This is a genomic window from Idiomarina sp. PL1-037, from assembly GCF_034422975.1.
Lineage (GTDB): Bacteria > Pseudomonadota > Gammaproteobacteria > Enterobacterales > Alteromonadaceae > Idiomarina.
In genome coordinates this window covers 860,364-918,034 of the sequence record NZ_CP139873.1, presented here as the reverse complement: position 1 = coordinate 918,034, position 57,671 = coordinate 860,364, and the positions used below count along the sequence as shown (strand labels likewise).

The window sequence follows — 57,671 nt, the reverse complement described above, 5'->3', positions numbered from 1 at the left end:
TCGTCAGACTATTACCACGATAGTCACCTTTAGCGTCGGCTAAAGCCGTTGCGAAAACCGGGTTTCTGGCCCGGTAGGTTTCATCAACACTGCTGCTGATTGAGTTAGCGTTTGCCAGGTTACTGGCCGTTGTATTCAGTCGTACTGACTGAGCACTCATAGCCGAACCCGACACATTAAAAATGTTAAACAGACTCATGACTTATTATCTCCCTTGTCCGCCCAGGGCTTTCTTCACACCGCTGATGCGGCCATCAAGAAAGTTCATGGTCATTTCATACTCCAACGCATTTTGTGCATACAAGTTTTGTTCCAACTGCACATCAACGGTGTTGCCGTCGCCGGTATCCGGTTGCGTAGGTACGCGGAACTTTTCAGTTCCCTGAGGTTGTATTTCAACGCTGAAATGCTTTTCGTGAGTACGCGCCATTTTGTGGTTTTCCATACCGCGCTGCGCTTGCTGTAAAGCTTGCTGGAAGTCCAGGCCTTTCGCTTTGTAGCCGGGGGTGTCGGCATTGGCGATGTTATTGGCAATAAGCTCCGCGCGCTGAGTACGTACACCCAACGTGTGTTGCTGTATTCCCATAAGTTTGTCCATGGAAAGTGCCATATTTTTGTCTCCACAGTGTTCGATAGTGAAGACAATGCAGGAAGTGTGCCAATTTAAGGAGGGATTATTGCTTTTTTAGGCGAACATTTCCTGCAGGAAACTATTTTCTTCGGTAAATTATGCCTGGCTGGCAGCGGATCATTTCAAAATCGTCAGTAAGTCCTGAAATTGATTCGGATGCACCGAGGAAAAGATAGCCACCGGGGTTAAGCGATTGCCGGAATTGGGCAATAATTTTCCGCTTTACTTCCGGGGCAAAGTAGATAAGGACATTTCGGCAAAAAATCACATCGAACTTGCCCAGCAAAGAATAGCTGTCCAGCAAGTTTAAGTGACGAAAATGAATGAACTGTTTAAGCTCGTCTTTTACTCTCATGGAGCCGGCTTTACTTTCGGCGTCCGTAAAAAACTTCTTTCTACGCTCAGCCGACAAACCACGCGCAAGAGCAAGACTATCGTATTCACCAATTGCACATTGCTCGAGCACCTTATTAGAAATGTCGGTTGCCGTTACTTTTATGCCAGCTCTTAGCCCGCCCGGATTCTTCGCCTTATACTCTAAGTACGTCATGGCAATAGAATAAGGTTCTTGCCCGGAGGAACAGGCTGCGGACCAAATTTTTAAAGGCCCGGTGTGGTTTTTATATTCAGGAAGAATACGGTCGTTCAAAATTTCGAACGGGTAAGTGTCACGAAACCACAAGGTTTCGTTGGTTGTCATGGCATCAATAACCGCTGCCCGTAAAGCCCGCTCACTTAGCTTCATTGAGCGTTTTACAAGCTCCGCCAGCGAGTCGACATTGAACCGGCCCATTAAAGGGCTCAAACGACTCTTCACCAGATACAGTTTGCTTTCACCCAATACGATACCGCATTGATGTTCAAGGAACTGACGAAATTCCTGATATTCCGATAAACTTAATTCGCGATCTATCACGTTATATAAACAACTTCCGTTTCAGTTTCATTCGTTTCGTAACCTGACGTTTACGTCAGGTCTAACATCGCACCTGATGCAGTGGCACCAGGCTACGCAATAACTTCTGTATTCAGCCATTTTTGTACGGCGGTCGCCAGCTCATCCGGATGAAATTTTGCAATAAAATCATCCGCGCCGACTTTCTTAACCATAGCCTGATTAAACACACCACTCAATGATGTATGTAAAATAACATGAATATCGCGTAAATTCGGGTCTGCTTTTAGCTCAGCGGTCAGAGTGTAACCGTCCATAATCGGCATTTCCACGTCCGACACCAAAACAGGCACATGAGGGTGAACCGAGCCCCCCACTTCCTTAGCTTTTTCTTTTAAGTAGTCTAATGCTTCTTTACCGTTCTTTTTGACTTCGAGCGTAATACCCAAAGACTGCAATGCACGTTTTATTTGGTTACGGGCAACCGAGGAGTCATCCGTTATTAAAATGGTCAAATCTTCTTTTTTCACATTAATGGCTGCATTAGCAACTTCTTCGCTGACGTCCGTATTCGCAGGCATAATATCTGCCAGAATGCGTTCTACATCGATAATTTCAACCAACTCGTCATCAATCTTTGTCACTGCCGTCAGGTAGGCGTCTCTGCCAGTACCTTTAGGCGGTGGCATGACACTTTCCCAGTTAATGTTGATAATGCGATCAACGCCTTCAACCAAAAAGCCCTGAATGGTTCGGTTATATTCAGATATAATGACAAAACGGTTCTGAATATCGGTTAGCGCCCGCCCCCCTGTCGCCATACTCAAATCTATAATAGATATTGCCTGTCCGCGAATGTGCGCAATACCTCGAACAAGCGGGTTTCGGTTAGGCATTGCAGTCAGCCTGGGGCATGGCAATACTTCACGTACTTTAAATACGTTAATGCCAAAGCGCTGTTTACCGTTTAAATGGAATAGCAAAAGCTCCAACCGGTTTTGCCCTACCATTTGCGTACGTTGATTCACTGAATCGAGAATGCTAGCCATTATTCACTCCTGTTATGTGGCAGGCTACTTCTACTTCGGCACGGTATTTGCTTACATCTATATTAACCATACTGAAACCATCGAACTGCCGAACTTTTGACGTTATACCGTTTTTTTCGGCACTCGACCAGATAACCTTAACGGATAACATCAGGTATTTTTATGATAGTACGTAAATCGCTGCTGATCAGTTCGATTTTTTTTATAGTTTGTAGCTTTAATTCCGTTAATGCAGAAACCAAAGTCTCGGAAGACAGCCTGCGCTTTAATTACAAAGCGCTACAGGAGCTGGCTCATAATTATGTAGAACAGCGGGTTTCTGCGCCGGATAACGGTCGTGTGGAGGTGGTTGCCAATAACCTCGACCCGCGAATGGCTCCCAAAATTTGTGCGCAGCAACCAAAAGTCGGTCTGGCAACTAATGCTAACCTCGACAGCTATACCACCATTGAAATTGAATGCGTCGGTAAAGCCAACTGGCGCACCTATGTGCCCGTACGAATTTATCGCTATAAAAATGTAGTTACCGCGGCCTCACCTATGGCGCCAGGTCAAATGATAAGCGAAAGTGATTTAGTTTTTTCTGAAGTTGACCTAAATCGGGTTCGCTCAAACGTATTTACTGACATGACAGCTTTAGTGGGAGCCCGCATTAAAAAGCGCATTACTGCAGGTCAGGCAATAAGTGCCAGCGATACATGTCTTGTATGTGAAGGGCAAAGCGTTACAATAGTTGCCCAAGATAAAACGTTGCGAATTACTGCAGCAGGAAAAGCTCTGGCTGATGGTCTCAAAGGTGAGTCGGTTGTTGTTGAAAACGCACGGTCGAACAAATCAATACAAGCGGTTGTCACAGGACTAAACGAAGTGACTGTCAATTTATAATGTTTTATAAAATTGCCGAAATTTTTATTTAAGTTTTTGCAGGCTTGGTCGATAAGTAACCGAGACATATTATCTAGCGAGGCTAAAAACCATGTCAATTAACATTAACAATGCCGGGCTGAAAAATGCCAACATTGATAGCAAGTCAAGTAACCGTCAAGTACAGAGCGATGCTCCGGCGAAGCCTGCTTCGGTTTCGCAAAAAGGTGGTGACGCTGTTTCATTAACCAGCGAAGCGCAACAACTGAGTGGCTTACAGGAAAAAGCAATGAACAGCAGCGGCATTGACCAAGCCAAAGTTGACAAAATTAAAGCCGACATTGAAAGCGGCTCGTACAAAATTAACGTTGAACAACTGGCCAATAAACTGGCTCAGTTTGAGTCTGACATGTTCAGTAACGGCAGCAACGAATAATGACCGTGTTGGCGCCTGTTAACGATATATTACAGGATATGGCAGACTCGCTGGAAAACCTTGCGTTGCTTCAGCAGCGTGAGCTTAATGCCATTGTCGAGCGCCAACACGCCGATGTTAATGCTCTTACCGACGCCAAAGAAAAAGCGCTAGTCCATATTAGTGAACTCGACCAGCAGTTGGCTCAACACCCGGACAACGACCAGTTAAAAGATGACCCGGACTTAGCTGAAGCGGTTGCCACCATTGAGGCTGCTCTTTCTGACATTCAGCATCAAAGTCAGGTTAATGAACGCGTGGTTCAGTCAACACTGAACAGTATCGATCAGTTAAAACAAACCATTTTACAGTCCGCACGAAAAGACACTCTTACCTATAACAGCAAAGGTAAAATACGCTAAAGATTTTTCCAGCCCAGCCGTTATAACCATAAGTACTTTGTTCAATCAGAGGTCGTTATGGCTAAGCATTTACTCTCTTTCGCTCTACTTGCATCCGCATTGTTATTAAGTGGCTGTAGTGCGTACAACAAAATTGTGTACGATCAAAAGCACGTTGAATGGGACACTCAGACACCAAGTGAATTTCCGGTGCTGAATGCGGTTGGTTACGCCCCTATTGAAACCCAGCAAGGCGAAAATGCACAGCTAAAAGACTTAAACGCCATGCGCGCCTCCAAGTTAGCCGCTTACCGCGAGCTTGCCGAACAAGTGTATGGTCAACGTATTGCCGGTGGTAGCTCCGTTGAAGACTGGATCTTAAACCAAGACAGTTTCCAGGCTTCAGTTGACGGTGTTATTCGTGGCGCAGAAGTGGTTAAGACCTATACCGTGGGCGACTACTATGCAACGGAGTTACGCCTTGACTTTGAAAAGGTTCACCGCTTGTATCAAAGCACCAACCGTCAGCAGAAAGTGAAACGCGTCGTCTATTATTAAGCCCCACTTTATATTGAGCTAAACATGGCAGGGTTTTTGCAGGTAATTCCGATGGTAAAGTAACGACTAAAAACTGACACTAGGGATGCATTAACACCATGAACTGGAAAACCCTGCTACTCATCACCTCTGTTTTCTTTATTGCTATGCCAAGCGAAGCACGTTGGGTGGAAGCTCAGGGCACTGCCCGCATTATTAATGGTGACACCAATGCCGCCCGCGAGAAAGCCATAGAAAACGCCCTTCAGCAGGCATTATTAACCTCTGGTGGTAACATCTCCAGTATTCAGCAAGTGGTAGACGGCGTTTTACAAAACACCGAAACCCAGTGGAATAGTCAGGGCAATGTTGACCAGGTAACCATAGTTCGCGAGGAAGTACGTGACGACCGCGTTATCGTTTTGCTTCGCGCGGATATCTGGAACCGCGAAGGCGACTGTACCCGCAGCAGCTACAAAAATTCCGTGACCGTTGTACCATTTGAGCTTCGCGACCGCGCTCATGGTACCTGGGGACAAATTTGGGAAATAGGCAAAGTTGCGGCCGAGCGTTTAGCCCGTGAATTAGGCGGTGTTGGCAGCCAGTTGCAGATTGCCCACACCCTGCATCGTCACACTGGATTAGACCGGGCTCTCAGCGGCCTGAATCTGGAAGAGTTAGGCCGCATGTCCCGCAGCATTGGTTTAGCCAATGACAGTCAGTTTGTTATCTTTGGCATGTTTGACGACCTGGCCATGATGGACACAAAATCTAGCTGGTTTTGGTCCAGCGACCCCGACCGCCATTACGCATTAACACTGTACCTTCTCGACGCCACCACCGGACAGCTAGTAACCCGTGCACGAGTCGAGAACACCCAGCCCTGGACCTTTGACCGCAGCACCGACGTCGATGTTGCCACCGCACAATTCTGGAATGAACCTTTTGGTGCAGCACTGGACAGCGGCTTGCGCGACTTAGCTTCCGGCGTCAAAGAACAGGTAGTCTGCAAACCGGTACGAGCCAGAATTATTGCCGTTGATGCAAATACTCTTCAGTTCAACTTAGGTGAAAAGCACGGAGTACAACGGGGTGACAAGCTAAAAATTGTGCAACCCAGCCACTTTACCGACGACCAGGGCCGTTATCGTCAGAAGTGGCAGGTCAGTGAATTTGAAGTTGAGGTGTCCCAGGTGCAGCAATCTACCGCTGTCGCTAAGTTGACGAAAGGAAACATGCTGCACAACATTCAGGTAAACGATTGGGTGGTACCGGTTAACTGAGGGTGAAACCCGCGACAGCTTCTGGCATAATTCGCGGCACGTCCCCGTAGCTCAGTTGGATAGAGCAATTGCCTCCTAAGCAATAGGTCGCAGGTTCGACTCCTGCCGGGGACGCCATGTCTATTACTTCCGGGTAAACGGAATCTTCAGTAACCCCCAAAGTTTGGTTGTTATTTTTGCGTCGCGGTATTCGTGCAGACCAATATCCACATTGTCGGAGCCGGCTTTTGGCTTTGCGGTAAAGCTACGAAAGAGGTGATCCCACCAACTGACACTAAAGCCGTAGTTACTGTTGGTTTCTTCTTTTTCTACACTATGGTGAATGCGGTGCAGCTCCTGGGTAATGAGCACTTTGCGCACGAGCTTTTCCAAAGGCTTGGGCAGAGCTACGTTGCCGTGGTTAAACAAGGAGCAGGCGTTAAGAATAATTTCGAACACAATAACGGCTAACGCCGGAGCGCCCAAAGCAAGAATGGCGGCCGCTTTTATAAAAAAACTCAGCACAATTTCAGCCGGATGAAAGCGCAAACCGGTGGTGACGTCAAAATCCGGATCGGCATGGTGCACCCGGTGCATTCGCCATAATAGAGGAATGCGGTGGAACAATCGGTGCTGCCAGTAAATAACAATATCCAGTACGACAATGCTGACTACCATAACCAACCAAAAGGGTATTTCCGTACCCGCCCTGCTTAAGTCATTAAAAAGTCCCCAGCCATTTTCTGATGCAACAAGTGCCACTCCAGTCAGGCCAACGGGCGCAATAATTCTCAGCAATACCGTATCGACGGCAACTATGGCGAGGTTTGCCGGCCAGCGCTGTTTACGGCTGTAGCGGGGCTTACGCTTAGGTGAGACAACTTCCCACAACACCATAATAAGCAATACGCCAAGGAAAATACTTAAGCGCCAGGCCGTTTCAGACATTGGTATCCTCCGGATTTGCCGTTGGCTGTTTCAGTGTGCGGTAACCGGCAATAATGCGGGTTATTGCGGTAAGCCAGCAGGCGGCAGCGAATATATAGGCCAGTACGGAAAAGTGCTGTGGCCACAGGCAGAACGCCACAAAAGCTAAAATGGTTTCAAAACCTTCGGTTAAACCGCCCATATAATGCAGCGACTTATTCGGGTATTCCGGATTTTCAATACCGCGCTTTCCGGCAACGCTGGCAAAGGCCAGAAAAGTAGAGCCAGTACCCATAAATGTGACTAACAACAGGCCCGCAGCAATGGCGTTCTGTTCGGGCGACGCCAACAAAAAACCAAAGACCACAGCACTGTAGAAAATGAAGTCCAGCACAATATCAAGAAAGCCGCCGGCGTCGGTTAGCTGAGTGCGCCTTGCTACTGCGCCGTCCAGACCGTCGCACAAGCGGTTTAGTAAAATAGCCGCCAGCGCGAATTCATAAAGCTCAAAGTCTAAAAATGGCACCGCCAGCAAACCGATGATAAACCCCGTTATGGTGACCTGATCAGCAGTGACGCCGACACGAACGAGTAAGCGCGCCGGGAGGTCGAGAATTTTTCGGGTTAGCGGCAGTATTTTCGGATCAAACATTGGCTGCGACTCCTTTTACCTCAGCGCCCTGTATTTCAAGCACGCGGCCACAGGCATCTGCGCTGTCATGAGTGACTAATAAGGTCGGCATTTGTTTGTCTTTGAGTTGTGCAAAGGTCCACTGCCTGACATCTTCCCGCAAACTGGCATCTAATGACGAAAACGGTTCGTCCAGTAACATGGCCTGCGGCTCTGCTAGTAATGAACAGATTAAAGCGATGCGAGCGTATTGCCCGCCGCTTAAGCTGTCGGGGTAAACAGCCCATTTATCCGTTAACCCCAGATTGTTTAGCATGGCGAGAGCTTTGTCTTTTTGTTGCTGACGGTTTAATAGTGAACGGGTTTTTTGCGCAAAATAGCAGTTCTCTTCAACCGTTAAGTGCGGAAACAAACCGCCTTTTTGAAACATCATGCCGAGTTGGCGCGCGGCAATTGAGCGCTCGCTGATATCTTCGCTGTTTAACCTTAACTCGCCCTGAATATGAAAGTTAGGCAAGTGCTCACCAAGCACCCAGCGCAGCAAGGTCGACTTACCCACACCACTCGGGCCCATCAGCGTGACAATTTCACCTTTTTCGACCGTCAGTTCATTCAGACTGAATAAAGGCTCAGTGCCATTTTTTGTGCGCCTTTTTATTTCGAGGTTACGAATGTTCAGCATAACTTTTTGTCCCAATGAGTCCGACAGCAATAAACACCACCAGTGGCAGTAGCATTTGTAGCAGCGCATAAAGGCTGCCAATACGCCAGTCGCCACCGCTGGCAACACTAACGGCTTCGGTGGTTAAAGTGGGTGTTAAACCCTGCCCCAGCCATTGCGTTGGCAGGTACTGAGCAATACTAACCGAAAAGGCGACCGCAAAAGCCACTGCTATGGGCTGCTTTAGCATGGGTAGCATAATTCGCCACCAGGCGGCTCGGGCGCTATAGCCCAGGCTTTGCGCCCGGGTTAACCATTGTTCGTTAAAGCGGGTGTAAGCCCCGTGCAAAACCAGGTAGGCGTAAGGCAGAGTATATACAGCATGTGACCAGAACACCCACCACGGCTGCCAGCCACTATTGAGTTGCCCGCCAACTAGCCGTTGCCAACCAAGCACCAAAGGCACCTGCGGAATAAACAACGCTACAAGTACAGGCCAGTAAAACGAAGCGGCGGCTTTCTGTCGTTGCCGTTGTAGCAGAACAATTGCAGCTAGCGTACCTACTAACGCACTGAGCAGCGCCAGCCATAAACTGTTTAGCGTGGGTTCGGTTAAATAAGCCCACTCGCTTTGCCAGCGCTCAAGGGTTAACTCTGCCGGCCACAAGTTTGGATAAAACCAATGCGACGCCAGACTTTGCAGGACTAAAACAACAATAACACCCAACGACAGTACACCCAGAAGAATCCATGTATAGCGGCTGGCTTTATCTGTGTTGAGTTTTACGGGTTGGGTTACTTTTTTACCGAGCACGAAGCGGCGATAGAAAGCATAATGCCGGGCATTTATTAATAGCAGTATTAAAGCCATAGCCAATAAAACCCAGGCACCTGTTATTGCCTTAACCTGACTACCGGCAGAGAACTGAAAGCTCCATTCATACACACGCTGCGCCAGCACGCCCGGTGTGTTACTGCCCACTAACAGCGGAATATCAACAACGGACAATGAGTAAATAATAACTGCCGCCATAGGCAGCGTTAAACGCCGTAAAAGTTCCGGCGTAACAATGCGCCACCAGGCTTGCCGTTCACTGTAACCATAGCTCTGTGCCTGGGTCATCCACGAATTAACAGGCAACTGTTTTAATTGGGCCGATATCATTAGTAGTAAAAATGGCAGCTCTTTTAAAACCAGAACCATCATAACCGTCACTAACGACTTTTCCGGTAATGGCCAACCTGCCGGCGGTGCCGGAAAAATTCCGCTGACGCTTTCGGTTAAACGTATCAGCCAGCCGGACGGGCTCATTAACAACATAAGGCCGACCGCAAAAGCCACATGCGGAATGGACAAAAGTGGGGATAGCAGTTGCTGCAGGCGGGTGTGTTTTAACAATGCCGGCGCCATCCATAACGCCAAATAACAGGCAATTAATGGTGCCGCGACGGCGAGTATAAGGCTTGAAGCTATTGAGTCGTAGTCTGCGAATAGCTCAGTTAAGGCTACTAAGTTGACACCGGTTTCAGGGTCAAATGACGTAACCAGCAGAAAGAGCACACCACTGCCAACCGGCAGAATAATGAGCAATAACCAGACAATTATTGATAACGTGCGGACCATTCCCGCTCCAGATACTCCTGCCAGCTTGCATGAAGGTCGTCGGTGGGTTCCAGCAGCGAAGAGCCTTGCGCACTTTTAAGAACGGAAGGATCGCCCCAGCGATTGGAATCGGCTTTTCGTTGCTGTGCTTTTTCAGACAATAAAAATTCGATAACCGCTTTCGCGGTTTCGGGGTTATTGGAACTGCTCGGCACCGCCAAATAATGGTTATTGGTTATGGCTTTGTCTGACAACGTATGACGCTTAACGCCCGCAGGCAACCGCCCCTGATTTACCAGAGTTTTATAATCATTGGGATTAAAACTCACCGCCATCAGCAACTGACCATTTGCCAGGTAAGAAATTTGCTCACCGGCTGAAGATGGAAAATTCTCGCCCTGCTGCCATAACAGCGGGTGCAGTTGGTCTAAATAGCTCCATAAAGGCTCTGTCAGCTCATTTGCATTAACGCTATCCACCGGTCGCTGAAATACGCTGCGCTGCTGCGGGTGTAAAGACAACAGCAACGATTTTAATAAGGTAGTGCCATGAAATTCCGGCGGTTTAGGGTAACTAATGCGGCCTTTATTTTCCCGGGCGGCGTTAAGTAGGCTTTCTGCAGTCACTGCTTTCTGGGCGAAAAGCCCGGGGCGGCTAATCAAATTAAATTGCCCAACGCCCCAGGGCACTTCCAGCCCATCCACCGGTTCGCCGAAATCGGTTTGCCAGTTAAGCTCCGGGTTAATGTTGTTCATTGCCTTAATTTCACCGGCAATGGAACGCAAAGCGTCAGCCTCTTTCAGTGCATGGAAATTTTCACCGTTTATCCAGATAATATCCGCATTGGAATGACCGTCGATAATCTGCTTAACCACCTCAGAAGCGTCCGCCACTTTATTATGGCGCAGCTGAATGCCCTGCTCTTGCAGTTCTCTTTGCGCCCAACGTAAGTAACTGTTTACTTCCGGCGAGCCACCCCAGGCATAAAAGTTCACCACTTCTGCCTTTAATGGTAAGGCGGCAAAAAGTGTCACTAACAATAAACTGATGGCAGCAGTAAAACGCATTTTAACTCCGGCGCCAGCGATGAAATTTCTCAACCCATGTTAGCAGCTTCCGCGGCGCATTGGCTCGTTTCCATTCACCCGCCACGTATTTATTCGCCTCCGCCAGAGTCGGATAACTGTGTATGGTGCCCAATATCTTATTCAGCCCAATACCGTGCTTCATGGCCAGCACATATTCTGCCAGCAACTCACCGGCCTGCGGGCCAACAATATTCACACCTAATAGTTCGTCTTTACCGGGTTTGGTCAGCACTTTTACCCGGCCATAGGCGCTGTCATCGGCAATGGCTCGATCCAGTTCACCAATATCGTACTCGGTTACTTCGTAAGGTTTATCGGCTTTTTTCGCCTGCTGCTCGGTTAAACCCACATTTGCTAACTGCGGCGAGGTATAGGTTACCCAGGGAATGACAGAGTAGTCCGCCCGGAAGGTTTTGAATGGATCAAACAAGGCATTTACCGAGGCATACCAGGCCTGGTGCGAGGCAACATGGGTGAGCTGATAAGGCCCTGCAACATCGCCACAGGCGTAAATATTAGGGAAGTTGGTTTGCAAAAGCTCATTGGTACTGACTGTCTTATTGGTTTGCACCCCAAGCTCTTCTAAACCAAAGCCCGATACATTGGGTTGCCGCCCCAGCGCAATTAACACCTTGTCGAAGGGTATCTCAACTTCTTTGCTTTGGTCGACATTCTGGTTATCAACACTTTCGTTATCAACCGTCTGCTCAGCAATAAGCACAGATTCGCCATTGTGTTGTTCAAAACGCAACGCTTTGTGGTTCAGCTTAATATCAATGCCTTCTGCCGTTAAACGCTGCGTTAGCAGTTCTACTGTGTCGGCATCTTCCGGGCCCATAAGCCGCTCGGCCATTTCCACCTGAGTAACCTGTGAACCTAAACGCTGAAACGCCTGAGATAACTCACAACCAATAGGCCCGCCCCCCAGAACTAACAAGCGCTTGGGCAATTCTTCCAATTCCCAGAGCGTGTCTGAGGTTACAAAGTCGACCTTATCCAAGCCTTCAAAGTTTGGTACCAGAGGCTTAGCGCCAGTCGCGATAATAATACTGCGAGTGGTTATGCGTTTGGTTTCACTCTTACCTTCGACATTGCTGGTCACTTCAACTTCCCAGGGTGAAACAATGCGCGCATCGCCTTGCTCAACATTCACACCCAAGTTGGTGTAACGTTCAACCGAGTCATGCGGCTCAATGTCTTTTATAACTGACTTCACCTGCTGCATAACCTGCTTGAAATCAACCGACACTTCGCCAACATGAACACCCGCACTTGAGGCGTTACGTGCATTGTGCGCAAGCTCCGCTACATGTAACAAGGCTTTTGAAGGCACACAACCAGTATTCAGGCAATCGCCGCCCATTTTATGCTTTTCAATTAAGGTAACCTTTGCTTTTACTGTCGCAGCTATGTAAGCACTGACTAACCCCGCTGAACCGGCGCCAATAACCAACAGATTATTGTCAAAAGACTTAGGCTTTTCATAGCCTTTAAAGGCTTTACGACGTTTCAAAAAGGCCAGTACCGCTTTAGCAATTAACGGGAATATTCCTAGTAAAACAAAAGCACCTATTAGATCCGCGGAAACTACATCACCCAGGCTGGATATCTGTGCTAGCTGGGTTCCTGCGTTAACATATACAGCGGTCCCCAGCAGCATGCCCACCTGACTGACCCAGTAAAAAGTCCAGGCTTTTATTTTGGTCAACCCCATAACCAGGTTAATAACAAAGAACGGGAACAGCGGAACCAGACGCAGGCTGAGCAAGTAAAACGCGCCATCGCGTTCCATTCCGCGATTAATGGCCGTTAGCCGCTCACCGAATTTTTCCTGTACCCAGTCGTGCAGAATAAAGCGGGCACTTAAAAATGCCAGAAAGGCCCCAAATGACGCCGCAAAGCTGGCCAACAGCAAGCCCCATCCAAGTCCGAATATCGCGCCAGCACCCAGCGTCAGAATAGTCGCGCCGGGCAGTGACAACGCCGTGCTCGCCACATAAATAACAAAATAAACTGCAAATACTTGAAAGGGGTAATCAACAAAAAGCTGATTAAGCTGCTGTTGCTTTTCTTTTAGTACATCCAGAGACAGATACTGCGTTAAATCAAACACAAAAGCGCTGATAAATAGCGCAACAATAATCAATAGCAGCAACAGCTTTTTTAATGACATAAAGATTAATCCAATCTCTTGTGAGCGCTAATATACACTCTGTTTTTATCACGTTTGCCTACAGCTACAACCGTAACCACAAGCTCGGAATCTCTTACTTGATAAACCAATCTATAACCCAGTTTTCGCAATTTCACTTTGTAACAGTTACCCATTCCCTTTAAGCGAGACGCTGGGACATGAGGTGATTCAAGCCTTTGCTTGAGTCTGGCTTTAAATTGCGCCTGAACATCCTTGTTCAACTTTTTCCATTCTTTATAAGCTGAACGTTTAAACGTCAGCTTATAAATCATCGATGTTCACCTCGACTTCATCTTCATGCTGGCGTTTTTTAACTAACTCCAGTAAATCCCTGTCTTCCAGCTCTTCCATCAACGCTTCATAGGTTGCTGCCGGAATGCAATAAAATGCGGGCTGATTCCGATTCAGTACAGCTACCGGCTCGCCATGAGACTCTTCAACAACTGCCATTGGATTCTTTTTCAACTCACTAATGCTAGTTGAGTTGCGTGCGTAAATAGGTCTAACTGACTTCATATGACCTCCAAAAAGATTTTTAACAGGTCTAATTATAGGTCATGAAATCTAATTTTCCAGTTTTAAAACTTGTAATCAACACTCAACCGCGCGTGTCTTGGCTGCGATGGAAAAGCCAGGGTTGCACCAAAATAACCGCCTTCAAATACCGGCGACCAGTTATCCTGATCGGTAACATTGAACACATCAATACGGGCACTTAACTGCTCGTCAAAGCGATAACGTGCGTTCAGGTTTAGCGTATGCTGGTCACGTATAAATACTGTTTGCAAATAATCTAGCGGATAATGCTTGGTATAGCTTAAATCGCCACCGACGGACCATTCGCGGGTTATCCGCCAACCGGCAACTGCTGAAGCCTGTACTTCGGGAATGCCCTGTAATTGTTGGTTTGACGCAGGAAACGCGGTGAAATTCGGCGAGCCAACACCAGTACCTTCTATAATATCCGGGCGTGAATCATCAAACGCATCGGCCACCTGACCTGTACCCTGCGACGCTGTGGAGTTGTCATAGTGCGCATCAATATAACTGGCCGCCAGAGTTAGCCAGTAACCGGTTTCGTGCGTTCCTGTAGCTGAAGAGAAATGCCACTGAGTTTCGAAACCCTCGGTGCGAATACCGCTGTTAGAGCCATCACGGTTGCGTAAGCTTCGCTTTTGGTCAAAGACCACGGCGTCCGCGTACCAGCGGGCATCACTTGGCGCGTATTTCACACCCAGTTCATAAAGCGAATTCTCTGTGGCAAAGTTTTGCGAATCAATTTCACCGGCGGCATTTAATACCGTACCACCGGCCATCGCGTTCGACGTAGAGTCACTCTCATAGGCGGTTGCGTAGAAGGTCAGATCGGGCGTCCAGTTATACTGAGTTGAGAAACTTACCGCCGTTAGCCAATCACCGTAGGTATCACTCGCTGCTTGCACGCCTTCTGGTGGAATGGGGTCTTTAGCATCTACGTCGTAATAGTCCGCTCTGACGCCACCGATAACGCGCCATTTGTCCGTAATATCCAGTTCGTGTTGAGCGAAAACACCCCACTGGTAGCTTTTTGAGTCGGTGGTGTCTGACGTAATAAAGTCGCCCGCGCCATCGCCGTCAATATCGTACTGACTACCTGGCGATACCCAGAGACCCGGGCGCAGCTCAATTAAACTGGCTTTCTGCTCATTAGTTAATGGAATGCGACGGTTACTGAGCGGGCCTGTCAAATCAATAGGGTTATCCGCCTCGGTTGAGAACTGGCTGTAACCCAGGACATCGTTAATTCGTAAGTTAACGCCCACTACCGTTTTCTTGTTTATGTGCAGCTCGGTGCGGTTTTCAAAAGTGTGAGCGCCATCAATAATTTCAACAAAACTGTTCTGGTTAACGCCTTCGCGGGTTAAATACTGATAATACGTGCGATTAACCAGAACCATGTCATCGTTCAGCCAGTGCTGAAGTTTTGCGTGCAACAGAGTGGTTTCAGCGGTATTGGTGTCGAGCGGGTCAGTTAACGTGGTACTGCGGTCAATTCGAACTTCTCCGGTTGGGCTCACAACAGCCCCGGCTCCCGGAACCCGCGATCCGTTAGGCTGAACACCCTGCCCGGTAATATACAAATTATGGTCTATCAGATTTTGTGTTGGTCGGTTAATGCCTGCGTTGTCTGTCCAGTCAACGTCATAATACTCTAGGGATACATCCAGCAGCGTGTCGTCGTTAGGTGCAAACTTATACGCCAGCAAAAGGTCATTACTGCGGTGCTGATGAAAGTCGTAAAAACTGTCTTCGTCAACGTACTCGGCGCTTACTCGCAGGCCTTGCTCGCCCTTTTTTAACACCCAGTTATGGTCAAGCTGTAACCGATACTGTTCCCACTCACCAAATTGGGCTTTTAAGGTAGAATTCGATTCGCTCAACCGAGCCGTTTTGGGCTGCAAATTGACGAAACCGCCCACGCGCTGTGTGGTGCCCAGCATGACCGGTGGCGCGCCTTTAACAACGGCGATGCCCTCAATGGCGTTAAACGACATGGGAATACCAAGCCCATTGTTACCCGCCTGACGGCGCATGCCCGCTTCAAATAACTCGCCCAGTTGACCGCGAATGGTTGGCAGCGAGGGGTTACCAAAACCCGCCGCAGCAAAACTGTTAGGCGCAAAACGCGCAATATCATGTAAGTCATTAATGGCAGCTTCTTCCATTAACGACGCACTGATAGCCGTGGCAGCACGGGGGATTTCCTGCAGGCTCTCCGCTAAACCAAACAAACCTTCGGTTGCTTCTTCCGATGGCAGCACGACACTTCCGTCGTCGCGACCAATAACCTCAATAACTTCCATTGGTTTTTCTTGTGCCACCGCCGTTAACGGTAAGAACCCTAGCCACCACCACTTTTTCATTCTTGTTTCCCTTATTTTTTATTGACTGTGGTTATACGCAGTTTTTGTATTTTTCGATTACGCAGAATCGTTTCAAGATTGATGATCTGTTTTTAAATTAATGCCCTACAATCAAAGAGTAGAAAACATAGTAACCCGAAGACAGGAACATGTAATGCGAGCGATACTCTTTATTTTAGGCTTAGTTTTTCAAATGGCGGCAGCTGCACAGTCATTTGATCAGTCTCATGCCGCTTTCAGCGATGTTTTAAGTGAGCACGTTACAGTCTATAACAACGGTTTAAAGTCTGCGGTTAATTACCCTGAGTTAGCTCAAAACAGAAAGCCGCTGGACAATTATCTCGCCTCGCTGTCAGCAGTTGAGACGGAGCAGTATGAAAGCTGGACGCAGGAGCAGCAACTGGCCTTTTTAATCAATGCATACAACGGTTTCACCCTGCAGCTTATTATCGACAATATCGATAAATTTGAGTCCGGCGAGGCTGATTCTATTCGCGATTTAGGCGGGCTGTTTTCTAGCCCGTGGGAGAAGTCGTTTGTTACGCTACTAGGTGAAAAACGTACTTTGGATTGGGTTGAGCACGAAAAAATTCGGGGCGACTTTGACAAGCCCCGCATACATGCCGCATTAGTCTGCGCAGCAGTAAGCTGCCCTAAACTGCGCGCGGAAGCCTTTACCGGTGAAAGTCTGGAGACTCAACTAGAAGATCAGATGGTCACTTTTTTAAGCGACCGCGATAAAAACGGTATTGATGATAAAGGCATTTATCTGTCGAAGATTTTTGACTGGTACCGGGAGGATTTTGACGGGCTTCGAGACTATCTAACGCGTTACGGCGATGCAATCGCCGACACCGTTACTGAGCAACAAAAGCTCAAGCAGAATAGTAATATCCGCTATACTGATTATAATTGGCAACTAAATAGTGTTAGAAATCGCTAATCTTATGAATTGCCAACAATATACCCCCCCTTTATACTTTAAATTTCAAATCCATGATGCTGGCCATCTGGTAGCTCAATATCCAAACGCACTTTACCGCCGCCAGCTTCAATATAACGCTTTAGACTTGAGAGCTTTACGTCACGGCCCGACTTTTCCATCTTAGCTATAGTGGGCTGTTTAACGCCCAGCGCTTTAGCCATATCATTTTGCGTTTTTTTCATAAGCATACGAACTTCAGCTAAATGGATATCAAGCAGCATAGCCTCTGCTTTAGCTTCTGCATTGGCTACAATATCCTTATTTTCTGTTTCAAGTATTTGCTCTAATGTTCTGGCCATTTCAATTACCTCTCATTAAATCGTCCAGGTGCTTTGAAAACTCTTTGTCAGCTACCGGTATCATTTCTTTATAAAATCGTTTTTCGTTACCTGTCTTTTCACCTGCACATAGCAAAACGGCATCCCGGACAGGATCAAACGCAAAAAACACTCTTATCGGATTACCTTTGCTCTGAACTCGAAGCTCTTTCATATTATGGTGGCAAGAGCCTTTCACCTTATCAGCATAAGGGCGATTAAGCATTGGTCCCTTCGTTCTCAGCAATATCATGTATGCCAGTACATTTTTCCGATCAGTACTATCTAAAGCGTTATACCAATTGTCGAACACATCCGTTGTTCTGACCTGCCACATATATTTTCTCATTTAAGCTTCCATGTTTATAGCTTTAAAGGTATATAGCATCTAGGCTATTGTCAAGTTTCTACGTTATTCTTCTCTAATGTAAGAGTTGATAATAAAATTATCGTTGACCCAAACCCAATGTAGTGACGTAATAGCAGGCAACATGACTTTAAGGGTGTCTTTATGAAAGCGTTACACGGTTTATTTATTCTTCTGGGTTTATTATCTGTCGTGCTGCTTGCTATATCAGGGCCTTTATACAAAAGCGGAACAGCAGAGCTAGGCACAGCATTCTTATTGCTGCGCTGGGCTGCTTATATTGGTGCAGCAACCTTCGTGCTTAACATTATCTGGTACTTTATTCGCCGCCCGCAAGGGCTGGTTGCTGGCCTTAGTGGTTTAGCCATTATTGCGGGAGGGGTTGCCTTTTACATGCCCTTCAGTCAGTACCTGAAAGCGCAGAATGTCCCTGCCATTCACGACATAACAACCGACACACAAAACCCGCCTGAGTTTGAGGCCATTGCGCCGCTGCGTGCAGATGCACCCAATCCGGTTGAATATGCCGGAGAAGAAACAGCGAAACAACAGCGTCAGGCTTACCCTGAGTTAAGAACTTACGAGTCACTGGAGTCACCGAATGAACTCTTCTCGGCTGCATTGTTGGCCGTGGATAAAATGGCCTGGGAGTTAGTGGAAAGCTCAGAAACAGAAGGCAGAATTGAGGCTACGGCAACCACTACCTGGTTTGGTTTTAAAGACGACGTAGTGATAAGAGTTCGCAGTACAGCAGATGGTAGCCAGTTAGATATTCGCAGTAAGTCACGTGTGGGGCGCAGCGACGTTGGTAAAAATGCTGAACGCATTCGTGAGTTTATAAGTGAATTGGAAGTTCAGTTAAAATAACACTTTTATGCGCATAAAAACGCGTTATTAATCACTTTTATGCGCATAAAAACGTTAAAACTTGCACTTTTACGCACAATAAAGTGTAATAGCGGCTGTTAATGGCTACATTAAGGGTCGCTATATGCAAAGAGTACTCCTTGAAAAACTGCTTGCATGGAAGAACAAGGCGCAACGAAAACCTTTACTTATAGACGGGGCTCGCCAAACCGGTAAAACCTATTTGCTGAAAGAGCTTTTGGGTCAACACTTTAAAAATGTCATCCGTATCGACTTTTTAGAAAGCCCTGAACTGGCTGATGCATTTGAGGACTCTTTAACCCCAGAAGATGTGCTGTCAAACATAGAACTCATTACTGGCAAAGAGTTTAACGCTCATTCCGATTTGCTTATTTTAGACGAAATTGGTGAGTGCCCCCGAGCGGTCACGTCGCTGAAGTACTTTGCCGAAAAAGCCCCCAACATGTTCGTCACGGCCAGCGGATCAAATATCGGGTTATTAACTTCCTTTCCTGTAGGTAAAGTCGAACAGCACAACCTGCAACCTTTGACCTTCCAGGAGTTTCTTTGGGCATCTGGGGAAACCCCATTAATTAAAGCCTTTGAAAAGCAATTAGACTCAACAGCAGCGCACAAACAGCTGTTTCACAAACTAACTGACTATTACTTCACTGGCGGCATGCCCGAAGCAGTGTCTCGCTGGTTTGCAAACTCAGAAGAAAGCATCGTTAGTAAAACAGAAGCGGTTTCTGAGCTACATGAAAACCTCGTTAATGGTTACTTACGCGACTTTGGTAAATATTCAGGAAAAACCAATGCTCAACTCATTGAGTCTGTGTTTAGTAGCATTCCGGCGCAACTTTCAGCCGTTCGGGATGAGTCGGTAAAGCGATTTAGATTTAAAGACGTTTTCGACAAAAAGTCTCGTTACTCTGACTTTGAAGGCGCTATAAGCTGGTTGCACAAATGCCGGTTGGTATTAAAAAACTTTCCGATAGAAGGACAAGCCAAGTCACCACTAGCAGCTTACCAAAAAGAGAACCGAGTAAAACTTTTCTTGTTTGATGTCGGTTTACTCAACCACATGCTAAATACAGGTTACAAAGAAATAAAACAGCAAAGTTACCAGTACAAAGGATATATTGCTGAAAACTTCGTCGCACAGGAGCTTTCAGCTCTAGGCATTGAGCCGAGTTTTTCCTGGAATGACGCACGTTCAGAAATAGAGTTTTTGCTCAGCGACAACGTTGGCAACGTCATTCCCGTAGAGGTTAAAAGCGGCCGCCGAACAAAAGCACGCTCTCTTCAGTCATACATTAACAAGTGCCAACCAGAAAAAACGATAAAGCTGACAGGAACTCAAAGCTCACCCGTTACTGAGAAAAAGCACTTTGTTCTGCCTTTATATTTTACTCAGTATGTGACAAAGCTTTTATAATTTAATTAGCCTAACTCGGGAATCTAATTACTTACGGAGCTTTTCTAATAACCGGCTTGCCATGATCTTCGCTTAATTGCTGAACTACGTGAGCCGGAAGAAATACCTGAGCCACACTGGCCACTTCTTTAGTATTGATATTCACTAGCCGGGCGCTAGCCATAACGCCGTCCCGGTGATGAGACAAAGTACCGACCAATACATGAGTAATTGGCATGATCTCATCCAGTTCCAGATAGTCACGAGTTAAGGCAAAGTCACCTTTTGGAGTCACCCGAATAAAGTCAGTCGCTTTAAAGTCGAGAACGCTTAACTCACGACTGTGTAGCTCCTGCACCAATTGCTCTGACAGCACCATACTTAACGGTGAGCTTTTGTCATATTGACCAGTTACCCCAACTAAATTGGTTATACCCACCTTCGCGCTATTTAACCGAATACTGGCATTCTCAACCAGTTGTTCAGCAAGTTCGGCGCTATACCTGGCACTGTATGGCTGAGTATAAATTTCTTCTGCTGCCGCTTTCTCTTCGTCGCTTACTTCAGTCTGCGCCACTTCCTGCTTAGCCGGCAACACAGTGCAAGCACCCAGAAACAACGCAGTAAAACTAACAAAAATGGATAACTTCATGGCTGTGCCTCTTTTTAATGACGCTGTAAACGACCGTTAACTAGCTCAGTTTGTTTATTTGGCCAATACAAATGCTTAGGAACATAGCGGTTAGCCGCGGCTAACACTTCTTGATTACGACGGTCGACAATACGCAAATTAACCATGGTTCCGGCATCCTTACGAGACAGAGTTCCCACCAGAACCCAGTCAATTTCAGGATGTTGTTCAAGCTCATCTACGTTTCGGGAAAGCAGCGTAGCTCCCTCTTCTGCGACAGAGATGTAAGATTGAGCACGAAATTCAACCAGGCTTAAATTACGCTCTTTAAGATGCGCATAGATGCTCTCACTCAACTGATGACTTAGTTCGTTTAACGAGTCACCCGCTTGCGGCTGCTCAAGCGTTTCTGCCAGCACCCAGCGAGTTACCCCAATATTAGACCCATAGTGAGACCGATTGTCGTGCGAAAGCTGACTCGCGAGCTGCTCCGCTAAGTCGTCGCCGATAGCTTCGTGGGGGTTATTAGCATGCGCCGCTGCTGAGCCTGACAACAAGAAAAATGGTAGTGAGAAACAAAGAATGAGCACCCGATAAAACATAGCCTGACCTTTAATGATAGAGCTTATGTGTTGTTATCGGCTGGTTTGGGGGAAGGTTTAGGGGAAATCCTATCTCGAAGACTCTGAGCTAGGATTTCCTTTTGAAAAAACTCGCGCTGCTAATGCAAGTATTTATCAAAAAAATTCAACATTTTTTTCCATCGTTCAATATTATTTTCGGGTTTATAAAACCCATGTGCTTCTTTTTCTTTTACGAGCCACTCGTATGGGTGATCTTTTTCGTCCAGCGCCTTCCGTAGCCTATGTGCATGTTCAATAGGAACGCGAACATCTTTTCCTCCATGAATTATAAACACCGGAACCTTCAACTTGTCGAGTTGATGCAGCGGAGACTGCATCTCTCTTTCTTCCTTTTCTACTGGAAGTACCATGCTTAAATAATTTTGACCAGCATCGGCTTCAGAAATATCCCCTTGTTCAAACATTAGGTTCAAATCATAAACGCCAACAAAACCTACTGTACACTTGTATAGGTCAGGCTCACGAATAACCGCCATTAACGCTGCATAACCACCATATGAGGCTCCATAAACACACATACGACTTTTGTCTGCAATACCTTTATCAACCAAATGCATAACACCGTCGGTCATATCATTAATCATGGTCGTGCCCCAGTGTTTATAGCCGGCTTTCAGAAACTCCTGGCCGTAGCCACCCGAACCTCTGAAATTAGGTTGTAACACTGCATATCCGTGCTCTGCTAAAACTTTAGCATCCGCATCCATACCCGTTAAACTATCTCGAATGCCATGAGGCCCCCCATGAGGCAAAAGGATTAGCGGTAAATCTTTGGCTCCTTTATTCTTAGGTAGGGTTAACAATGCTTTTATTGTCAACCCATCGCGGCTCTTATAACTGATGATTTGAGTTTGCGGAATTTCGGCTTTATCGAGCCAAGGTTTTGACTGAGTAATTAACGATAGCGCTTTTTGCTCAGCGTCAAAAAGATAAAACTCTGTAGGGTGATTCGCCGAGCTCACCGTTAAAACCATTATAGAGTTATCAGTGGTAGCGGAATTAACTGCTACACTAGTATTTGGAAATGCCTTACTCAGTGATTGAATAACATTTTGAAAGTTTCTGTCTTCAACGCCTTCAAACAAAACCACTTCAATACCATCATATTCGTATGCACCACCCACTAGCTCATTACTTCTGCCATTCTTGAGGCTCATTATCGGCATAAGGTCAGTCGCAGGATGCTCCGCAATAACGTCGACTTCACCAAATTTCAAGTCCATAGTCGCTAAGGCTTTTGTATCTGTCTCAGTATCACTTAAACCAACAACTTTCTTACCGTTTGGAGTTACGTTAATAGGATTAAAGCTTCCCCCTTCAGCCTTATAGCGAGCAACTTCTCTCCAATCCTCATTAGCGCCGTCACGAACCATAATGACACTTTCATTACGTGCCTCTGGGTCAACACCAAGAGCTAATCTGGATACACCTTCATCGTCAAGTAACACTTGAACGTTTGTGCTTGGATACCAGCGCAACGGAATACGACCAGCCGGACGTGTTCGTCCGCTGTCAACTTTGAGCCTAAAGAGATCAATAAATGGCTCGCTAGAATTTTTAGCAATACCATAAATCATAACCTGATCTGGCTCTTCGGGGAGCAAGTCTATAATTTGAGCATAACGCTTAAGTCCGTCGGAGCGCCAACCAGTCAGTATTTTTTGATTTCCGCCATCTGCATCCATAGCGAAAACTTCCCCCGTAGGAATGGGTGCCTCCAAAGATCCGACTTCCCGCGCCATTGTCATAAGAATACGTTCATCATTCACCCAGTTGAATGATGAAATTGACTGAGTTTGGCCCTTTGTAATAGATAAAACTTCTCTATTTTCAATATCCAAAACTGTCAGTACAACTTGACCGTCTTTATTACGGCTTGTTGCCGCCAGGAACTTACCAGACGGTGATATCTTTATATTCATAAACTGAGCATGCTTTGCATAATTGTCAAGAACACTTTCCTTTACTGACTCAGCTTGAACAGTAAACGTAACAACAAAAATTAAGGCAATTAACTTTTTCATTATTAACTCATCTCTTCATTAACAAAAAGCCCCCAAAAGGGGGCTTCAATAGCTTAAGGCTTTCGTTAACTCTTAAAAGTCATAACCCACATTTAAGAATATACGTCGACCTAATTGGTCATACTGTGAATAGAGCATTGCGTTTCCAGTAACAGTTGACGCAGCAGGACTTCCCATAGGAGGTGTCTTGTCAAAGGCATTCGCAACGCCTAATAACACATTCAAACCGCTATCAAACTGACGGCCAGCAGAGAATGTGTGGTAGAAAGTAGACGGTGCATCAGCCACAAATTCGACATCTTCACCACGATAAGTTGTTAAGTTACCACGAGTATACAAATGGTAATTTGAAACTGAATCGTAATAACGCATAGCCCAGTTAAAGTCCCAGTCATCTCGGCTTAAGGTAGTTGTTAAAGTACCTGAGTGCTTAGGATTACCTAAACGACCGACATATTGTAACTCTTCACTATCAGGGAACTGCTTATATGAGCGCTCTAGTTGAATCGTGTGATCTAAATGGACACGTAATTCACCAATTGGAGTCTGGTCATTATAACTTGCAACAAGATCAACTCCGCGAACATATTGACGCGCAACGTTTACATAACCACCGTAAACAGCGTCGATACCCCAGTTACCTGTCTCAGATCCATCATTACGATCAAACATGTCACAAAACGGTTCGTTCTCGAAGTTTTCAGATGAATAACATAGGTTAAGAATATCAACCCCCGTAACATCATCTACTTGGCCGTTAATTTCTATTTGATAATAGTCTACTGATGTAGCAATTGAATTATCACTGCTAGACCATACCAAACCAAATCCTTCAGATACTGAAGTTTCAGCTTCCAGTTTACCAGCCCCGCCACCAGTGTACGATGTTCCAGAACCAAAGTCTTGAGCATAATCTCCTGGGATCCCATCAGCTTGACAGTTCTCAAGCACCGTTGGGTTAATCGTTCCCTGCTCTTCAGCTAACGCCCAATTCCAGCACGGATCGCTACGCTGATCAAAGAACGCCGACTGGTCACCTAAATACAGTTCATATAAGGCTGGTGAACGGAACGACGTACCACGTGACGCACGAGCTCGGAAGCCCTCACCAATAACCCAGTTTAAGCTCAGCTTGTAAGTTGTATCATTCCCATAAGTGTTCACATCAGTCCAGCGTGCTGACCCGGTAGTTGTTAGAGATTCAACAAACGGCAGATCACGCAATAATGGAACTTGAATTTCGCCGTATACTGCCTTGGTCGTTGAACGACCAGCAGTAATACCTGAACTGGACATGCCCCAAGAGTTACTTGCTAAAGTCGTTTCTCCCGGAGTATCAATGATTTCATCAGTTTGATAGCTCAAGCCAACTGCTGTTGCAACAGTACCCGCTGACCAATCGAATAAGTCACCAGTAATATAGGCATCTAAAGTGTCTTGTTTGTAAGTAGTTTTACCCATCTCAGTACCAAACAAGAAATCTCGAGTACCTTGATCGAAATTACCTCTGACATATTCAGGATCGAAAAACGGAACTTCGTAACACGGGCGACCAGAAATAGGGGACACTTCACCTTCACAAGGACCACCAGTAATAGCTCCAGCTGCCATTTCTAATGCGTCTTGGTAGATGAGCTTAGTTTTGTAGGTGCCGCTATTCAAACTGCGCTGGAATGATACATCCCAGTTCCAGAAGCCCAAGCTACCCTCAACACCAATAACCCCACGGGTGTATTCGATGTCTGTGACATTACCAGAGTGATCCGTTACTGCTGTAGGATCCAACGCAATGTTCCCTTCCCAACCAGGCACAATTCCTGCCCATGCCGGAATGAAGGGTTCCCAGAATTGGCGGTATGTGTTGATGATCGTTTCACGGCGACTATGCAAAAACTCCCCATACATAGATGCAGTATCAGTAATGTCGTAATCACCCTGTAAGTATAAAGACCAAGTTTCAGTTTCCGGATACATTGTTTCAGCATCCTGGAAAGGGTGTGAGGCGTCTAACCAGCCATCTGACTCTTTGTCGTAATTAACTGGATACCAACCTTCAGGGACACCGATATCACCTGGGTTTTGTGGGTCAAAAGTTTCACGACCTGCGGCAGCGTGTTCGCCATCATAATCATAAGAAACGATTTGACCTAAGTAGTTCTCTGCACCGTAATCCCACACCCACATACCATAAGGCGTGTCATTACAATGATAATCACCTGTCCGCGGATCGATAGGGTCCGCGCGCTCACCACTTTCCGGATCGAAGTAATAACGCTGTCCGCAATCAAAGTGTTCACGATCGCCGCGTGCTAGTTCCTGTTGTAGACCATAGTCAGCAACAACACGGAATGAGCCTTTATCAAATGAACGCCCAAAAGTACCATTCAGGCGATAATTTTCACCGCCGCTTTCTGTAGGTTGGTTAATATTAACGTTGACGCTGGAATCGTCACCTTTTTTAGTAATTATATTAATAACACCAGCCACAGCATCTGAGCCATACAGAGATGATGCACCGTCTTTTAAGATTTCAACACGCTCAATTGCCGACACCGGTAGTGAGTTCAAGTCAAACGCTTGTACCTGACCACGAGTACCCGCAGGGCCAGCACGACGACCGTTTAACAGAACCAGTGTACGGTTAGCACCTAAGCCACGCATCGAGATTGACTCGTTACCTGCACCGCCTTCTGTTACGTTGCCCACACTCATTGCTGCAGTAAGCTGGTTAGAACCACTTGCAACAGTTGCCGTTCTTAATAGGTCACCTAAGGTATCTAGACCTTGGTCAGCGGCTATATCTGCACTGATAACGTCAATTGGAGTTGCACTTTCCAAACCGTCTGAACGAATTCTCGAACCGACGACCTGCAAACGTTCCACGTCTTGTTGCTCAGCTTCTTGATTTTGCTCTTGTTCTGTTTCTTGCGCCAAAGCCATTGGGCTTCCGACAATAAGAGCAGAACCAACGCTAACCATTAGTGCTTGTCTAATGGTTTTCGCTAAAATTGACTGGTTTGCCATTCTAGTCTCCCTGAATATTATTATAATAATTTGTTCCAGGGTAATTACTTACCCTTCAAAGATTTTCTACGCAAGAAAGGTAAATGTCAATATAATGTTAAATTAAACTTCTTATTAAGGTGTTAGGACTTCCAAGCTTTAGCTAGACAGTGTGTAGATTTTCAAAGTTAGCTGGCGATACGCCGCTTGTAAGGGAATGACGCTTTTTGGCATTGTAAAAAACTCGATAAAATCAAATAGAGCTGCCATCGACTCGTAGGAGCTTGAACATGTCTGCTCCCGGGTAACCGGGTTTTTAAGTGTAGCAAAAAAATTCTCAGGAATAACTTTATTGAATTTTAATGCCGACTGACCATACTAGCTTACGCGCTTTCCTGAACGCTAGCATCGAGCCCTTATCGCTGCTGGCTTACAGCGCCTCCGATAAACCGTATTAGGCAGTTACCAGGTGTTTATCGATCGTCTTTCGTGTCCACTGCCTCGCAAACAGCATGTTTGGAGCCAAATTAAAGCCAGTGTCCGGTTTTCCTTGCAAAACTAAAACAAAAAGCCCAGCTAGTGCTGGGCTTTGTTTCACAAAACAATCAACTTAGAAAGTGTGGCTTACACGGAAGAAGGCACCGCGTCCAAGAACACGATAGGTTGACGGATCGGTTGAACCGTTCAAAGCACCATCAATGTATGGAGGTTCTTCATCAGTGATATTAGTAAGACCGATAGAGAAGCGAGTTCCCCACTCACTATCATAAGCTACTGACAAATCATGATACATCTGAGAGTCAACTGTAGACGGTTGAGGTACGTAAAGGAACTCATAGTCCAGTCCACCGATGTATTCGGCAGCATACGAAACTGTAATATCTTCCCAGAACCAGTCTAACGTAAAGTTAGCTTTGTCTTCAGCATAAGTCGAAGTCGTATATTGTTGGTCATAAGTACCGGCCAAATCAACAGTCTCTAAGTTACCAAACTCGTTAACAACAGTGTTTTCACGTTTCAACACATGAGTCCAGCCTAAGAATGCACGGAACTCACCAATTTCTGTTGAAAAATTGTATTCAAATTCCGCATCTATACCTTCCGCTACGCGAGAAGTTAAGTTCTGTGGCAGAGCAACAACCTGCTGAAGTGTGCCGTTGTCTCGGCGAGTAACTAGGTCACATAAGTATTGAACACCATTAACACAACCGTTTAGTGTATTTTGCGCTGAAACTGAATCGATAACGTTTTCAATGTCGATTTTGTACCAGTCTAAAGTAACATTAAAGCCGTCAGCAAATTCAGGGGACCATGCTAAACCGATAGTAGTTGTGTCACCGCTTTCGGGTTGCAATTCTTCATTACCACCAACTTTAGCGCGCAACTGAGAGTCGTCATTACCATGACCACCTTGAGGCACGCCTTGGGCTACACAGTTAGCTTGCTGATCACCGCTCAACTCACCCCAGTTAGTTGCACGACAAGGATCAGATCCTGAAGGGAAACTATCAACTTGTGGGCTGTATAAGTCACTGATAGTCGGTGCACGGAACACTTCACCGTAAGTACCACGTACTAACAAACCGTCAACTGGCTGCCAGCGAAGACCTGCCTGGAAAGTTGTTTCACTACCGAAGGTACTAAAGTCATCGTAGCGGAAGCCAACATCAGCTTCTAAAATTTCAGCTAAAGGTGCACCCGATAGTAGCGGTAAAGCAACCTCACCGAATAATGAGTTAACAACAATACTACCCTCGGTTCCGCCACCTGTATTACCAGTTACTGTACCTTGTGCCTTACCTGAGTCTGGTGAATATGAGTACCAGTTCCGACGATATTCGTAACCGAATGCTGCACCGGCCCAACCTGCAGGTAATTCAAATAAGTCACCAGAGACTGACGCATTAAAGGTATCTAGCTGGCTTCTATAGTGGTCTGACAACGTTACACCAACATAATCAAGCATATCTGGGGTAATTGAGCCATTACCGCCGAATAAGTTCATTGGTACACAGCCATCAACAACGCTTCCTGGAGTACCACAAACGATATTTCCATCAGCATCTTCAAACGATGGGCCTAAAGCTTTTTCAAGACGCGAGCCAACAAACTGACCAGTGTCAATATCGGTACGCGTTCTATAACCATAGTTATAGTTTACGTCAAAGCTCCAAGTATCTGTCAAATAGCCCCGGAGACCTAGTACCGCTTGTCCCTGCAGAACATCCTGAGTAAAGCCACGGTCAACTTCTAAAACACGACGGCGAACACGAGTCACATCTTCGTCAAATGGGTTATAGTAGTTGTCTGGAGAAACAGCAATATTTGGAGAAAACGCTGGATTAAACGCTGTGTCATATGGCGTTGACGCTAACATCTGCTCTGATTCACGCTTATTAACGCGTAATTCAGTGTACGCTTCAACGTCATCTGCAACTTTAAAGGAGCCATTTGAGAAAACGTTAATTTTTGTGTACGGCGTTTGAATGTAGTTTACTGGTGCATAGTTATATGTATCGTTACCAGGACCTGAACCTACGTACTCGCGGAAGTCATCACGAGATGCAACATAACCAGCACCATCCCAAGATTCATAGCTACCCTCACCATCTTGACATGCCTCCAAAATATAATTGCCAGAAGGGGTGATTACTTGACCACATGGTACAGAACCAGAGCCTAGCAGTATCGCGTTAGCATTAGGACCTGTCGCTGTAGGACCATTTTGCGCAACTGAAGATCCGTCTAGGCCAGCATACGGGTTCTGAAAAATATTAAAATCTGTGTCGCCCTGATAAACAGGAGACTGTTCAGTGATATCCACACCAAACACGAAATCACCGTCAGCAAACTCGCGGCCAGTAACGATACTCAAAGTACGTTCACGGTCATTTTCTGTTTCTGTAGAGGTGCGATAATTAAAGTTGACTTCAACGCCCTGAACGCTTTTCTTAGTAATGACGTTAACAACGCCGGCAACAGCATCTGCGCCATATACAGCTGAAGCACCGTCTTTAAGTACTTCAATACGTTCAATCATTGAAGCTGGAATTGTCTGGAAGTCACCACCGTCAACAGTACGACGACCGTTGACTAACGTTAGAGTACGAGCGCTACCTAGACCTCGAAGGTTTACCGTAACAGCACCGCTACCACCGTTGTTGGTTGTGGTACCAATTGGTGAACCAGACATCGCAGGCATTCTTTGTATAAAGTCACCAACGTCTGTGATACCAACTTTTTCCAAGTCAGCGCTTGTGAAAACTGAAACAGGGTTAGCGCCTTCGATATCGGCACGACGGATACGAGAACCTGTTACTTGAATTCGTTCTACTTGCTCTTCTGCACTCACATCATTTTGCGCGTCTTGCGCAACCGCTAATGCAGGAAAACCTAAAGACGCAGCTACTGCTGCTGCCGTTAAGCTTTTGCGAAATGTCATATTTTTCATGAGTAAAAACTCCCTGGAACGTTTTTATTATATCGCTTCATTTTTTTGAAGCTGTTTAGAATCTATCAGGAAGTTATAGAGTTGTAAACTTTTAGTGTGAAATTTGTTGTTATTGTTTGGTGGTTGTTAAACAAGGCTCGAAATGAGCCTTGTTATTTTTTCATTTAGAGGCCTGAACACAACTACCAACAACTCCAGTTTCAGGAAACGCGACGGTCTGTACCCTTACCTTTTTAAAACCCGCGCTTTCAAAAAGCGCTGTAGTGTTAGCTGTATCACCTAATTGCTCTGTTGCTTTTAGCAAACTAACCAACCGAGCTTTGTGTTCATTTATCGCATTAATGTAACCCGACAGCACTCGGTGCGACTCATCAGGCTTTCCTTGCGCCGCGGCCTGCAACGCATGTTTTGTTGCAGGAACAAAGTTCATCGCCTGGAAAGCGCCGTATCGCTCATATTTTTTTGCGAATTGGTTTAGGTTGTGTTGTTCCTGCAGCGCGGATTTTGGCAAATTATTGGGACCATGTTTTAACACGGCTTCCTGAAGCGGCGTTACCGATTTCTTCAGTTGTTTAAGCACCGAGGGGATAAACTCAAACAAGGCTTTGCTGTTTTTATAAATGTTTGAATCGGTCGAATGCACTAAGGCAATAACATTCCCTCCTCGCTTAAGTTGCAGATGCAAATTTTTAAGCCCGGTTTGCATATCACCGTATTCAAGGCCGAAATGAGAAACAAAAGTGCCCACTTTCTTATTCGATGGCAACTTAAAAGTTTCATAGGGAGTTTCGGCGTGTAGCTTCAGTGCGTCATTAAAGGGCTTGAGCTCGGCTGAATCGACTCCCAGCACATCCAGCTTTTTACCTTTTTCTTCCGAGTATTCCGTTAACCAATGCACGACAATACCGTTTCCGGTACCTACGTCCACAATTGGTTGCTTCAGCTCATTTTCATCCATGCGTTCAAACCAGAATTTACGCATTTGATAGGCTTGCAAGCGGGCTTTATCGTCTAAAAAGCTGGCTTTTGCGCCTTTTTGCCAATAGTCACTCCACGGATTTTTTGTTGTTTTCATTGTTATACACTCCAGTACTACTACAACGATACTTTCATGCTACCACAAAAAAGCCCGGCTCAAAGAGCCGGGCTGCTGTTTTATTACGCTCTAAAAAGACTATTAGAAGCGGAAGCCAACACGTGCATACCAGTATTGACCCGCGGTATCGTAAGAAGTGTTCAGCGTATTCATACTATTGTTATTAGTAACGTATGGAGGTTGCTTATCAAACACATTACGAATACCTAAAGTAAAGGTCGTTTCTGGGTTAAAGAAGTACGAAGCCTGCATATCGTGATAGATATAGCTACCAACAGAGCTGCTTACGTTACTGCTGTCGTAGTTAATATCATCGACTCCGGACTGGAAGCGTGAGGTCCAGCTAACGGCAACCTCGTCCACTTTATAAGACGCAGTGAAATTGGTGCGCCATTTCGAGAAAGCGGCAATTCGACCAGCTAAATTAGTATCGGCACCAAACTTTCCTGCTAACTCTAATGGCTCGGCACCTTCTTGAACCTGATAACTATAGTCTTTTAGGTATGTACCGTCTAGGCGCAGTGTTAACAAGCCATTTGCTACAGTATCATTCCAGTTAACATCAAAATCGACACCCGACGTCTCAAAGGTAGAAATGTTCTGAGTAATCGCATTTACGCCCGAAATGTAGCCTTGTGCATCGCGGTAATCCGAACCACTAAGAGCTGCAGTATCAACCGCGTCCGGACCCAAAATAGAATCACAGGCCGTTGCCGAGAAGTCTTCGCTTGTATAACACTGATTAACGATGAAGCTCGTGCTAGGCGCACCAATACCATCTTCAATTTCAATGTCGTAGTAATCAACGGCGATGTTCAGGTTGTCCATGAACTCTGGTTGATAAACGACACCCAAAGTCAAACTGTCAGATGTTTCAGCTTTCAGGTTTTCATTTCCAGAAAGGAAAGTTGCAGCCTGGTTATTATCCAAGTTGAAGTCTTCTGACAAGCCTTCTGACTTACAGTTAGCTTTCAATATTTCGTTACTGCTATTCCCATATTCAATACAAGGATCTGCATAACTTGAATAAGATGTCACTTGAGGGCTATTCAGATCGTCGATAGTTGGTGCACGGAAGCCTTCTGCTACCGTTGCGCGTACTAGCAGCCCATCTTTTGGTACGTACTCAAGTCCAAACTTGGTTGTTGTTTGTGCATCTAAGAAGTTATAGTCAGAACGCCTAACCGCTGCTGACAAGTCCAGTGACTGAACTCCAGGCAGATCACGCAGTAATGGGATATCGGCTTCTAAGTACATTTCCTCAACATTATAAGAACCCTCAGAAGCGATACCTGTTACGTTGTAAATTTGGCCTATGGAAGCCGCACCGTCAGGTTGATTCTGGTACTCTTCCCAGCGTTTCTCAACACCCGCAGCCCAAGCTACAGAGCCAGCAGGCAGAGACCAACTACCTGTATCGCCAGTTAAGTTAGCCATAAACTGTTTTGTAGTGCCGCGCGTGACAGGAGAGTTTTCGACTAACGCGTAGTCCATCATTTCGTCACTTAAAGAACCAGCGTTAAAGGGGTTCCAAAGGCCCGGACAGCTCTCGTCTGCGCTACAAAGATCTTCGTTTAACAAGTTTGTAAAACGAGTGCGGTTAGCACGGCCATAATCAATGCTGGTATTTACATAACGTGCATAGTTATAAGAAACATCCCATGACCAGCCGTTATCTAAGTAACCTTCAAAGCCCGCGACCATCCGGTAGTCAGAAAAGTCTTGTGTATAGTTACGTCCACCGGTCTCTTCAAAGCGACGGTAGATTACGACGTCTTCATCAATCGGGTTATTCGGATGTTCAGCACCAACTTCAGCTCCCCAGAAAGTGCCGGTTGGAGCCATCAATTGATCCGATTGACGATTCGCGTAACCACCTTCTAAGAATACTCGTAGATCTCGGTTTATCTCGTAGTTTGCTGCTGCGTTAATGGTAAATAGTTCTTGAGGCGAAACCAAATACGATGAATTTGCAAAATTATACGCGTCTTTCTGACCGTTGTATGGGCGTACTTCACCAGTCTCAGAGTCGAGTACGTAGCTACCTGAGTTGTAATCCGAGTTCTCATCAGTTGCAGACCAGTTACCTTGAGGAATAACAGCTGAACCACCCGCAACGATTTCGCCATTTCTTTCGTTTAAAGGAATGCGTGAAAAATCACGATCAGCCTGCCCTATAGAGTTACGGTTTTGGTATTCAAGGCCCAGAACAACACTACCTTTGCCACTTGAGGTACCAATAACGCCTGAAAGCTTAGTCGTTTCACCGTCGCCTTCACCGGTCAAGTCGTACTGTGCGCTGAATTCTGCACCTTCAAAGTCTGTCTTGGTAATAAAGTTAATGACACCGGCAATGGCGTCAGAACCGTATATAGTGGAAGCTCCGTCACGCAAAACTTCTACACGCTTGACCATAGCCATAGGAATAGCATTCAAATCACCTGATGCATAACGGCGACCGTTGATAAGGATTAGCGTTCTAGCACCGCCTAAACCACGAAGGTTAGCAGACGCATAGCCACCCGAACCATTGTTAACGTTCGAGCCATTATAAGCGCCGTTCATTGAAGGCAGGTTATGGATAAATTTTTCCATAGTGGTAAAACCAGAAGCTTCAATAGCTTCGGCGTCGAATACAGAAACCGGACTTGCGGTTTCCATGTCGGTGCGCTTGATACGCGAACCTGTAACCTGAATTCGCTCAACATCGTTAGCGCCTGAGTCTTGTGCTGCAACAAATGCAGGAAAGCCTAGCGTAGCAGTAACAGCTAAGGCCGTTACGCTTTTACGGAAGGTATTAGTATTCATTTAAATTACTCCCTGGAACATTATTTTTAAGTTGCTTGATTGGCGAAAGCAACCTGAAACCGATGGTAGCCTGACTACTAATTGTTCGACCACCCGTTTTCGGTAACAACCTTTTAACGCTGTAAGGAGTTCATTTCAATAGGTACTTGAGTCTTTTCTTATAGCACTGCAACTGACTGCTCAACAATTAACCTTAACGACTATTAAGTATTCTTTTTTATTAAAAGAATTAACGAGTGTATCTATAAAAAATACATATGTTTACTGATTGTAAAATGTTGATTTTAATGAATTAACCAATACTTTTTATTAACAAATTTAAAGGCGTTTTAGACACGCTAAATCCGTAACACTGCGCCAAAAAAAGCTCAGCACAGGCAACGGTATCGGTTAGGGCATGATGGACGTTATAATCAGGTAGGTTGTAGCGTTTACGACAGGCGCTAAGAGTCAGCTGACCGCCGTGGATAGGTTGATGAGGGTTGCGTTCAAGCTTATGTTTTTCGAACGCTAAGGTGTCGAATATAGCCAGGGGTTTAAAAGTTATACCGTACTGCGCTTCTATATGTTTCAGGAAACGCCAGTCCATACCTTTGTGGTGACAAACTAACACGGCATCATTTAAAGCTCGGCTTAACATAGCAAAGGTTTGTTTAGGCTCAGAGCTGTGCAAAAAATCTTGCCTGGTTAAACCATGAATGGTCGGGCTTTGCCCGAGTTCAAGCTCTTGTCCGTGAGCGAAAACATGATACTGGGCATTCCCCAGGTGCATCACGGGTGGATGAATGCTCATCCAGGCAATCGATAAAATCTGATGTTTTTTCGGATCCAGCCCGGTGCTCTCAATGTCGAGCGCGACGTATCGCAGGCTTCGCCACGGCTGTTTTAACTTCTGTCGCCTGTCGTACCAATGAGCCAGTTTTTGCAGCCATTGAGACATAATTAGTATCCTTGCCGGCTAAACTTCAGACCAACGCCTTGTTGGGCTTCCTTTATAATTTTAAAAGCGGTCTTTAACTGGCGTCTTGAAAGCGTACTCAGCTCGTCAGGGTCTATGGCATTCTTTGGTTTTTCGCTGCCCCATACTTTTAACTGATGGTTCAACCTGAGTTGCGTCAAAAATTCCCAGGCTTCCAGCAGTGACTGATTATCGCGACGATTTAACAAACGGCTGCCTTTTAGTGCGTTTAAACGTGCAGCAGTGCCTGGTGACGTGATTCCGGCCTGCAATGAGTAAATACGCGCAATGTCATTAATTAACGCAATGCCGTAACGTTTTATATTTATGGTATCGCCGTCATCGGTACCTTCTGTGCGCAAGCGGTTAAACAAACCCAAAGGTACGGCTATGCGGTTAACCAGAATAGCTAAATTTCCCAGGAACATCTCGTTCTTCGCTAAACTCGCAATCTGCTCGCGGTATTCTTGATAAAACTTACCCGGGCCAACAACCGGCCTGCTGTCAAAAAATATCTGACAATACATGAGTGCCTTTGGTGTCGGGCTTTCAATCCAGCCCCGGAAACGCTCCTTCCATTGGTCTATAGTCCCCCTGCACTCCGGGTTGGATGCCATAATATTCCCCGGACAGGATGGGATACCACACTCATTTAGCCCCTCACAGACGTAATCTCCTAAACCGGCAAACCAGTCTTTTTGCTTATCGGACAAACCATTGCTGAGCAAAAGGCCGTTGTCCTGGTCTGAGCTTAAGGTTTGATCTTCCCTGCCCTGCGAGCCAAATGCTAACCAGCTATAAGCGGCTGGCGCCGCACCGTTTTCCTGTTCATACAGCTGTATAAGCTGACGTGTCATACCGTCAGTAACGGATGCCATAAGCCGCCCTAAAACAGATGTTTGCTTCACGCGGCTGGCAAAGGTCTGCAAATACTCCGGAAGTTTTTGAGCTTCTTCTATTAATTGAGATTTACTACTTGCCTTACGAATGGCACTAATAAGAAAGACAGGATCACTACGTTGCTGACGAATTAAATCCGTTGCCGTCACCATCCCTACGGGTTGGTTCTGGTCATTAACCACCGGTAAGTGATGAATATTACTGGAGGTCATAGTGGTTAACGCATCCATTAATGAGCGATTTTCGTAAACCGATTCAGGCAGTTGTGTCATTACCGCAGAAACGCGCACATCCAGCGGTAAGCCTTCAGCCACTACCCTGTTTCTTAAGTCTCTGTCCGTTAAAATGCCGACCAACTGGGTGTCATCAACGACCAAAACAGACGATATTCCATGGCTAGCCATTAGCTTAGCCGCTTCTTGTACCGATGTGCTGCTGGATAAACTTACCGGGGGCATAGACACAACACTGCCGACAGTCTGCTCGCTCCAGTCACTATCGGTGCCATCATCACTTTTTTGTTCTGTTAATAAACGTTGGCCATGGGCTCTTATAAAGTATTGTTCGAAAGGTTTTGATGCATTACGAAGACAATCAAACGCCGACTGTGGCAACACGTACACAATACCGTCTTCTATCGCCTGCAATTTATTAACCACTTCGCGGCCTGATAGCAAAGACGGGTAGCCAAACAAATCGCCGTTCTCCAAACGCTCTATCAGTCGTCCGTCGGCTCCTCGTAAATCAAAAACACCTGAACGCACGATAAACAGCGCTGGCCTCATGTCTTTTAATATATCGTTGCAGTTCTGGTCATTCATATAAACGGACTGCATTTGCGATACAACCCAGCTTCTTTGCTCTTCAGATAAGGTGTCAAAAGGAGGGCAGTCTTGTAGAAATGAATTAACTTCCATGGCTAATCCTAATTTATAAAGAAGCAGATTTCAGTTTTGTGTATTAACTTGAGTTAGTCAATAAAAAGCCCAGCACAGGGCTGGGCTTCAATTGAGGTATATCTCGTTAGTGGGACTTAGCTTCACCAGACCCTTTTGGATACCGTATGGACTCAACCAGTTCCTGAATTTCTTCCGGAGCGTCACCAGTAAACTTATGCACGACAACTGCAACAACAAAGTTGATGATCATGCCTAAGGTACCGATACCCTCTGGGGAAATTCCGAATAACCAGTTTTCTTGAGTATTGAGTTCAGGAGCAACGAACTTGAAGTACACTATATAGCAGAAGGTAAACAGTATACCCACAACCATACCAGCTATTGCTCCTGCACGGTTCATACGCTTATGGAATACCCCCATGATTATCGCAGGGAAGAAGCTTGCTGCGGCTAAACCGAAGGCAAAGGCGACCACCTGCGCCACGAAGCCGGGCGGGTATATACCAAAGTAAACTGAAATGATAATTGCAGTCGCAGCTGCAACCCTGGCGTAGAACAACTCTTGTTTATCGGTGATATTCGGCGCCAAATTTCGTTTCAGTAAATCATGGGAAACGGAGGTTGATATAACCAGTAAAAGACCTGCGGAAGTGGAAAGTGCAGCGGCAACACCACCTGCAGCAACCAATGCAACAACCCAAGCCGGCAAATCACCAATTTCTGGATTCGCCAATACCATGATGTCACGATCAATGGTCATTTCGTTGCGCTCATCGCCTGAATAGAACATTTTGCCGTCGTTATTGTTGTCTTCCCAAGTGATCAAACCGGTTTTTTCCCAGTTTTTAATCCAGCTTGGCGCGTTATCGTATTCAACACCTTGTAGGTCTGGTCCGTTGATTGTGTTGAAAATGTTAACTTTAGCAAACGAAGCAATAGTCGGAGCTGTTAGGTAAACGACTGAAATGAACGTCAGAGCCCAAAAAGCTGAACGGCGTGCATCACGCACTTTCGGCACCGTAAAGAAGCGTACTATAACGTGTGGTAACCCAGCGGTACCGACCATCAGTGCAGCAGTAATGAAGAACACATCGACTTTACTGCGAACACCTTCGGTGTATTCGGCAAAACCTAGCTCGGTCGATAATCCATCCAGTCGTTCAAGTAGGAACTGTCCGGAGCCGGGAACGCCATCGGCTATGGTGGCACCAAAACCCGTTTGAGGCAGTACGTGACCCGTCATCATTAACGACAAGAATACCGCAGGCACAATGTAGGCAAACATCAATACTACATATTGAGCTACCTGAGTGTAAGTTATGCCTTTCATACCACCCAATACGGTATAAAAGAAAACAATTATGGCACCAATGATAACGCCAGTTGCAATGTCAACTTCCAGGAAACGAGAGAATACGACACCGACGCCTCGCATTTGCCCTGCAATATAAGTAAAGCAGATCAAAATGGCACAGATGACGGCAATAGTACGTGCCGTTTGAGAATAATAGCGATCCCCGATGAAGTCTGGCACGGTGAATTTCCCAAACTTACGCAAGTAAGGAGCAAGACACATAGCCAATAAGACATAGCCTCCAGTCCAGCCCATCAGGTAAACAGAGCCGTCATAACCGGCAAAGGCTACGATACCCGCCATTGAAATAAAAGAAGCAGCTGACATCCAGTCAGCGGCCGTTGCCATACCATTGGCAATAGGGTTAACCCCGCCGCTTGCTACGTAAAAGTCATTCGTTGAGCCGGCACGTGACCAAATCGCAATACCTATGTATAGCGCGAAAGTCAGGCCGACGATTATAAAGGTGAGCGTTTGAATATCCATAGCGCCTTAGTCCTCGTGTACATTGTATTTGTTATCTAACGCGGCCATGCCTCTCACATAAATGAAGATAAGCACGATGAATGTCAGAATGGAGCCTTGCTGTGCGAACCAGAATCCCAGCTTAAAGCCGAAGAAAGTGATTTCGTTAAGCACATCCACCAATATAATTCCAAAGCCATAGGAAACGACAAACCATACAATTAGCAGCTTGAGCATCAAGCTGAGGTTTTCTTTCCAATAGGCTTTGGCATGGGATTCACTTTCGAATGCCATAACGTCCCCTCCAGTTGTTCAACATTTTTGTTTTTGATCGATAACAAATGTAAATGGAATTATTAACAAGGGGAATTGGACTTTGGTCGTAGCCTTAATTTTGTGCATCAGATGAGGAGGTCAGCAGTTAAACTCAGGAAAATATTAGACTTGAAGCGGGATATCGACATGGCCGTGGAACAGACATAAAAAAACCCCAGCCGGTTGGGCTGGGGTTCTCTATTGGTAGTCTGGCGGTGACCTACTCTCGCATGGGGAGACCCCACACTACCATCGGCGCTGGTGTGTTTCACTTCTGAGTTCGGAATGGATTCAGGTGGTGCCACACCGCTATGGCCGCCAGACATAAACTGTCACAACATGTAAAAACTGACTGCTTTTTAAGTAAGGCCACTCTCTTAATTTCGATTCGGTAAAGTCGCTCGCTTGTGCGTAACGCTTCAAACAACTTCGGTGTTGTATGGTTAAGTCTCACGGGCAATTAGTACGGGTTAGCTCAACGCATTACTACGCTTCCACACCCCGCCTATCAACGTTGTAGTCTTCAACAACCCTTCAGAGCACTCTAAGTGCTAGTGACAGCTTATCTCGAGGCTCGCTTCCCGCTTAGATGCTTTCAGCGGTTATCGATTCCGAACGTAGCTACCGGGCAATGCCACTGGCGTGACAACCCGAACACCAGAGGTTCGTCCACTCCGGTCCTCTCGTACTAGGAGCAGCTCCTCTCAACTCTCAAACGCCCACGGCAGATAGGGACCGAACTGTCTCACGACGTTCTAAACCCAGCTCGCGTACCACTTTAAATGGCGAACAGCCATACCCTTGGGACCGACTTCAGCCCCAGGATGTGATGAGCCGACATCGAGGTGCCAAACACCGCCGTCGATATGAACTCTTGGGCGGTATCAGCCTGTTATCCCCGGAGTACCTTTTATCCGTTGAGCGATGGCCCTTCCATTCAGAACCACCGGATCACTATGACCTACTTTCGTATCTGCTCGACGTGTCTGTCTCGCAGTTAAGCTGGCTTCTGCCATTGCACTAACCGTACGATGTCCGACCGTACTTAGCCAACCTTCGTGCTCCTCCGTTACTCTTTGGGAGGAGACCGCCCCAGTCAAACTACCCACCAGGCACTGTCCACAACCCCGATAAGGGGCCAATGTTAGAACATCAAACATACAAGGGTGGTATTTCAAGGATGGCTCCACACCAACTGGCGCCAGTGCTTCAAAGCCTCCCACCTATCCTACACATGTAGGTTCAATGTTCAGTGCCAAGCTGTAGTAAAGGTTCACGGGGTCTTTCCGTCTAGCCGCGGGTACACAGCATCTTCACTGCGATTTCAATTTCACTGAGTCTCGGGTGGAGACAGCGTGGCCATGGTTACACCATTCGTGCAGGTCGGAACTTACCCGACAAGGAATTTCGCTACCTTAGGACCGTTATAGTTACGGCCGCCGTTTACCGGGGCTTCGATCAAGAGCTTCGTCCGAAAACTAACCCCATCAATTAACCTTCCGGCACCGGGCAGGTGTCACACCGTATACGTCCACTTTCGTGTTAGCACAGTGCTGTGTTTTTAATAAACAGTCCCAGCCACCTGGTCACTGCGGCCACCAGCAGCTCTTGACGCGAAGTCAATTACCGCCAGTGGCGTACCTTCTCCCGAAGTTACGGTACTATTTTGCCTAGTTCCTTCACCCGAGTTCTCTCAAGCGCCTTAGTATTCTCTACCTGACCACCTGTGTCGGTTTGGGGTACGGTCAATGTTCATCTGAAGCTTAGAGGCTTTTCCCGGAAGCATGGCATCAATAACTTCGCACCCTTGGGTGCTCGTCTCGTGTCTCGGCCTTAAGGGTCCGGATTTACCTAAACCCTCAGCCTACGCACTTTCACCGGGACTACCAACGCCCGGCTCACCTAGCCTTCTCCGTCCCCCCATCGCAATGAACATCGGTACAGGAATATTGACCTGTTTTCCATCGACTACGCGTTTCCGCCTCGCCTTAGGGGCCGACTTACCCTACCCTGATTAGCATGGGATAGGAAACCTTGGTCTTCTGGCGTGGGAGTTTTTCACTCCCATTATCGTTACTCATGTCAGCATTCGCACTTCTGATATGTCCAGCAGTCCTCTCGAACCACCTTCGCCCACTTACAGAACGCTCCCCTACCCCGCATGATAAATCATGCAGCCGCAGCTTCGGTGTATGGCTTAGCCCCGTTACATCTTCCGCGCAGGCCGACTCGACTAGTGAGCTATTACGCTTTCTTTAAAGGATGGCTGCTTCTAAGCCAACCTCCTAGCTGTCTCTGCCTTCCCACATCGTTTCCCACTGAGCCATAACTTCGGGACCTTAGCTGGCGGTCTGGGTTGTTTCCCTCTTCACGACGGACGTTAGCACCCGCCGTGTGTCTCCCGGATAGTACTCATTGGTATTCGGAGTTTGCATGGGGTTGGTAAGTCGGGATGACCCCCTAGCCCAAACAGTGCTCTACCCCCAATGGTATTCGTCCGAGGCTCTACCTAAATAGATTTCGGGGAGAACCAGCTATCTCCGGGCTTGATTAGCCTTTCACTCCTAGCCACAAGTCATCCCCTCATTTTTCAACATAAGTGGGTTCGGTCCTCCAATTGATGTTACTCAATCTTCAACCTGCTCATGGTTAGATCGCCCGGTTTCGGGTCTATACCCTGCAACTCAACGCCCAGTTAAGACTCGGTTTCCCTACGGCTTCCCTATACGGTTAACCTTGCTACAGAATATAAGTCGCTGACCCATTATACAAAAGGTACGCAGTCACGGAACAAGTCCGCTCCTACTGCTTGTACGTACACGGTTTCAGGTTCTGTTTCACTCCCCTCGCCGGGGTTCTTTTCGCCTTTCCCTCACGGTACTGGTTCACTATCGGTCAGTTGGGAGTATTTAGCCTTGGAGGATGGTCCCCCCATATTCAGTCAGGATATCACGTGTCCCGACCTACTCGATTTCACTTATCATGCACCTTCACATACCGGGCTCTCACCGTCTGTGGCTCCGCTTCCCATCGGATTCTGTTAGCACAAGTTAAGCTTAAGGGCTGCTTCCCGTTCGCTCGCCGCTACTGGGGAAATCTCGGTTGATTTCTTTTCCTCCGGGTACTTAGATGTTTCAGTTCTCCGGGTTCGCTTCCTGGCACCTATTGATTCAGTGCCGGATACTCTGTAAACAGAGTGGGTTTCCCCATTCGGAAATCCATGACTCAAGTGCCTCTTACTGGCTTATCATGGCTTATCGCAAGTTAGTACGTCCTTCATCGCCTCCAACTGCCTAGGCATCCACCGTGTACGCTTAGTCACTTAACCATACAACCCGAAGGTGTCTGGCATACGTGACCAAGATTGTTTGTTCTCGCTGTACACAAGTTCGATACGCCTCTACCAAATCAGTTTGTTCAAGTAGAGTGGCATTTCTTACTTTTAATATTACAATCAGCTTTTCATGTTGTTAAAGAGCACGTAACGCTTAGTTACCGGTAAATATTCTTGTTTAAGAACACTTAACGCTAACGGTTACTAAGAGAAGAAGTGGTGGAGCCAAGCGGGATCGAACCGCTGACCTCCTGCGTGCAAGGCAGGCGCTCTCCCAGCTGAGCTATGGCCCCCGAATGCTTGCCTGAAGTTTCGATAGCTGCGTTGCGCGATTCGTTCAATCAGTCACATACCATCGAGGTATGCTCTTTCAATCACTTAACGTGCGCCTTGCTCTCGAAGCTTCATGCTGCGCGTGCTGACATCGGAGGAAACCCTCTTTTCAGCATCACCGCAACCCTGACAAGGGAATTTGAAGGAGGGCAAGGCGAGAGGGTGTGAAGCATACATCAGTATGCGAATACCCGAAAACGCAGCCATCGTTCAAATTTGGTGGGTCTGGGCAGACTTGAACTGCCGACCTCACCCTTATCAGGGGTGCGCTCTAACCAGCTGAGCTACAGACCCAGTTTCTTCTCTATCTATATCAAGCCTGCAAACTGTGTGGACACTTACTCACACGGATGTGAGGTAAACAAAAAAATGCAGGACGCAATTTTTTGTTTACACAAAAGATAAGCATAGTTGTAAGGAGGTGATCCAGCCGCAGGTTCCCCTACGGCTACCTTGTTACGACTTCACCCCAGTCATGAACCACACCGTGGTGATCGTTCTCCCGAAGGTTAAACTAACCACTTCTGGTGCAGCCCACTCCCATGGTGTGACGGGCGGTGTGTACAAGGCCCGGGAACGTATTCACCGTGGCATTCTGATCCACGATTACTAGCGATTCCGACTTCATGGAGTCGAGTTGCAGACTCCAATCCGGACTACGACGCACTTTATGAGATTCGCTAACCATCGCTGGCTTGCTGCCCTTTGTATGCGCCATTGTAGCACGTGTGTAGCCCATCCCGTAAGGGCCATGATGACTTGACGTCGTCCCCACCTTCCTCCGGTTTATCACCGGCAGTCTCCCCAGAGTTCCCACCATTACGTGCTGGCAACTAAGGATAAGGGTTGCGCTCGTTGCGGGACTTAACCCAACATCTCACAACACGAGCTGACGACAGCCATGCAGCACCTGTCTCAGTGTTCCCGAAGGCACTAATCCATCTCTGGAAAATTCACTGGATGTCAAGGGATGGTAAGGTTCTTCGCGTTGCATCGAATTAAACCACATGCTCCACCGCTTGTGCGGGCCCCCGTCAATTCATTTGAGTTTTAACCTTGCGGCCGTACTCCCCAGGCGGTCAACTTAGTGCGTTAGCTGCGTTACTCACGTCTTAATGACACGAACAACTAGTTGACATCGTTTACGGCGTGGACTACCAGGGTATCTAATCCTGTTTGCTCCCCACGCTTTCGTACCTCAGCGTCAGTCTCTGACCAGGTGGCCGCCTTCGCCACCGGTATTCCTTCCAATATCTACGCATTTCACCGCTACACTGGAAATTCTACCACCCTCTTCAGGACTCTAGCATGCCAGTTCAAAATGCAATTCCCAGGTTGAGCCCGGGGCTTTCACATCTTGCTTAACACGCCGCCTACGTACGCTTTACGCCCAGTAATTCCGATTAACGCTTGCACCCTCCGTATTACCGCGGCTGCTGGCACGGAGTTAGCCGGTGCTTCTTCTGCGACTAACGTCAATGTGCTGTGCTATTAACACAACACCCTTCCTCGTCGCTGAAAGTGCTTTACAACCCGAAGGCCTTCTTCACACACGCGGCATGGCTGCATCAGGGTTTCCCCCATTGTGCAATATTCCCCACTGCTGCCTCCCGTAGGAGTCTGGGCCGTGTCTCAGTCCCAGTGTGGCTGATCATCCTCTCAGAACAGCTAGGGATCGTCGCCTTGGTGAGCCTTTACCCCACCAACTAGCTAATCCCGCTTGGGCTCATCTTTAGGTGTGAGGCCCGAAGGTCCCCCACTTTGGTCCGTAGACATTATGCGGTATTAGCCACAGTTTCCCGTGGTTGTCCCCCGCCTAAAGGCAAATTCCCAAGTATTACTCACCCGTCCGCCGCTCGTCAGCAGAGAAGCAAGCTTCTCTCTGTTACCGCTCGACTTGCATGTGTTAGGCCTGCCGCCAGCGTTCAATCTGAGCCATGATCAAACTCTTCAATTAAAAGTAGTTCAATCAACTCAATGAATTACGCGTTTTTGCTTAGCTTCATTAATGAAACCTTGCAGAACACTCATTCAAAAGTTGCAATACAAATATTTCTGTTTGCTTAACTTCTGCAAGTGCCCACACAGTTTGCTTGGCTTGATATAATTGTTAAAGAGCATTGCTTCTTTCGAAGCAGGGAGGCGTATTCTACACGTCCCTTTCCTTTCGTCAACCCATTTTATCAGCTTTTTTTCAGCCCGGTTGAAGAAAAACGCCGTTGTCAGAATTTGTTGCAAATACGCTTTGCAGATAACTCATGACAACGGCGGCGAATTATAGTGATCTCTCTGAGCCTTGCAAGATCTTTTTTGAACCTTTTTTATCGTTTGCTCAGAACTTCACCAACTTGCTAGTTTAATCTTCTTTCTCAGCCTTTTCTGCTTCTTTTATAGTCTCTTTATTGTCATTAAAGTCTGCGTCATCTTCGTCATCGTCACCAACAACATGACCCAACTTCAACTTCTTCACATTCTTAATGGTCAATACCGGACCTGACAAGGCATATAAAAAGAATATAGAGAACAACACTAATGATGGTTGTGTCGCGACAATCACGAAAGCTAATACAATGACTAGTATAACTAAAAATGAAACTTTGCCTTTCCAGTCAACGTCTTTAAAAGAGTGGTAACGGAAGTTGGTTACCATCAATAGACCCGCGCAAATGGTTATAACGGCAGCGAAGCCACCCATGTCACTACCTTCTACACCGTACTCAGCCCCTACCCAAACTAGGCCAGCAACAATAGCTGCGGCACTGGGTATTGCCAGACCCTGAAAGAAGTTTTTATCAGATGAGCCGAGGTTAGTGTTAAACCGCGCCAACCGTAATGCGCCACCAGCCACAAAAATAAAGGCCGCTAGCCAACCTATTTTTCCAAGATCAGCCAGGGCGTAGTTATACATGACCAAAGCAGGCGCCATACCAAAAGATACAATATCGGCCATACTGTCGAACTCAGCACCGAAATCGCTCTCCGTATTGGTCATTCTTGCAACTCGGCCATCCAGCCCATCAAAAACCATTGCAATAAAAATTGCGACTGCCGCTTCAATAAAGCGATCGTTCATTGACGCGACTATGGCATAAAAGCCTGAAAACAAGCCTGCAGTCGTAAACAAGTTTGGCAGTAAATAGATACCGCGGCTCTTACCATTGGTATTTGAGCTGTCATTACTCATGTATAAAACACTCTTTAGTCACTAAATAGAAAGTCGTCAGGTTATCACATTAGGGCTTCGAACAGGAAATACCCGAAGCCCTGTGTGGTTATTGCGTGATCACTAACCGCTCATTTTCAACACTTACTTTGATCGGTTTAGCAGGCTCAAGTTCCCCTGACAAGATTTTTTGCGCTAAGGGATTCTCCAGCTCGTGCTGAATAGCACGTTTCAGAGGCCGCGCGCCAAAGACAGGATCGAATCCCGTTCTTGCCAGATGAGATAAAGCATCATCATCCAATTCTAACTGATACTCTTTGTCTTCCAGACGCTTATAAAGAAGCTGCAACTGAAATTCAGCAATAGACCGTATTTCACTTTCTCCAAGAGGATGGAAAACAACGGTTTCATCCACACGGTTAATGAACTCTGGACGGAAATGATGCGCCAGCACTTCCATTACCTCGGCCTTCATCTGCTCATAAGTATGCTCTTTGGCATGTTCCTGAATTAAATCGGAGCCAAGGTTAGAGGTCATAATAATAACGGTGTTTTTAAAATCGACCGTGCGCCCCTGCCCATCGGTTAAGCGGCCATCGTCCAATACCTGGAGTAAGATATTAAAGACATCCGGGTGAGCCTTCTCAATTTCGTCGAGCAAAATTACCGAATAGGGTTTACGTCGCACCGCTTCGGTTAAGTAGCCACCTTCTTCGTAGCCAACATAGCCAGGAGGCGCCCCAACAAGACGGGCAACCGAATGCTTCTCCATGAATTCGGACATATCAATACGTACCATCGCATGGTCAGTATCAAACATGAAGTTCGCCAAGGCTTTAGAAAGCTCAGTTTTCCCCACACCGGTTGGACCAAGGAATAAGAATGAACCTATAGGACGATTCGGATCGCCAAGTCCGGCCCGTGAGCGACGAATAGCATTGGAAACCGCATCGACGGCCTCGTTTTGACCCACTACACGACTGTGGATTTGCTCTTCCATCTGTAACAGCTTTTCACGCTCGCCTTCGAGCATTCTGTTAACCGGAATACCCGTCCACCGTGACAATACGTCAGCAATTTCTTCTTCAGTCACACGATTTTTCAGCAAGCTCATATCCTGCATTTCAGCTTGCAACGCTAAATCCAGCTGTCGTTCCAGTTCAGGAATCCGGCCGTACTGAAGTTCAGACATCCGGTTTAAGTCGCCGGCGCGGCGGGCAATATCCATATCCGTACGAGCTTGTTCTAACTGCGCTTTAATATGCTGGGTGCCTTGTACTGCGGCTTTTTCAGTATTCCAGACCTCTTCCAGTTCTTCATACTTGCGTTCCTGCTCGTCTAGCTCGTCGTGCAGAATTTCCAAGCGTTTTTTGCTAGCATCATCCTTTTCTTTCTGCAACGCCTGACGTTCAAGCTTCAATTGAATAATGCGGCGCTCCAGACGATCCAAATCCTCCGGCTTAGAGTCAATTTGCATACGAATACTTGATGCCGCCTCGTCAATTAAGTCGATGGCTTTATCCGGCAGTTTACGATCACTGATATATCTATGCGATAAAGACGCTGCCGCAACAATAGCCGGATCGGTAATTTCTACAGAGTGGTGCAGCTCATAGCGCTCCTTCAAACCACGCAAAATAGCTATGGTGTCTTCCACATTCGGTTCTTCCACAAGAACTTTCTGGAAGCGTCGTTCCAGCGCCGCATCTTTTTCAATATACTGGCGGTATTCATCCAGCGTAGTGGCACCGACACAGTGCAGCTCGCCTCGAGCCAGAGCTGGCTTAAGCATGTTACCGGCATCCATAGCGCCATCGGCCTTGCCGGCGCCCACCATGGTGTGCATTTCGTCAATGAACAAAATGATGCGGCCTTCTTCTTTAGAAAGCTCGGTCAATACGGCTTTGAGTCGCTCTTCAAACTCACCGCGGAATTTCGCTCCCGCTAATAAAGCGCCTAAGTCCAGAGACAATACCCGTTTATGCTTTAAGCCCTCGGGCACCTCACCGTTAACAATGCGTTGTGCCAGGCCTTCAACAATGGCGGTTTTACCAACACCCGGCTCACCAATAAGAACTGGATTATTTTTCGTGCGGCGCTGCAATACCTGAATAGTCCGGCGAATTTCTTCATCACGACCAATAACAGGGTCAAGCTTGCCCTGCTCTGCGCGTTCGGTTAAATCAATGGTGTATTTGTCCAGAGCCTGGCGTTTATCTTCGGCATTAGGGTCATCCACTTTTTCGCCATCGCGAATATCGTTAATGGCTTTTTCCAGCGCTTCGCGTTTTATGCCCTGCTGACGGAAAATATCGCCCAACTTGCCCTTGTCTTCAGCCGCAGCCAATAAAAACAGCTCAGACGAAATGTACGAATCATTTCGTTTCTGCGCGTATTTATCACATAAATTCAGCAACTGAGCTGTGTTCTGCGATAACTGAACGTCACCACCGGTGCCTTCAACCTGAGGTAACGCATCCAGAGCTTTCGACAAGTTTGCTCTGAACTGGGGAATGTCCACGCCGAGCATGGTAAATAAAGGGCGAACTGAGCCACCGTTTTGATCCAACAGTGCCTGCATTAAATGGACGGGTTCTATGAATTGATGATCACGTCCCAGAGCAATTGACTGAGCATCAGCAATTGCCATCTGAAATTTACTGGTAAATTTATCGTGTCGCATTGGTACTTCCTCACTTAATTCTTTCGTTAAGTTAAATGTGGGTACTTTTTGCGCATTTTCAAGTGATTAAAATTAATTTCGCCAAATAATTGACGCAAATCTTGCTGCAGCTTTCTCCTCGCGCCACGAATACCAGTTTGTGTTATTGCCGACGGTGCATTCACCGCTTTTGGTAATATCCATAACTCCTGAGCGCGAACATTCATCCGCTGCAATTGAGGCTAAATCGGCTAACCATTTACCAGAGTGAGAAAGAAAGTATTTCGTATTAGACGAGTGGCGTGCAACAAACGCATCTCTTACGTCATCTCCCACTTCAAAAGCCGAAGCGCCGATAGACGGTCCTATCCAAATGCGAATGTTAGCCGCCGGGGTTTTAAAACTTGCCAATGCATTTTGTAATACCCCGCAGACTAAACCTCGCCAGCCTGCGTGCACTGCTGCAATTTCGTTTCCGTCATCTGAACAACAAAGAACAGGCAGACAGTCTGCGGTTAAAACTGCACAGACACTCTGGGGTAGATCGCTGTAGGCCGCATCAGCCACTGCGGACTTAAAAGGCCAGCGCAATACCCCGTTGGTATGTTGTTGCTGCAACCAGGTAACCGCGGTTGGTAATTTAAGTGAGCGCTGCAACAACCGGCGACGCAGCAGGACAGCGGCAGGATCGTCTCCGACATGCACAGCCAGGTTGCCAAAACCTCTGGTGGTCACTGCCGCATGAACATTCGGCGGCAGCTCCCAGTCAGGAACGATAATGCCGTCAGGCTGACTTGAAACGTTCATGATCAACGCGCAGTTCTTCAATCAAATATTGAAAATCGGTTGGCCGCGGAACATTAAACTCCAACCAGTCACCGGTAATTGGATGATGCAAGCCCAGTGATGCCGCATGTAACGCCTGACGGTTAAACCCTCGCAAGGTTTGCAACAGACGATCTTCAGCCTGTTTGGGCGGACGCGGACGACCACCGTAGGTTAAATCACCGACCAAGGGGTGACGAATATGCGCCATATGCACACGAATCTGGTGAGTACGGCCTGATTCTAAACGCAGACGAAGTAATGTATGCGCTCTGTAACGATCGAGCACACGATAATGCGTGACTGCCGCTTTCCCCGACTGTACCACAGCCATATGCGTGCGTTTTGTCGGATGCCGACCGATAGGCTGATCAACCATGCCACCGGCTGTCATCACGCCATTACAGACCGCTTCATACTCGCGAGTAATATCACGGTCCTGCATCATTGAGACTAGCTGCGTCTGTGCTGGCACATTACGCGCAACAACCATCAACCCGGTTGTGTCTTTATCTAAGCGGTGAATGATGCCCGCCCGCGGCACTAAATCGAGCTGTGGATCGTAATGTAACAAACCATTCAGCAAGGTTCTGTCTGGTGCTCCTGCACCGGGGTGGACAACTAAGCCCGCAGGTTTGTTAATGACCAAAATGTCATCATCTTCATAAACGATGTCCAGTTCCACCGGCTGTGCTTCGTGCCGCTCTTCGCCTTCAATTTCTGCGTCTACGGCAACTAAAGCACCGGCAACCACTTTTTCTCGCGGCTTTTCGATGACTTTTGTGTCGATGGTCACTTTTCCATCAGTTATCCAGCTTTTTAAACGTGACCTTGAGTAGTCAGGGAACAACTCTGCAAGTGCCTGGTCTAATCTTTTTCCAGCCAGAGACTCGGTAACAATGGCTTCTAATTCAATGCTTTTGTTCATATATTGGGTTTCGACTGTCAAAGCCTTTACGGCTGCGTTAGAATGCAAGAATATACTAGTGTAACGGTTTGCCGGTGCAGCGCCAAAAAAATAAAGGGAATCCTTCATAATATGTTTAGTAATAAGTTAAGCCGAAGCCTCGTTTTATCATCGGTTCTGGGATTAATGTTAGCGGGTTGTTCAAGCCAGTCAGAAGATGAGCAAGTTGCGAAAACCCAAATTGAAGCTATGTATGACCAGGCTCAGGAGAGCATGGCAAATGGTAATTTGAATTTGGCGCAGGAGCAATTGTCCAGTCTGAACAAGCGCTACCCTTTTGGTCCTTTTGCTCATCAAATTCAGTTAGACCTTATTTATCTGCATTATAAACTCGATAATACAGACGAAGCTTTAGCTGCAATTGACCGCTTTATCAGCCTGAACCCAAATCATAAAGATGTCGATTACGCACTTTACATGCGCGGACTGGTTAATCAACGCGCTGAACACAATGCCATACATGACTTGGCTGGTGTTGATCGCTCTGACCGTGACTCGTCTATGGCGGAAGAAGCGTTTAAAGATTTTGCTGAGCTAGTTCGTAAGTACCCGAAAAGCGAGTACGCCGCAGATGCAAAAAAACGTTTAATTGCATTGAAAAGCCGTTTAGCTAAAAAAGAACTGGCTATCGCACAATACTATATGGAACGTCAGGCTTACTTAGCTGCAGCTAACCGGGGCCGATATGTATTAGAGCACTTTTCAGATACACCTGAAGTAGAGAATGCTTTAGCGATAATGGCGGAAAGTTATGACCAACTGGAACTGCCTGAACTGCGCGAAGACGCAATGAAGGTGCTGAGAGCAAACTTTCCAGAGAATCAGTTAGTCTCAGCCCGCTAGTTGCTTACAACAAATGGCGCGGTAACTTATACCGCGTCTTCGTTTTCCTCTCCGGTACGAATACGAATCACACGTTCAATTTCGGTAATAAAAATTTTCCCATCACCAATTTTTCCGGTTTGAGCGGTTTCCATAATGGCTTCAATGCAACGCTCAACGTCGCTATCTGCAACCACAACTTCCAGTTTCACCTTTGGTAGAAAGTCGACCATGTACTCCGCGCCACGATAAAGTTCGGTATGGCCTTTCTGACGACCAAAGCCTTTTACCTCTGACACAGTCATACCGGCAATGCCGACTTCCGACAGCGCTTCGCGCACGTCGTCCAACTTAAACGGCTTAATAATGGCTTCAACTTTTTTCATCAGTATTTGTCCTATTGACCTTGTCGCTGTAATTCATGGCGATAGAGACTGGTAATAGGGTAACGACGATCTTTACCAAAGTTACGAGGCGTCACTTTAGGCCCGATCGCAGATTGACGGCGTTTATATTCGTTTAAATCCACCAGGCGAACCACCCGGCGCACGTCTTTCTCTGCAAATCCGGCCGCGATAATATCGGTTACCGACCAGTCTCTCTCTACATACAATGCCAGAATGCGATCTAAATCGCTATAGTCCGGCAGGGAATCTGAATCTACTTGATCTGGTGCGAGTTCAGCAGAAGGCGGTCTGTCTATAACCCTTTGAGGTATACAGGCGCCCCGGGTATTGCGAAACTCTGCCAATTGATAAACCAGCAACTTGGGAATGTCTTTAATAGGCGCGAAACCACCGCACATATCACCGTATAAGGTGGCATAACCCACCGCCATCTCGCTTTTATTTCCCGTAGCCAGCACCAGTGAACCGGTTTTATTCGATAAGGCCATGAGCAATACACCACGGCAGCGGGACTGCAGGTTCTCTTCGGTGGTATCGGTTTCAGTCTCGCCGAATAACGGTCCCAACTGAGTCATAAACTCATTAAACATGGGCTCAATTGGCACAACGTCGTAGCGAACACCTAAGGTATCGGCTTGTTTCTCTGCGTCTTCCAGACTCATATCAGACGTATAGCGAAACGGCATCATCACCGCGTGAACCTTATCGGCTCCAAGCGCGTCACTTGCTATTGCCAAAGTTAATGCCGAATCAATTCCACCTGACAAACCTAAAGCTACACCAGAGAAACCATTCTTAGTCACATAGTCACGCACAGCCAGTACCAAAGCGTCGTAAACATGAGCCAGATCATTCTGTTCAGCTTTCGCCTCGAGACCGGCACAACGGATACACTTGTCTTCGTAAGTTACCGTTGCCGTGGTCGTTTCACAGTGGGGTAACTCGGCAATCAACTCACCTTCGGCATCTAAAACCAGCGAATGGCCATCAAACACCAACTCATCCTGCGCACCGCAATTATTCAAATACAAAATGGGTTTACCGGCTTCTGCCACGCGCTGTTTCAACACACCTAAACGTTGTTCGTGTTTGTTTAACTCATACGGAGAGGCATTAATTGAAAGCACCAGATCAATATCATCGTCCAGTAATTGTCGTAGTGGTTGCGGATGCCACAAGTCTTCACAAATTTGTAAACCAATGCGCACGCCCTGCCATTCAAACACCTGACTTTGATGGCCCGGAATAAAATAGCGTTGTTCATCAAAAACGCCGTAATTGGGCAGGCGCTGTTTAAAATAGCGATGCAGACATTCCCCCCGGTGTAGCACGGACATTGCGTTGAACAGCTCTCCGCCAACGGCCTGAGGGTGGCCGACAATAACCACACAATCTGAAGCTGCTGCGCTGATTTGCTCTACCGCGTTGTCCACCGCCTGATGTAAGTCATCGCGGAATAATAAGTCTTCCGGCGGATAACCGGTAATAGCCAACTCAGGGAACACAATAATGTCATGTTGCTCACCCTGCTCTCGCAGCGTCTTCAAAATTAGGGCGGTGTTGTTGTGAATGGCACCAACGGTAAAGTCCAGCTGTGCCAGGCACAAAGAAAGTTTAGCCATAACTGCTTAGTCCAAATTTGCCACTGCCGATATCGGCACGAATGGTGGCGAATGATATAGCAGCCCGTCTTAACGCGCAAATTATGCGAGTCTACTGTCGTTGTAATCAGGCTGGTTAGTAACGTAAATCATCCGGAATATCTTTATCCATAGGTGGCTTTCTCGGACGTTTAGCTTGTCCTTTCTTAAACATTCGTAATTGATATACGTACGCAAGAATCTGTGCCACAGCCACGAACAGGCCTTTCGGAATTTCTTTTTCCAGCTCGGTGGTGTGATAAATTGAGCGGGCAAGCCCGGGCGAAGCAACCAGCGGAATGTCATATTCCAGAGCAATTTCACGAATTTTTGCAGCGGTTTCATCGGTTCCTTTAGCGAGCAGAACCGGAGCCTGTACGCCACCATCATCGTATTTTAACGCGACAGCGTAGTGCGTCGGGTTGGTTACCACAACATCAGCTTTCGGGACTTCCTGCATCATTCGGCGGTTGGCCATTTCCATCTGCAGACGACGAATGCGGCCTTTAACTTCCGGACTTCCCTCAGTGTCTTTATGTTCGTCTTTAACTTCCTGCTTGCTCATTTTTAAGTCTTTATTGTGCTTCCATAACTGGAAGGGAGCATCAATAACGACAATTAGGAATATCGATAAACACAACAGCAGGAACATCCATAGAAGTGTGTCCAGCGCATTGCCAATCATGGTCGGCATTTGCCCCATAGACATTTGCAGAATATCGACAAACTGCCACTTCAACAGAAAATAGGCCGAAACTGCTACAACCATGAACTTGGCTATGGCTTTTACGAGCTCCACCAATGCCTGAACACCAAACATTCGCTTAAATCCGTTAAGCGGACTCATGCGGTTAAATTTAGGTGCCATCGCCTGAGCGGAAAAATTAATGCCCCCCAGCCAGCTGTTTCCCAGAAAAGTGAAAACGACGATAAAGGCAAAAATCGTCAGCATGGGCCATAAGATTTCGCCAAAAGCAATGGCAAAGGCTTCATAGATTTTGCTGGTATCGAAGGCTTGTTGTCTGTCGATGGTGAACATAATTTCAAAAACGTTACGTACCCCTTGGTACAACGCACCGCCGAACCAGAAAAACGACACTGCGGCACTCACCAATACAAAGCCTGTCCCCATTTCTTTCGAACGAGCAATTTGCCCTTTTTCCCTGGCCTGCTGTTTTCGTCGCTCCGTGGGGTCTTCTGTACGTTCCTGATCAGTCTCAGCCATACTTATTGCCCTTTGTCAGAGACAGTCTGTTTAAGCACATTGGCTGCCTAGTATTTCGCACATGGTTTGCACAACCCGCGCCCATTGGTTTTCGAAGTGAAAAATAAAGCCGCCCATAGTCAGCCACACAACCACCAACCCACTGACCATGGTAATGGGAAAACCAATAGCAAAAATATTCAGCTGCGGAGCTGCACGGGTCATAACCCCAAAACTTAAGTTAATGAGCAGTAGCGCTATAATACCCGAAAGCATTGCAGCTAAAGCAGCCGAGAACATGTAAACGCCCCACTCTGCAACTGCAAATAAAGCGTCAGAATCCAATCCAGTCATTCCAACAGGTATTGCGTCAAAGCTGGCAACAACCATATGAATCATTAATAAATGCCCGTCGAATGCAAGAAAAACCAGACTGGCTAACATTAGAAAGAACTGCGCAATGACCGGGACTTGCTGGCCATTAGTGGGGTCGACCATAGAGGCAAAACCCAGACCAATCTGCATGGCTATAATTTGGCCACCCAGAACAAATGTTTGCAGAAACAAAATGGAAAGTAACCCTAAGGCAACCCCGATAACGATTTGCTGTGCTGTAACTAAAAATCCGCCAACTGACATCATTTCAACACCGGTATTAATCTCTGGCAAAGCTGGCGAAACCGCAAAAATAATAGCCAGAGACAGGAAAATTTTAACGCGAGAGTTAACGATGGTGCCGGAAAACAGCGCCATACTCATGATCATTGATGACACCCGAGTTAGCGGCCACAGGTGTTGTTCCAACCACTCGAGCAGAACAGAAGTCACCAGATCCATTAGCCGACCACTTCAGGTATCCGGTTAAACATCTCGATAGTGAAGTCCATTACGGTTTCAGTCAGAAAGTGTCCGCCAAGACCAATAACGGCAAGAGTGACGAGTAAGCGTGGCAGAAAGCTTAAAGTTTGTTCGTTGATAGAGGTAGCGGCCTGGAAAACGGCAACGACCAGACCCACTAAAAGTCCGGGAATGATAATAAACGCCACCATTATCACTATGGTCTTCAGAGCTTCCTGAAAAATGTCGAGAAACATTTCCGGTGACATATTGCCTCCTAAACCCCGAAACTTCCGGCCAGGGTACTCATGGTTAAACTCCAGCCATCAACCAGCACGAACAACATAAGTTTAAACGGCAGCGATACAATCATTGGCGACAGCATCATCATACCCATGGCCATGAGAACACTGGCGACCACCAAATCAATAATCAAAAACGGAATAAACAGCATGAAACCGATTTGGAAAGCGGTTTTTAACTCAGAGGTTATAAATGAAGGAATAAGCACGGACATGGGCACGTCCTCTGGTTCTTCCACACCTTCGGTTCCGGAAATTTCGACAAAAGTTTCTAAATCGGTTAAGCGTGTTTGCGCCAGCATAAAGGCTTTTATCGGCGCTTTCGCTCTGTCGAGCGCCTCCATCGATTGGATTTCTTCGTTTAAATAAGGCTGCAAAGCTTTGTCGTTAATTTCGTTTAGCACAGGTGTCATTATGAAAAAGCTTAAAAACAGCGCAATACCCAAAAGCACCTGATTAGAAGGCGACTGTTGCAGACCAATAGCCTGACGCAAAATAGCCAAAACAATAATAATTCGGGTAAATGAGGTCATCATAATGACCATAGCGGGAATGAAGGTCAGCGCCGTCATTATCGCCAGAATTTGCAGCGTTACAGAGTACTCTTCGCTACCATCAGGGTTTGTCTTCACTGTAACCGCGGTAAGATCCTGCCAGGCAAACGCATGCTCAGGCAGCAAACACAAAACGGCTAAAATACAAAGCAGCAACCAGCGGTTCATTGTTCTTGTTTTCCTTCCAGGTTGATATCGCCTGGCAGTTCTTTCAGGCAGTCTATGCGTTGCTGGGTAACACCAAGTAATAACTTCTGTCCCCCAACTTCAACAATGACCAGACGCTCTTTCGTTCCTAACGAGACACTACTCAGTACCTTCATACCAGAAGCGCCCTGAAACTTGAGGTTAAAGCGTTTTAACAGCGAAGCCAAAATCACAATGACCGCCAAAACGGCAAAAAGCGCCAAAACCATGGCGCCTATATCATTGCCTGAAACAATGCCAGCTTTCTCTTCCGCCTTGGCAGCAGAGGGCACCAGCACCAAACTAGCGAAGCTTACGAATACGTTCAATCTGACTAATAACATCGGTTAAGCGTATCCCGAATTTATCATTAACAACAACCACCTCACCATGTGCCACCAAGGTCCCGTTAACCAGTACGTCCAATGGTTCACCGGCCACGCGTTCCAGTTCAACGACGGAGCCTTGATTGAGCTGCAGCAAATTACGAATACTGATTTGGCTGCGCCCTACCTCCATTGAAATGGTTACCGGAATATCAAGAATAGCGTCCAGTTTGCGCTTTTCTTCCTCAGTTACTGGCTCATCTTCACTCAACTCTTCGAGTTCAGCGGTCTGCACGTCATCCATACCTGAGTGGCTGGAGGACTTCCCTGACCCTTTACTAGCTTCTGGTTCGCTACTCTCTTCATCTTCAGCAGCTTCTTGTTCAGCCATTGCTGCTTCCCAGTCATCCATATCTTTATCATCGTTACTCATGTTGCAACCTCACTTTCTCCAGCAGCAATTATTATAAATCAATATCTTCTTCTAACTGTTGTAACTCAGCATCACCACCAATTCGGCGGCCTCCACGAGTCAACATATGGATATCCGACTTCACCGTTTCAGGGCGCCTAAGCTTTTCTGAAATTTTCAAAGCAACATTGTCACGTGAACGTCCCATTTTCGCATGGAAAGTCGGTAAGTCTTCAATGAGTACAGTTACATCATCTGGCAGCTCAAGCGGAATAACGTCACCTTCGCGCAAGTCCATTACTTCGCGTAATGACATTTCCGTTTCTGCCAATTTGGCAATCATTTCCACCGGAACATCCATAATTTCGTCTCTTAACGCCTTACTCCAACGCATGTCGGTATCTTCTTTATCCGACTGCACACCAGCATCCAGAAGTTCACGAATGGGCTCCAGCATGGAGTAAGGCAACGCAATGTGAAAATCTCCACCACCACCGTCTAACTCAATATGGAACGAACTGATAACAATAACTTCGGTTGGACTGACAATGTTCGCCATAGCCGGATTCACTTCGGAGTCTAAATATTCAAAGCCCACGTCCATTACAGGAGCCCAGGCTTCTTTGTAATCTTCAAATACAAGCTTAAGCAGCATTTGAATGATACGTCGCTCAGTAGGTGTAAATTCACGGCCCTCAATTTTCGCATGGTAACGTCCGTCACCACCGAAAAAATTATCAACCAGAATAAAAACTAAACGCGCTTCCATAGTAATGAGAGCTGTTCCTTTAAGCGGACGAAACCGCACCATGTTTAAACTGGTTGGCACGAACAAAGTGTGCACATACTCACCAAATTTAATCATCTGAACGCCGTTAATAGACACTTCTGCAGTACGTCGCATCATATTAAATAGGCTGATACGCATATGCCGGGCGAAACGCTCATTAACAATTTCCAGTGTTGGCATACGCCCACGGACAATTCTATCTTGCGATGAAAAGTCATAATCGAGAGCATCCGCAGAGGGTGCTTCTTTCTCTGTGTCCTCTTCTTCAACGTCATCAACGCCATGCAACAGCGCGTCAATTTCGTCTTGAGATAGTAAGTCACTCACAGCCATAATAGCTCACTT

Annotated in this window: 49 protein-coding genes, 3 tRNA genes and 3 rRNA genes (2 of these 55 cut by a window edge); 10 read left to right on the top strand and 45 right to left on the bottom strand. The window is 46.7% G+C overall.

Translation table 11 applies throughout. From position 1 onward, the window contains the following. The 4 genes from flgC to U0358_RS04125 form a co-directional block, all read right to left on the bottom strand. Nucleotides 1-199, bottom strand: partial view of a flagellar basal body rod protein FlgC gene (flgC, locus tag U0358_RS04140; protein WP_317498470.1) — the start only. 254 nt of this gene lie to the left of the window's left edge; the window shows 199 of its 453 coding nt (coding positions 1-199); the start codon lies at nt 197-199; its stop codon lies off the left edge, out of view. A gap of 6 nt (nt 200-205) precedes the next feature. Continuing rightward, entirely contained in the window at nt 206-610 is a 405-nt protein-coding gene (gene flgB / locus U0358_RS04135; protein ID WP_317498469.1) for a flagellar basal body rod protein FlgB, read from the bottom strand. Nucleotides 611-710: 100 nt separating this feature from the next. Further along, the gene (locus U0358_RS04130) at nt 711-1,547 is read right to left on the bottom strand and encodes a CheR family methyltransferase (RefSeq protein ID WP_322407170.1); all 837 of its coding nucleotides are present in this window, start codon (nt 1,545-1,547) and stop codon (nt 711-713) included. Nucleotides 1,548-1,639: 92 nt separating this feature from the next. After that, nucleotides 1,640-2,575, bottom strand: a complete 936-nt coding sequence (locus U0358_RS04125; protein WP_322407168.1) for a chemotaxis protein CheV — start codon at nt 2,573-2,575, stop codon at nt 1,640-1,642. Nucleotides 2,576-2,737: 162 nt separating this feature from the next. On the opposite strand from U0358_RS04125, the gene flgA reads away from it, so the two are divergent. From flgA to U0358_RS04095, 6 genes are all read left to right on the top strand, one after another. Continuing rightward, nucleotides 2,738-3,460 (top strand): flagellar basal body P-ring formation chaperone FlgA, encoded by a 723-nt coding sequence (gene flgA / locus U0358_RS04120; RefSeq protein WP_317498466.1) that lies wholly within the window; start codon nt 2,738-2,740, stop codon nt 3,458-3,460. Nucleotides 3,461-3,551: 91 nt separating this feature from the next. Next, entirely contained in the window at nt 3,552-3,875 is a 324-nt protein-coding gene (gene flgM / locus U0358_RS04115) for a flagellar biosynthesis anti-sigma factor FlgM (protein ID WP_322407167.1), read from the top strand. Next, on the top strand, nt 3,875-4,276 hold the full coding sequence (gene flgN / locus U0358_RS04110) for a flagellar export chaperone FlgN (protein ID WP_322407165.1): 402 nt from the start codon (nt 3,875-3,877) through the stop codon (nt 4,274-4,276). The genes flgM and flgN overlap by 1 nt, the downstream gene beginning before the upstream one ends. A 57-nt stretch (nt 4,277-4,333) precedes the next feature. Next, nucleotides 4,334-4,813 carry an LPP20 family lipoprotein gene (locus tag U0358_RS04105; RefSeq protein ID WP_322407164.1) on the top strand — a complete coding sequence of 160 codons (480 nt, stop codon included), beginning with the start codon at nt 4,334-4,336 and terminating at the stop codon, nt 4,811-4,813. Nucleotides 4,814-4,911: 98 nt separating this feature from the next. Further along, nucleotides 4,912-6,075: a flagellar assembly protein FlgT gene (locus U0358_RS04100; RefSeq protein WP_322407162.1), complete on the top strand. Its 1,164-nt coding sequence runs from the start codon at nt 4,912-4,914 to the stop codon at nt 6,073-6,075. Nucleotides 6,076-6,115: 40 nt separating this feature from the next. Next, nucleotides 6,116-6,192, top strand: a tRNA-Arg gene (locus U0358_RS04095). 6 nt (nt 6,193-6,198) lie between these two features. On the opposite strand, the gene U0358_RS04090 is transcribed toward U0358_RS04095, so the two are convergent. From U0358_RS04090 to U0358_RS04050, 9 genes are all read right to left on the bottom strand, one after another. Continuing rightward, entirely contained in the window at nt 6,199-7,002 is an 804-nt protein-coding gene (locus U0358_RS04090) for a sterol desaturase family protein (RefSeq protein WP_322407161.1), read from the bottom strand. Continuing rightward, nucleotides 6,995-7,633, bottom strand: coding sequence for a CDP-alcohol phosphatidyltransferase family protein (locus U0358_RS04085; RefSeq protein ID WP_322407160.1), 639 nt, complete (start codon nt 7,631-7,633; stop codon nt 6,995-6,997). Before U0358_RS04085 ends, U0358_RS04090 begins: the two co-directional genes overlap by 8 nt. Continuing rightward, nucleotides 7,626-8,294, bottom strand: a complete 669-nt coding sequence (locus tag U0358_RS04080) for an ATP-binding cassette domain-containing protein (RefSeq protein WP_322407159.1) — start codon at nt 8,292-8,294, stop codon at nt 7,626-7,628. Before U0358_RS04080 ends, U0358_RS04085 begins: the two co-directional genes overlap by 8 nt. After that, entirely contained in the window at nt 8,278-9,897 is a 1,620-nt protein-coding gene (locus U0358_RS04075; protein ID WP_322407158.1) for an ABC transporter permease subunit, read from the bottom strand. The genes U0358_RS04080 and U0358_RS04075 overlap by 17 nt, the downstream gene beginning before the upstream one ends. Next, a complete protein-coding gene (locus U0358_RS04070; protein ID WP_322407157.1) occupies nt 9,876-10,943 on the bottom strand; it encodes an ABC transporter substrate-binding protein in 1,068 nt (355 codons plus the stop codon). The genes U0358_RS04075 and U0358_RS04070 overlap by 22 nt, the downstream gene beginning before the upstream one ends. A 1-nt stretch (nt 10,944) precedes the next feature. Further along, nucleotides 10,945-13,137: a dihydrolipoyl dehydrogenase family protein gene (locus U0358_RS04065; protein WP_322407156.1), complete on the bottom strand. Its 2,193-nt coding sequence runs from the start codon at nt 13,135-13,137 to the stop codon at nt 10,945-10,947. A gap of 5 nt (nt 13,138-13,142) precedes the next feature. Beyond that, nucleotides 13,143-13,430 (bottom strand): type II toxin-antitoxin system RelE family toxin, encoded by a 288-nt coding sequence (locus U0358_RS04060; protein ID WP_322407155.1) that lies wholly within the window; start codon nt 13,428-13,430, stop codon nt 13,143-13,145. Then, nucleotides 13,420-13,674 carry a type II toxin-antitoxin system Phd/YefM family antitoxin gene (locus tag U0358_RS04055; protein WP_082815442.1) on the bottom strand — a complete coding sequence of 85 codons (255 nt, stop codon included), beginning with the start codon at nt 13,672-13,674 and terminating at the stop codon, nt 13,420-13,422. Before U0358_RS04055 ends, U0358_RS04060 begins: the two co-directional genes overlap by 11 nt. A gap of 62 nt (nt 13,675-13,736) precedes the next feature. Next, the gene (locus U0358_RS04050; protein ID WP_322407154.1) at nt 13,737-16,061 is read right to left on the bottom strand and encodes a TonB-dependent receptor; all 2,325 of its coding nucleotides are present in this window, start codon (nt 16,059-16,061) and stop codon (nt 13,737-13,739) included. Nucleotides 16,062-16,215: 154 nt separating this feature from the next. Between U0358_RS04050 and U0358_RS04045 the strand changes: the two genes are divergently transcribed. Next, entirely contained in the window at nt 16,216-17,004 is a 789-nt protein-coding gene (locus U0358_RS04045) for a DUF547 domain-containing protein (protein WP_322407153.1), read from the top strand. A 38-nt stretch (nt 17,005-17,042) separates the two neighbouring features. Here U0358_RS04045 and U0358_RS04040 read toward each other — a convergent pair whose 3' ends face one another. Together U0358_RS04040 and U0358_RS04035 are read right to left on the bottom strand one after the other, a co-directional pair. Then, nucleotides 17,043-17,345: a helix-turn-helix domain-containing protein gene (locus U0358_RS04040; RefSeq protein WP_317498453.1), complete on the bottom strand. Its 303-nt coding sequence runs from the start codon at nt 17,343-17,345 to the stop codon at nt 17,043-17,045. A gap of 1 nt (nt 17,346) precedes the next feature. Continuing rightward, nucleotides 17,347-17,712, bottom strand: coding sequence for a type II toxin-antitoxin system RelE/ParE family toxin (locus U0358_RS04035; protein WP_416182996.1), 366 nt, complete (start codon nt 17,710-17,712; stop codon nt 17,347-17,349). Nucleotides 17,713-17,874: 162 nt separating this feature from the next. Between U0358_RS04035 and U0358_RS04030 the strand changes: the two genes are divergently transcribed. Beyond that, entirely contained in the window at nt 17,875-18,597 is a 723-nt protein-coding gene (locus U0358_RS04030) for a DUF1499 domain-containing protein (RefSeq protein WP_322407152.1), read from the top strand. Nucleotides 18,598-18,721: 124 nt separating this feature from the next. Beyond that, nucleotides 18,722-20,035 (top strand): ATP-binding protein, encoded by a 1,314-nt coding sequence (locus U0358_RS04025; protein ID WP_322407151.1) that lies wholly within the window; start codon nt 18,722-18,724, stop codon nt 20,033-20,035. 31 nt (nt 20,036-20,066) lie between these two features. Here the strand turns inward: U0358_RS04025 and U0358_RS04020 are convergent, their stop codons facing one another. The 20 genes from U0358_RS04020 to rluD form a co-directional block, all read right to left on the bottom strand. Further along, nucleotides 20,067-20,666 (bottom strand): FlgO family outer membrane protein, encoded by a 600-nt coding sequence (locus U0358_RS04020; RefSeq protein ID WP_322407150.1) that lies wholly within the window; start codon nt 20,664-20,666, stop codon nt 20,067-20,069. Nucleotides 20,667-20,680: 14 nt separating this feature from the next. Further along, nucleotides 20,681-21,247, bottom strand: coding sequence for a FlgO family outer membrane protein (locus U0358_RS04015; protein WP_322407149.1), 567 nt, complete (start codon nt 21,245-21,247; stop codon nt 20,681-20,683). A 119-nt stretch (nt 21,248-21,366) separates the two neighbouring features. After that, a complete protein-coding gene (locus tag U0358_RS04010) occupies nt 21,367-23,313 on the bottom strand; it encodes a S9 family peptidase (protein WP_322407148.1) in 1,947 nt (648 codons plus the stop codon). Between the two features lie 72 nt (nt 23,314-23,385). Continuing rightward, nucleotides 23,386-26,337: a TonB-dependent receptor domain-containing protein gene (locus tag U0358_RS04005; protein WP_322407147.1), complete on the bottom strand. Its 2,952-nt coding sequence runs from the start codon at nt 26,335-26,337 to the stop codon at nt 23,386-23,388. A 589-nt stretch (nt 26,338-26,926) separates the two neighbouring features. Continuing rightward, entirely contained in the window at nt 26,927-29,767 is a 2,841-nt protein-coding gene (locus U0358_RS04000) for a TonB-dependent receptor plug domain-containing protein (protein ID WP_322407146.1), read from the bottom strand. A 160-nt stretch (nt 29,768-29,927) separates the two neighbouring features. After that, the gene (locus U0358_RS03995; protein ID WP_322407145.1) at nt 29,928-30,842 is read right to left on the bottom strand and encodes an SAM-dependent methyltransferase; all 915 of its coding nucleotides are present in this window, start codon (nt 30,840-30,842) and stop codon (nt 29,928-29,930) included. Between the two features lie 102 nt (nt 30,843-30,944). Next, a complete protein-coding gene (locus U0358_RS03990; RefSeq protein ID WP_322407144.1) occupies nt 30,945-33,671 on the bottom strand; it encodes a TonB-dependent receptor plug domain-containing protein in 2,727 nt (908 codons plus the stop codon). Nucleotides 33,672-33,963: 292 nt separating this feature from the next. Continuing rightward, a complete protein-coding gene (locus U0358_RS03985) occupies nt 33,964-34,611 on the bottom strand; it encodes a 3'-5' exonuclease (protein WP_322407143.1) in 648 nt (215 codons plus the stop codon). 2 nt (nt 34,612-34,613) lie between these two features. After that, complete coding sequence (locus U0358_RS03980) at nt 34,614-36,446, bottom strand: DUF294 nucleotidyltransferase-like domain-containing protein (protein WP_322407142.1); 1,833 nt, start codon at nt 36,444-36,446, stop codon at nt 34,614-34,616. Nucleotides 36,447-36,552: 106 nt separating this feature from the next. Next, a complete protein-coding gene (locus U0358_RS03975) occupies nt 36,553-38,268 on the bottom strand; it encodes a sodium:solute symporter family protein (RefSeq protein ID WP_317498831.1) in 1,716 nt (571 codons plus the stop codon). A 6-nt stretch (nt 38,269-38,274) separates the two neighbouring features. Beyond that, entirely contained in the window at nt 38,275-38,541 is a 267-nt protein-coding gene (locus tag U0358_RS03970; RefSeq protein WP_011234430.1) for a DUF4212 domain-containing protein, read from the bottom strand. A gap of 228 nt (nt 38,542-38,769) precedes the next feature. Continuing rightward, nucleotides 38,770-38,885: ribosomal RNA gene (gene rrf / locus U0358_RS03965) — 5S ribosomal RNA — on the bottom strand. Between the two features lie 116 nt (nt 38,886-39,001). Continuing rightward, nucleotides 39,002-41,890: ribosomal RNA gene (locus U0358_RS03960) — 23S ribosomal RNA — on the bottom strand. A gap of 223 nt (nt 41,891-42,113) precedes the next feature. Continuing rightward, a tRNA-Ala gene (locus tag U0358_RS03955) sits at nt 42,114-42,189 on the bottom strand. A gap of 257 nt (nt 42,190-42,446) precedes the next feature. Next, nucleotides 42,447-42,523: transfer RNA gene (locus U0358_RS03950), tRNA-Ile, on the bottom strand. A 120-nt stretch (nt 42,524-42,643) separates the two neighbouring features. After that, nucleotides 42,644-44,186 (bottom strand): 16S ribosomal RNA (locus U0358_RS03945). Together the 16S, 23S and 5S rRNA genes with 2 tRNA genes alongside form the textbook arrangement of a ribosomal RNA operon. Nucleotides 44,187-44,585: 399 nt before the next feature. Next, the gene (gene pssA, locus U0358_RS03940; RefSeq protein WP_322407141.1) at nt 44,586-45,413 is read right to left on the bottom strand and encodes a CDP-diacylglycerol--serine O-phosphatidyltransferase; all 828 of its coding nucleotides are present in this window, start codon (nt 45,411-45,413) and stop codon (nt 44,586-44,588) included. An 88-nt stretch (nt 45,414-45,501) separates the two neighbouring features. Next, nucleotides 45,502-48,075 (bottom strand): ATP-dependent chaperone ClpB, encoded by a 2,574-nt coding sequence (gene clpB, locus U0358_RS03935; protein WP_322407140.1) that lies wholly within the window; start codon nt 48,073-48,075, stop codon nt 45,502-45,504. Nucleotides 48,076-48,147: 72 nt separating this feature from the next. Next, complete coding sequence (gene pgeF / locus U0358_RS03930; protein ID WP_322407139.1) at nt 48,148-48,861, bottom strand: peptidoglycan editing factor PgeF; 714 nt, start codon at nt 48,859-48,861, stop codon at nt 48,148-48,150. Further along, the gene (rluD, locus tag U0358_RS03925) at nt 48,839-49,807 is read right to left on the bottom strand and encodes a 23S rRNA pseudouridine(1911/1915/1917) synthase RluD (RefSeq protein ID WP_322407138.1); all 969 of its coding nucleotides are present in this window, start codon (nt 49,805-49,807) and stop codon (nt 48,839-48,841) included. Before rluD ends, pgeF begins: the two co-directional genes overlap by 23 nt. Nucleotides 49,808-49,918: 111 nt before the next feature. Between rluD and U0358_RS03920 the strand changes: the two genes are divergently transcribed. Then, nucleotides 49,919-50,689, top strand: coding sequence for an outer membrane protein assembly factor BamD (locus U0358_RS03920; RefSeq protein WP_317498221.1), 771 nt, complete (start codon nt 49,919-49,921; stop codon nt 50,687-50,689). A 26-nt stretch (nt 50,690-50,715) separates the two neighbouring features. On the opposite strand, the gene glnB is transcribed toward U0358_RS03920, so the two are convergent. The 10 genes from glnB to fliL form a co-directional block, all read right to left on the bottom strand. Further along, nucleotides 50,716-51,054: a nitrogen regulatory protein P-II gene (glnB, locus tag U0358_RS03915; RefSeq protein WP_317498222.1), complete on the bottom strand. Its 339-nt coding sequence runs from the start codon at nt 51,052-51,054 to the stop codon at nt 50,716-50,718. Nucleotides 51,055-51,065: 11 nt separating this feature from the next. Next, entirely contained in the window at nt 51,066-52,697 is a 1,632-nt protein-coding gene (locus tag U0358_RS03910; protein WP_322407137.1) for an NAD+ synthase, read from the bottom strand. A gap of 115 nt (nt 52,698-52,812) precedes the next feature. Then, a complete protein-coding gene (gene flhB, locus U0358_RS03905; RefSeq protein ID WP_322407136.1) occupies nt 52,813-53,940 on the bottom strand; it encodes a flagellar biosynthesis protein FlhB in 1,128 nt (375 codons plus the stop codon). Nucleotides 53,941-53,970: 30 nt separating this feature from the next. After that, nucleotides 53,971-54,756: a flagellar biosynthetic protein FliR gene (gene fliR / locus U0358_RS03900; RefSeq protein ID WP_322407135.1), complete on the bottom strand. Its 786-nt coding sequence runs from the start codon at nt 54,754-54,756 to the stop codon at nt 53,971-53,973. Next, nucleotides 54,756-55,025: a flagellar biosynthesis protein FliQ gene (gene fliQ / locus U0358_RS03895; RefSeq protein WP_011234440.1), complete on the bottom strand. Its 270-nt coding sequence runs from the start codon at nt 55,023-55,025 to the stop codon at nt 54,756-54,758. The genes fliR and fliQ overlap by 1 nt, the downstream gene beginning before the upstream one ends. A gap of 8 nt (nt 55,026-55,033) precedes the next feature. Next, complete coding sequence (gene fliP, locus U0358_RS03890; protein ID WP_322407134.1) at nt 55,034-55,780, bottom strand: flagellar type III secretion system pore protein FliP; 747 nt, start codon at nt 55,778-55,780, stop codon at nt 55,034-55,036. Then, nucleotides 55,777-56,097 carry a flagellar biosynthetic protein FliO gene (fliO, locus tag U0358_RS03885; RefSeq protein ID WP_322407461.1) on the bottom strand — a complete coding sequence of 107 codons (321 nt, stop codon included), beginning with the start codon at nt 56,095-56,097 and terminating at the stop codon, nt 55,777-55,779. The genes fliP and fliO overlap by 4 nt, the downstream gene beginning before the upstream one ends. Nucleotides 56,098-56,101: 4 nt before the next feature. Then, entirely contained in the window at nt 56,102-56,557 is a 456-nt protein-coding gene (gene fliN / locus U0358_RS03880; RefSeq protein WP_317498228.1) for a flagellar motor switch protein FliN, read from the bottom strand. Nucleotides 56,558-56,588: 31 nt separating this feature from the next. Then, nucleotides 56,589-57,653 carry a flagellar motor switch protein FliM gene (fliM, locus tag U0358_RS03875; protein ID WP_317498333.1) on the bottom strand — a complete coding sequence of 355 codons (1,065 nt, stop codon included), beginning with the start codon at nt 57,651-57,653 and terminating at the stop codon, nt 56,589-56,591. A 16-nt stretch (nt 57,654-57,669) separates the two neighbouring features. Further along, nucleotides 57,670-57,671, bottom strand: partial view of a flagellar basal body-associated protein FliL gene (gene fliL / locus U0358_RS03870; RefSeq protein ID WP_322407133.1) — a 2-nt sliver only. It continues 541 nt past the right edge of the window; only 2 of the gene's 543 nt are visible here; its start codon lies beyond the right edge, outside the window — the gene reads right to left on this strand; its stop codon straddles the right edge of the window (only 2 of its three bases are visible, at nt 57,670-57,671).

Excerpts from the sequence above, each read along its gene's own strand:
- U0358_RS04030 (WP_322407152.1), top strand. The coding sequence starts at position 17,875 with ATGAAAGCGTTACACGGTTTATTTATTCTTCTGGGTTTATTATCTGTC.
- flhB (WP_322407136.1), bottom strand. The coding sequence starts at position 53,940 with ATGGCTGAGACTGATCAGGAACGTACAGAAGACCCCACGGAGCGACGA.
- U0358_RS04105 (WP_322407164.1), top strand. The coding sequence starts at position 4,334 with ATGGCTAAGCATTTACTCTCTTTCGCTCTACTTGCATCCGCATTGTTA.
- U0358_RS04125 (WP_322407168.1), bottom strand. The coding sequence starts at position 2,575 with ATGGCTAGCATTCTCGATTCAGTGAATCAACGTACGCAAATGGTAGGG.
- U0358_RS04085 (WP_322407160.1), bottom strand. The coding sequence starts at position 7,633 with ATGTTTGATCCGAAAATACTGCCGCTAACCCGAAAAATTCTCGACCTC.
- U0358_RS04055 (WP_082815442.1), bottom strand. The coding sequence starts at position 13,674 with ATGAAGTCAGTTAGACCTATTTACGCACGCAACTCAACTAGCATTAGT.
- pssA (WP_322407141.1), bottom strand. The coding sequence starts at position 45,413 with ATGAGTAATGACAGCTCAAATACCAATGGTAAGAGCCGCGGTATCTAT.
- U0358_RS04040 (WP_317498453.1), bottom strand. The coding sequence starts at position 17,345 with ATGGCCAGAACATTAGAGCAAATACTTGAAACAGAAAATAAGGATATT.
- U0358_RS03975 (WP_317498831.1), bottom strand. The coding sequence starts at position 38,268 with ATGGATATTCAAACGCTCACCTTTATAATCGTCGGCCTGACTTTCGCG.
- fliP (WP_322407134.1), bottom strand. The coding sequence starts at position 55,780 with ATGAACCGCTGGTTGCTGCTTTGTATTTTAGCCGTTTTGTGTTTGCTG.
- fliR (WP_322407135.1), bottom strand. The coding sequence starts at position 54,756 with ATGGATCTGGTGACTTCTGTTCTGCTCGAGTGGTTGGAACAACACCTG.
- U0358_RS04090 (WP_322407161.1), bottom strand. The coding sequence starts at position 7,002 with ATGTCTGAAACGGCCTGGCGCTTAAGTATTTTCCTTGGCGTATTGCTT.
- U0358_RS04060 (WP_322407155.1), bottom strand. The coding sequence starts at position 13,430 with ATGATTTATAAGCTGACGTTTAAACGTTCAGCTTATAAAGAATGGAAA.
- U0358_RS03920 (WP_317498221.1), top strand. The coding sequence starts at position 49,919 with ATGTTTAGTAATAAGTTAAGCCGAAGCCTCGTTTTATCATCGGTTCTG.
- U0358_RS03985 (WP_322407143.1), bottom strand. The coding sequence starts at position 34,611 with ATGTCTCAATGGCTGCAAAAACTGGCTCATTGGTACGACAGGCGACAG.
- fliQ (WP_011234440.1), bottom strand. The coding sequence starts at position 55,025 with ATGTCACCGGAAATGTTTCTCGACATTTTTCAGGAAGCTCTGAAGACC.
- flgN (WP_322407165.1), top strand. The coding sequence starts at position 3,875 with ATGACCGTGTTGGCGCCTGTTAACGATATATTACAGGATATGGCAGAC.
- U0358_RS04050 (WP_322407154.1), bottom strand. The coding sequence starts at position 16,061 with ATGAAAAAGTGGTGGTGGCTAGGGTTCTTACCGTTAACGGCGGTGGCA.
- U0358_RS03910 (WP_322407137.1), bottom strand. The coding sequence starts at position 52,697 with ATGGCTAAACTTTCTTTGTGCCTGGCACAGCTGGACTTTACCGTTGGT.
- U0358_RS03990 (WP_322407144.1), bottom strand. The coding sequence starts at position 33,671 with ATGAATACTAATACCTTCCGTAAAAGCGTAACGGCCTTAGCTGTTACT.
- U0358_RS04005 (WP_322407147.1), bottom strand. The coding sequence starts at position 26,337 with ATGGCAAACCAGTCAATTTTAGCGAAAACCATTAGACAAGCACTAATG.
- fliN (WP_317498228.1), bottom strand. The coding sequence starts at position 56,557 with ATGAGTAACGATGATAAAGATATGGATGACTGGGAAGCAGCAATGGCT.
- U0358_RS03980 (WP_322407142.1), bottom strand. The coding sequence starts at position 36,446 with ATGGAAGTTAATTCATTTCTACAAGACTGCCCTCCTTTTGACACCTTA.
- glnB (WP_317498222.1), bottom strand. The coding sequence starts at position 51,054 with ATGAAAAAAGTTGAAGCCATTATTAAGCCGTTTAAGTTGGACGACGTG.
- U0358_RS04070 (WP_322407157.1), bottom strand. The coding sequence starts at position 10,943 with ATGCGTTTTACTGCTGCCATCAGTTTATTGTTAGTGACACTTTTTGCC.
- U0358_RS04045 (WP_322407153.1), top strand. The coding sequence starts at position 16,216 with ATGCGAGCGATACTCTTTATTTTAGGCTTAGTTTTTCAAATGGCGGCA.
- U0358_RS04015 (WP_322407149.1), bottom strand. The coding sequence starts at position 21,247 with ATGTTTTATCGGGTGCTCATTCTTTGTTTCTCACTACCATTTTTCTTG.
- U0358_RS04065 (WP_322407156.1), bottom strand. The coding sequence starts at position 13,137 with ATGTCATTAAAAAAGCTGTTGCTGCTATTGATTATTGTTGCGCTATTT.
- U0358_RS03970 (WP_011234430.1), bottom strand. The coding sequence starts at position 38,541 with ATGGCATTCGAAAGTGAATCCCATGCCAAAGCCTATTGGAAAGAAAAC.
- U0358_RS04075 (WP_322407158.1), bottom strand. The coding sequence starts at position 9,897 with ATGGTCCGCACGTTATCAATAATTGTCTGGTTATTGCTCATTATTCTG.
- U0358_RS04010 (WP_322407148.1), bottom strand. The coding sequence starts at position 23,313 with ATGAAAAAGTTAATTGCCTTAATTTTTGTTGTTACGTTTACTGTTCAA.
- clpB (WP_322407140.1), bottom strand. The coding sequence starts at position 48,075 with ATGCGACACGATAAATTTACCAGTAAATTTCAGATGGCAATTGCTGAT.
- U0358_RS04100 (WP_322407162.1), top strand. The coding sequence starts at position 4,912 with ATGAACTGGAAAACCCTGCTACTCATCACCTCTGTTTTCTTTATTGCT.
- U0358_RS03995 (WP_322407145.1), bottom strand. The coding sequence starts at position 30,842 with ATGAAAACAACAAAAAATCCGTGGAGTGACTATTGGCAAAAAGGCGCA.
- rluD (WP_322407138.1), bottom strand. The coding sequence starts at position 49,807 with ATGAACAAAAGCATTGAATTAGAAGCCATTGTTACCGAGTCTCTGGCT.
- U0358_RS04035 (WP_416182996.1), bottom strand. The coding sequence starts at position 17,712 with ATGAGAAAATATATGTGGCAGGTCAGAACAACGGATGTGTTCGACAAT.
- U0358_RS04025 (WP_322407151.1), top strand. The coding sequence starts at position 18,722 with ATGCAAAGAGTACTCCTTGAAAAACTGCTTGCATGGAAGAACAAGGCG.
- flgA (WP_317498466.1), top strand. The coding sequence starts at position 2,738 with ATGATAGTACGTAAATCGCTGCTGATCAGTTCGATTTTTTTTATAGTT.
- pgeF (WP_322407139.1), bottom strand. The coding sequence starts at position 48,861 with ATGAACGTTTCAAGTCAGCCTGACGGCATTATCGTTCCTGACTGGGAG.
- U0358_RS04020 (WP_322407150.1), bottom strand. The coding sequence starts at position 20,666 with ATGAAGTTATCCATTTTTGTTAGTTTTACTGCGTTGTTTCTGGGTGCT.
- U0358_RS04000 (WP_322407146.1), bottom strand. The coding sequence starts at position 29,767 with ATGAAAAATATGACATTTCGCAAAAGCTTAACGGCAGCAGCAGTAGCT.
- flgB (WP_317498469.1), bottom strand. The coding sequence starts at position 610 with ATGGCACTTTCCATGGACAAACTTATGGGAATACAGCAACACACGTTG.
- flgM (WP_322407167.1), top strand. The coding sequence starts at position 3,552 with ATGTCAATTAACATTAACAATGCCGGGCTGAAAAATGCCAACATTGAT.
- U0358_RS04080 (WP_322407159.1), bottom strand. The coding sequence starts at position 8,294 with ATGCTGAACATTCGTAACCTCGAAATAAAAAGGCGCACAAAAAATGGC.